50 protein-coding genes (2 of these 50 cut by a window edge) are annotated in these 57671 nt (G+C 73.1%); 29 read left to right on the forward strand and 21 right to left on the reverse strand.

The features are described from left to right. The 4 genes from AC1DXT_RS18155 to AC1DXT_RS18170 form a co-directional block, all read left to right on the forward strand. Positions 1 to 2168 carry the 3' portion of a winged helix-turn-helix domain-containing protein gene (locus AC1DXT_RS18155; RefSeq protein ID WP_477062698.1) on the forward strand. It extends 421 nt beyond the left edge of the window, so only the last 2168 of its 2589 coding nucleotides appear in the window; the start codon falls outside the window, past its left edge; the stop codon is at positions 2166 to 2168. A 118-nt stretch (positions 2169 to 2286) separates the two neighbouring features. Then, the gene (locus tag AC1DXT_RS18160; protein ID WP_477062699.1) at positions 2287 to 2976 is read left to right on the forward strand and encodes a hypothetical protein; all 690 of its coding nucleotides are present in this window, start codon (positions 2287 to 2289) and stop codon (positions 2974 to 2976) included. After that, a complete protein-coding gene (locus AC1DXT_RS18165) occupies positions 2973 to 3263 on the forward strand; it encodes a hypothetical protein (RefSeq protein WP_477062700.1) in 291 nt (96 codons plus the stop codon). Before AC1DXT_RS18160 ends, AC1DXT_RS18165 begins: the two co-directional genes overlap by 4 nt. A 113-nt stretch (positions 3264 to 3376) precedes the next feature. Next, on the forward strand, positions 3377 to 3781 hold the full coding sequence (locus AC1DXT_RS18170) for an ATP-binding protein (RefSeq protein WP_477062701.1): 405 nt from the start codon (positions 3377 to 3379) through the stop codon (positions 3779 to 3781). 4 nt (positions 3782 to 3785) lie between these two features. On the opposite strand, the gene AC1DXT_RS18175 is transcribed toward AC1DXT_RS18170, so the two are convergent. Further along, complete coding sequence (locus AC1DXT_RS18175; protein WP_477062702.1) at positions 3786 to 5303, reverse strand: helix-turn-helix domain-containing protein; 1518 nt, start codon at positions 5301 to 5303, stop codon at positions 3786 to 3788. A 106-nt stretch (positions 5304 to 5409) separates the two neighbouring features. Here AC1DXT_RS18175 and AC1DXT_RS18180 point away from each other — a divergent pair, with 106 nt between their 5' ends. Further along, positions 5410 to 7284: a phosphoenolpyruvate carboxykinase (GTP) gene (locus AC1DXT_RS18180; RefSeq protein ID WP_477062703.1), complete on the forward strand. Its 1875-nt coding sequence runs from the start codon at positions 5410 to 5412 to the stop codon at positions 7282 to 7284. Positions 7285 to 7320: 36 nt separating this feature from the next. Here the strand turns inward: AC1DXT_RS18180 and AC1DXT_RS18185 are convergent, their stop codons facing one another. From AC1DXT_RS18185 to AC1DXT_RS18215, 7 genes are all read right to left on the reverse strand, one after another. Then, positions 7321 to 8400: a hypothetical protein gene (locus tag AC1DXT_RS18185; RefSeq protein ID WP_477062704.1), complete on the reverse strand. Its 1080-nt coding sequence runs from the start codon at positions 8398 to 8400 to the stop codon at positions 7321 to 7323. Positions 8401 to 8658: 258 nt separating this feature from the next. Further along, the gene (locus AC1DXT_RS18190; RefSeq protein WP_477062705.1) at positions 8659 to 10242 is read right to left on the reverse strand and encodes a cellulase family glycosylhydrolase; all 1584 of its coding nucleotides are present in this window, start codon (positions 10240 to 10242) and stop codon (positions 8659 to 8661) included. 32 nt (positions 10243 to 10274) lie between these two features. Continuing rightward, on the reverse strand, positions 10275 to 11126 hold the full coding sequence (locus AC1DXT_RS18195; protein ID WP_477062706.1) for a carbohydrate ABC transporter permease: 852 nt from the start codon (positions 11124 to 11126) through the stop codon (positions 10275 to 10277). Then, positions 11116 to 12051 (reverse strand): carbohydrate ABC transporter permease, encoded by a 936-nt coding sequence (locus AC1DXT_RS18200; RefSeq protein WP_477062707.1) that lies wholly within the window; start codon positions 12049 to 12051, stop codon positions 11116 to 11118. Before AC1DXT_RS18200 ends, AC1DXT_RS18195 begins: the two co-directional genes overlap by 11 nt. A gap of 51 nt (positions 12052 to 12102) precedes the next feature. Beyond that, positions 12103 to 13359, reverse strand: a complete 1257-nt coding sequence (locus AC1DXT_RS18205) for an extracellular solute-binding protein (RefSeq protein WP_477062708.1) — start codon at positions 13357 to 13359, stop codon at positions 12103 to 12105. A 76-nt stretch (positions 13360 to 13435) separates the two neighbouring features. After that, complete coding sequence (locus AC1DXT_RS18210) at positions 13436 to 14653, reverse strand: ROK family protein (protein WP_477062709.1); 1218 nt, start codon at positions 14651 to 14653, stop codon at positions 13436 to 13438. A gap of 432 nt (positions 14654 to 15085) precedes the next feature. Then, entirely contained in the window at positions 15086 to 16168 is a 1083-nt protein-coding gene (locus AC1DXT_RS18215; RefSeq protein ID WP_477062710.1) for a winged helix DNA-binding domain-containing protein, read from the reverse strand. A 73-nt stretch (positions 16169 to 16241) separates the two neighbouring features. Here AC1DXT_RS18215 and AC1DXT_RS18220 point away from each other — a divergent pair, with 73 nt between their 5' ends. The 14 genes from AC1DXT_RS18220 (at position 16242) to AC1DXT_RS18285 (ending at position 31127) form a co-directional block, all read left to right on the forward strand. Further along, positions 16242 to 16655, forward strand: coding sequence for a VOC family protein (locus tag AC1DXT_RS18220; protein ID WP_477062711.1), 414 nt, complete (start codon positions 16242 to 16244; stop codon positions 16653 to 16655). Continuing rightward, complete coding sequence (locus tag AC1DXT_RS18225; RefSeq protein WP_477062712.1) at positions 16652 to 17845, forward strand: flavin-containing monooxygenase; 1194 nt, start codon at positions 16652 to 16654, stop codon at positions 17843 to 17845. Before AC1DXT_RS18220 ends, AC1DXT_RS18225 begins: the two co-directional genes overlap by 4 nt. A gap of 43 nt (positions 17846 to 17888) precedes the next feature. Continuing rightward, positions 17889 to 18503 (forward strand): SGNH/GDSL hydrolase family protein, encoded by a 615-nt coding sequence (locus tag AC1DXT_RS18230; RefSeq protein WP_477062713.1) that lies wholly within the window; start codon positions 17889 to 17891, stop codon positions 18501 to 18503. A gap of 391 nt (positions 18504 to 18894) precedes the next feature. Next, positions 18895 to 19830 carry a cysteine synthase A gene (gene cysK / locus AC1DXT_RS18235; RefSeq protein WP_477062714.1) on the forward strand — a complete coding sequence of 312 codons (936 nt, stop codon included), beginning with the start codon at positions 18895 to 18897 and terminating at the stop codon, positions 19828 to 19830. A 41-nt stretch (positions 19831 to 19871) separates the two neighbouring features. Beyond that, entirely contained in the window at positions 19872 to 20456 is a 585-nt protein-coding gene (gene epsC / locus AC1DXT_RS18240) for a serine O-acetyltransferase EpsC (protein WP_477062715.1), read from the forward strand. An 82-nt stretch (positions 20457 to 20538) separates the two neighbouring features. Next, positions 20539 to 21582, forward strand: a complete 1044-nt coding sequence (locus tag AC1DXT_RS18245) for an LLM class F420-dependent oxidoreductase (RefSeq protein WP_477062716.1) — start codon at positions 20539 to 20541, stop codon at positions 21580 to 21582. A 452-nt stretch (positions 21583 to 22034) separates the two neighbouring features. Further along, on the forward strand, positions 22035 to 22865 hold the full coding sequence (locus AC1DXT_RS18250) for an ABC transporter ATP-binding protein (RefSeq protein ID WP_477062717.1): 831 nt from the start codon (positions 22035 to 22037) through the stop codon (positions 22863 to 22865). A gap of 49 nt (positions 22866 to 22914) precedes the next feature. Continuing rightward, positions 22915 to 23958 (forward strand): aliphatic sulfonate ABC transporter substrate-binding protein, encoded by a 1044-nt coding sequence (locus tag AC1DXT_RS18255; RefSeq protein ID WP_477062718.1) that lies wholly within the window; start codon positions 22915 to 22917, stop codon positions 23956 to 23958. A gap of 58 nt (positions 23959 to 24016) precedes the next feature. Further along, a complete protein-coding gene (locus AC1DXT_RS18260; RefSeq protein ID WP_477062719.1) occupies positions 24017 to 24889 on the forward strand; it encodes an ABC transporter permease in 873 nt (290 codons plus the stop codon). After that, positions 24886 to 26943, forward strand: coding sequence for an acetate--CoA ligase (gene acs / locus AC1DXT_RS18265; protein ID WP_477062720.1), 2058 nt, complete (start codon positions 24886 to 24888; stop codon positions 26941 to 26943). The genes AC1DXT_RS18260 and acs overlap by 4 nt, the downstream gene beginning before the upstream one ends. Continuing rightward, positions 26940 to 28271, forward strand: a complete 1332-nt coding sequence (locus AC1DXT_RS18270; protein WP_477062721.1) for an O-acetylhomoserine aminocarboxypropyltransferase/cysteine synthase family protein — start codon at positions 26940 to 26942, stop codon at positions 28269 to 28271. Before acs ends, AC1DXT_RS18270 begins: the two co-directional genes overlap by 4 nt. Further along, a complete protein-coding gene (locus tag AC1DXT_RS18275; protein WP_175348613.1) occupies positions 28268 to 28759 on the forward strand; it encodes a CoA-binding protein in 492 nt (163 codons plus the stop codon). The genes AC1DXT_RS18270 and AC1DXT_RS18275 overlap by 4 nt, the downstream gene beginning before the upstream one ends. A gap of 7 nt (positions 28760 to 28766) precedes the next feature. Further along, positions 28767 to 29096, forward strand: coding sequence for an MGMT family protein (locus AC1DXT_RS18280; protein WP_477062722.1), 330 nt, complete (start codon positions 28767 to 28769; stop codon positions 29094 to 29096). A gap of 105 nt (positions 29097 to 29201) precedes the next feature. Beyond that, positions 29202 to 31127 (forward strand): acyltransferase family protein, encoded by a 1926-nt coding sequence (locus AC1DXT_RS18285; protein WP_477062723.1) that lies wholly within the window; start codon positions 29202 to 29204, stop codon positions 31125 to 31127. Between the two features lie 7 nt (positions 31128 to 31134). On the opposite strand, the gene AC1DXT_RS18290 is transcribed toward AC1DXT_RS18285, so the two are convergent. After that, complete coding sequence (locus tag AC1DXT_RS18290; RefSeq protein ID WP_477062724.1) at positions 31135 to 32226, reverse strand: SpoIIE family protein phosphatase; 1092 nt, start codon at positions 32224 to 32226, stop codon at positions 31135 to 31137. A gap of 88 nt (positions 32227 to 32314) precedes the next feature. Here AC1DXT_RS18290 and AC1DXT_RS18295 point away from each other — a divergent pair, with 88 nt between their 5' ends. Then, complete coding sequence (locus AC1DXT_RS18295; RefSeq protein WP_477062725.1) at positions 32315 to 33583, forward strand: GNAT family N-acetyltransferase; 1269 nt, start codon at positions 32315 to 32317, stop codon at positions 33581 to 33583. A gap of 1 nt (position 33584) precedes the next feature. Here the strand turns inward: AC1DXT_RS18295 and AC1DXT_RS18300 are convergent, their stop codons facing one another. Further along, positions 33585 to 34034, reverse strand: a complete 450-nt coding sequence (locus AC1DXT_RS18300) for a ribose-5-phosphate isomerase (RefSeq protein ID WP_477062726.1) — start codon at positions 34032 to 34034, stop codon at positions 33585 to 33587. A gap of 90 nt (positions 34035 to 34124) precedes the next feature. On the opposite strand from AC1DXT_RS18300, the gene AC1DXT_RS18305 reads away from it, so the two are divergent. Then, positions 34125 to 36113 (forward strand): M13 family metallopeptidase, encoded by a 1989-nt coding sequence (locus AC1DXT_RS18305; RefSeq protein WP_477062727.1) that lies wholly within the window; start codon positions 34125 to 34127, stop codon positions 36111 to 36113. Between the two features lie 28 nt (positions 36114 to 36141). Here AC1DXT_RS18305 and AC1DXT_RS18310 read toward each other — a convergent pair whose 3' ends face one another. The 3 genes from AC1DXT_RS18310 to AC1DXT_RS18320 form a co-directional block, all read right to left on the reverse strand. Further along, positions 36142 to 36672: a hypothetical protein gene (locus AC1DXT_RS18310; protein WP_477062728.1), complete on the reverse strand. Its 531-nt coding sequence runs from the start codon at positions 36670 to 36672 to the stop codon at positions 36142 to 36144. A 116-nt stretch (positions 36673 to 36788) separates the two neighbouring features. Continuing rightward, a complete protein-coding gene (locus AC1DXT_RS18315; RefSeq protein WP_477062729.1) occupies positions 36789 to 37406 on the reverse strand; it encodes a mycothiol-dependent nitroreductase Rv2466c family protein in 618 nt (205 codons plus the stop codon). Positions 37407 to 37465: 59 nt separating this feature from the next. Beyond that, positions 37466 to 39007 (reverse strand): phytoene desaturase family protein, encoded by a 1542-nt coding sequence (locus AC1DXT_RS18320; RefSeq protein WP_477062730.1) that lies wholly within the window; start codon positions 39005 to 39007, stop codon positions 37466 to 37468. An 84-nt stretch (positions 39008 to 39091) separates the two neighbouring features. Here AC1DXT_RS18320 and pepN point away from each other — a divergent pair, with 84 nt between their 5' ends. Then, the gene (pepN, locus tag AC1DXT_RS18325; RefSeq protein ID WP_477062731.1) at positions 39092 to 41692 is read left to right on the forward strand and encodes an aminopeptidase N; all 2601 of its coding nucleotides are present in this window, start codon (positions 39092 to 39094) and stop codon (positions 41690 to 41692) included. 102 nt (positions 41693 to 41794) lie between these two features. Here the strand turns inward: pepN and AC1DXT_RS18330 are convergent, their stop codons facing one another. Together AC1DXT_RS18330 and malQ are read right to left on the reverse strand one after the other, a co-directional pair. Beyond that, positions 41795 to 42337 (reverse strand): P-loop NTPase family protein, encoded by a 543-nt coding sequence (locus AC1DXT_RS18330; protein ID WP_477062732.1) that lies wholly within the window; start codon positions 42335 to 42337, stop codon positions 41795 to 41797. Continuing rightward, positions 42334 to 44472 (reverse strand): 4-alpha-glucanotransferase, encoded by a 2139-nt coding sequence (gene malQ, locus AC1DXT_RS18335; RefSeq protein ID WP_477062733.1) that lies wholly within the window; start codon positions 44470 to 44472, stop codon positions 42334 to 42336. Before malQ ends, AC1DXT_RS18330 begins: the two co-directional genes overlap by 4 nt. A 100-nt stretch (positions 44473 to 44572) precedes the next feature. Here malQ and AC1DXT_RS18340 point away from each other — a divergent pair, with 100 nt between their 5' ends. Further along, a complete protein-coding gene (locus AC1DXT_RS18340; protein ID WP_477062734.1) occupies positions 44573 to 46714 on the forward strand; it encodes a prolyl oligopeptidase family serine peptidase in 2142 nt (713 codons plus the stop codon). Further along, positions 46711 to 47781 carry a mechanosensitive ion channel family protein gene (locus tag AC1DXT_RS18345; RefSeq protein ID WP_477062735.1) on the forward strand — a complete coding sequence of 357 codons (1071 nt, stop codon included), beginning with the start codon at positions 46711 to 46713 and terminating at the stop codon, positions 47779 to 47781. The genes AC1DXT_RS18340 and AC1DXT_RS18345 overlap by 4 nt, the downstream gene beginning before the upstream one ends. Before the next feature lie 11 nt (positions 47782 to 47792). Here the strand turns inward: AC1DXT_RS18345 and AC1DXT_RS18350 are convergent, their stop codons facing one another. The 3 genes from AC1DXT_RS18350 to AC1DXT_RS18360 form a co-directional block, all read right to left on the reverse strand. After that, on the reverse strand, positions 47793 to 48362 hold the full coding sequence (locus AC1DXT_RS18350; protein WP_477062736.1) for a dihydrofolate reductase family protein: 570 nt from the start codon (positions 48360 to 48362) through the stop codon (positions 47793 to 47795). Positions 48363 to 48430: 68 nt separating this feature from the next. After that, on the reverse strand, positions 48431 to 48892 hold the full coding sequence (locus tag AC1DXT_RS18355; RefSeq protein ID WP_477062737.1) for a PTS sugar transporter subunit IIA: 462 nt from the start codon (positions 48890 to 48892) through the stop codon (positions 48431 to 48433). 28 nt (positions 48893 to 48920) lie between these two features. Continuing rightward, the gene (locus AC1DXT_RS18360; RefSeq protein WP_056092748.1) at positions 48921 to 49151 is read right to left on the reverse strand and encodes a PTS sugar transporter subunit IIB; all 231 of its coding nucleotides are present in this window, start codon (positions 49149 to 49151) and stop codon (positions 48921 to 48923) included. 168 nt (positions 49152 to 49319) lie between these two features. On the opposite strand from AC1DXT_RS18360, the gene ptsP reads away from it, so the two are divergent. The 5 genes from ptsP to AC1DXT_RS18385 all read left to right on the forward strand — a co-directional run bounded on the left by ptsP (position 49320) and on the right by AC1DXT_RS18385 (position 55071). Further along, entirely contained in the window at positions 49320 to 51011 is a 1692-nt protein-coding gene (gene ptsP / locus AC1DXT_RS18365) for a phosphoenolpyruvate--protein phosphotransferase (RefSeq protein WP_477062738.1), read from the forward strand. A 22-nt stretch (positions 51012 to 51033) separates the two neighbouring features. Beyond that, positions 51034 to 51417, forward strand: a complete 384-nt coding sequence (locus AC1DXT_RS18370; RefSeq protein WP_421740609.1) for a globin — start codon at positions 51034 to 51036, stop codon at positions 51415 to 51417. Between the two features lie 70 nt (positions 51418 to 51487). Then, the gene (locus AC1DXT_RS18375; RefSeq protein ID WP_477062739.1) at positions 51488 to 52357 is read left to right on the forward strand and encodes an acyl-CoA thioesterase; all 870 of its coding nucleotides are present in this window, start codon (positions 51488 to 51490) and stop codon (positions 52355 to 52357) included. A gap of 43 nt (positions 52358 to 52400) precedes the next feature. Next, positions 52401 to 53405, forward strand: a complete 1005-nt coding sequence (locus tag AC1DXT_RS18380; RefSeq protein ID WP_477062740.1) for a DNA topoisomerase IB — start codon at positions 52401 to 52403, stop codon at positions 53403 to 53405. A gap of 52 nt (positions 53406 to 53457) precedes the next feature. Next, the gene (locus AC1DXT_RS18385) at positions 53458 to 55071 is read left to right on the forward strand and encodes an SDR family oxidoreductase (protein WP_477062741.1); all 1614 of its coding nucleotides are present in this window, start codon (positions 53458 to 53460) and stop codon (positions 55069 to 55071) included. Here AC1DXT_RS18385 and AC1DXT_RS18390 read toward each other — a convergent pair. The 3 genes in view from AC1DXT_RS18390 to AC1DXT_RS18400 are tightly spaced (at most 20 nt apart) and all read right to left on the reverse strand, a layout consistent with a single transcriptional unit that may run on beyond the window. Then, positions 55049 to 55543 carry an acyl-CoA thioesterase gene (locus AC1DXT_RS18390; RefSeq protein ID WP_477062742.1) on the reverse strand — a complete coding sequence of 165 codons (495 nt, stop codon included), beginning with the start codon at positions 55541 to 55543 and terminating at the stop codon, positions 55049 to 55051. The two genes, AC1DXT_RS18385 and AC1DXT_RS18390, sit on opposite strands and share 23 nt — an antisense overlap. 20 nt (positions 55544 to 55563) lie before the next feature. Beyond that, positions 55564 to 57159 (reverse strand): GTPase, encoded by a 1596-nt coding sequence (locus tag AC1DXT_RS18395; protein ID WP_477062743.1) that lies wholly within the window; start codon positions 57157 to 57159, stop codon positions 55564 to 55566. Between the two features lie 17 nt (positions 57160 to 57176). After that, positions 57177 to 57671 carry the 3' end of a dynamin family protein gene (locus tag AC1DXT_RS18400; RefSeq protein ID WP_477062744.1) on the reverse strand. It continues 1362 nt past the right edge of the window, so the window shows 495 of its 1857 coding nt (coding positions 1363-1857); its start codon lies beyond the right edge, outside the window; the stop codon is at positions 57177 to 57179.

Here is a 57671-nt window from a genome sequence, read left to right on the forward strand (position 1 = left end):
GTGACCTGGTCGAGATCCGTGCCGCCGACCTGCGGTTCACGCTCGACCAGGCGACCGCGTACCTCGGCGAAGTCAGCGGGCTACGCCTCTCGGCCGACGACGTGGTGGCCCTGGAGCGACGTACGGAGGGCTGGATCGCGGCGCTGCAGCTGGCCGCGCTCTCCCTGCGAGGGCGCGACGACGTCCGCGGCTTCATCGACCAGTTCGCCGGCACCGACCGGTACCTGGTCGACTACCTCGCGGAGGAGGTGCTGGCGCACCAGCCGGCGGCCGTGCGCGACTTCCTGCTGCGCACCGCCGTCCTCGACCGCCTGACGGGCGCCCTCTGCGACGCCGTCGTCGGCGGCGACGGTGGCAGCCGCATGCTCATGACCCTGGAGCGCGAGAACCTCTTCCTCGTCCACCTGGACGAGCGACGCGAGTGGTTCCGGTACCACCACCTGTTCGCCGACGTCCTGCGGGCGCGGTTGCTGGCCGAGCAGCCCGACCTGGTCCCGGTGCTGCACCGGCGGGCCAGCCTCTGGTACGAGGCGCACGGATCGGCCGACGAGGCGGTGCGGCACGCGCTCGCGGCGGGGGACGTCGACCGCGCAGTCCACCTCATGGAGCTGGCCGTCCCGGACATCCGACGCCACCGGCGCGAGGCGCTGCTGCTCGGCTGGCTCAAGGTGCTCCCCGAGGACGCCGTCCGACGCAGCCCTCTGCTCAGCGTCTTCTTCGCCTACATGCTCCTGGTGTCCGGCGACCTCGACGCGGTCGGTGCGCGGCTCGACGACGCCGACCGCGCGCTCGCGACCGCGCCCGACGGGTCGACGCCGACGCCGGCGAAGGCCGAGGAGCTCCGGTCGCTGCCGGCGACGATCGCCGTGCACCGCGCCTCGCTCGCACAGGCCCGCGGTGACGTCGCGGGGACCGCAGAGCATGCCCGGCGAGCGCTCGAGCTGGCGGGCCCCGACGACCACCTCGCACGCGGGGGCGCGTCCGGCTTCCTCGGCCTGGCGGCGTGGGCCCGCGGCGACGTGTCCTCCGCGCTCGACACGTTCGCGGAGGCGGTCGCCAGCCTGCATGCGGCGGGAAACCTCGTGGACGAGCTGAGCAGCACCCCCGTGCTGGCGGACATGTGGCTCGTGGCGGGCCGGCCGAGCACGGCACGCGACCTCTACCTGCGTGCGCTCGAGGTGAGCGCGGCGCACGACGGGCCCGTCCTGCGCGCGACCCCCGCGCTCCACGTAGGGCTCAGCGAGCTGGACCTGGAGGCCGGGGACGTCGCGGGAGCCACGCGACACCTCGAGGAGGCCGCGGCACTCGGTGAGGGCGCGGTCATGGCCGAGAGCCGATTCCGATGGTTCGCGTCGATGGGCCGCGTCGCCGCGGTCGAGGGTGACCCGCAGCGGGCCATCGCCCTCCTGCACCAGGCCGAGCTGCTCTATCGACCGGGGTTCTTCCCCGACGTGCGGCCGATCGCCGCAATGAAGGCTCGCGTCTGGATCGCCCACGGCAGCCTCGTGCAGGCCGCCGACTGGGCACGACAGCGGGGTGTGTCCGCCACGGACGAGGTCGCGTACCTGAGCGAGTTCGACCACCTGACCTTGGTGCGGCTGCTCATCGCCCAGCACCGAGCACACCACGATCCCGACGCCCTGGCCCGTGCGCTCCTCCTCCTGGCGCGGCTCCAGAAGGCGGCCGAGAGCACCGGGCGCGCCGGAAGCCTCCTCGAGATCCACCTGCTCACTGCGCTGGCGCAAGACGCACAGGGTGACCGCAAGGACGCCCTGCGCACGCTCGGCCAGGCCTGGAGCCAGGCACCGGAACCGGGCGCCTCCGTGCGCCTCTTCCTGGACGAGGGAGCTCCGATGCGAGAGCTGCTGCGAGCCGTCGACCGCCACGACGACGCTGGTGAGCACGCACGACGCCTGCTCGGCATCGCGGCCTCGGGCGGTGACCGCACCGGCATCGCGGTCCAGAACCCGTCGGCGGAGCCGCTCAGCGCGCGTGAGCTCGAGGTGCTGAGGCTGCTGGACAGCGAGCTGACCGGCCCCCAGATCGCCCGCGACCTTTTCGTCACCCTCAACACGCTGCGCAGCCACACCAAGCGGATCTTCACCAAGCTCGGTGTCACCAGTCGCCGGGCGGCGGTCCTGCGCGCGCACGAACGTGGACTGCTGTAGCCGGACCGGGCGTCACATCGCCGTTCACCACAGGTGGTGATGCCGGACCACCAGCCCGGTTCCTAGGTTCGGGTCATGCCGCGGCGCCCCGCCACGGACCCGAACCAGGGAGCCGGACATGTCCATCACCACCTCCACGCTCACCCGGGCAGCCGGCCTCGCCGCGGTCGCCGCGGGCCTGCTGTTCATCACCGTCCAGATCAACCACCCGCAGCTGGACGCCGACTTCGTCACGACGACCGAGTGGCAGGTCCGCCAGACCATGAAGGTGCTCATGGCCGTCCTCGCGCTCGTCGGCATCACCGGTATGTACCTGCGGCAGGTCAGGCAGATCGGCGTCCTCGGCCTGGTCGGCTACCTCGTCGCGGCCGGCGGCTACCTGCTCATCATGTGCTCCGAGGTCATCGGCCTGGTCGTCCTGCCGTCCCTCGCCCACAGCACGCCCGGCTACGTCACCGACATCCTCGCCATCGCCACGGGAGGAAGCGCGACCGGCGACGTCGGGTCGTTCACCGCCCTCAACCTCCTCGCCGCGTTCGGCTACGTCGTCGGCGGACTGCTCTTCGGCATCGCGCTCTTCCGTACCGGCATCCTCGCCCGCTGGGCCTCCGTCCTCCTGGCCGTGAGCACGGTCGCCACCCTCGCGATCCCGCTGCTCCCGCAGGTCAACCAGCGGCTGTTCGCCATCCCCGACGGCATCGCGCTCGTCGCCCTCGGCTACTCCCTGTGGCGCGACCAGCGCACGGCGACCGACCTGCCCGCGGTCGCGCCGACGAGCGCGCAGCTCGACCCGGCCGGCGCCAAGTGACGATCCACCCCCAGCCAGCCCGCCCGGTCGGCACGGTCGACCGGGCGGGTGCGGCCGCCGTCTACACGTTGCGGGTCAGGGGACACCTGGATCCGCACTGGGCGCCCTCGCTCGGGGGCCTGACCCTGACCCACGACGACGACGGGGCGACGAGCCTCACCGGAGTCGTCGCCGATCAGGCCGAGCTCCACGGGCTCCTTGCCCGGGTCCGCGACCTCGGCGTCACCCTCATCTCCGTCGGGATCGTCGATCCCCTGCCGGAGCCGGACGTCGCCCCGACGAGCTGACCGCAGGTCCTCCCCCTGCGGTCCGGCCACGGGTGGGAGATGATGGCCGGGCGTGGGGAAGYACGACGCGAACATCGCCTCGAGCTCGTCGATGACACGCGAACGGGAGCATCATGGCTCTCCACTTCGTCGCAGGGCAGACGTCCATCGCGGCAGCACGGGCCTGGGTCGACACCGAGGCGCTGCTCGGCGGCCTGGTTGCCATCGACGCGCCCCTCCTCCAGCTGTTGAGCAGTGAGCTGATCACCAACGCGGTCCTGCACGGGCCTCCGTCCGGCGACGTCACGATCCGCGTGCACGACGTCGACGGTCAGATCCGGGTCGAGGTCGACGACCAGAGCTCCAGCCCGCCCCGGCTCCGCGCCGCGGACCCCGCCGCGGTGGGTGGTCACGGCATGCAGCTCGTCGATGCCTACGCGACACGGTGGGGCTGCGACCTGCGGGGTGCGGACGGGAAGACGGTGTGGTTCGACGTGCCGCGCGACGACGCGGTGCAGATCCTGCGCGGTCGCGCCTGAGCGATCAGGCCTGGTCGTCGGTCGATCGCTGCGGGACGTGCCGGTCCAGGAACGCGTACACCTCGCGGGCGTCCACTCCCGGGAACGCCCCGGTGGGCAGCGCGGTGAACACCTGCTGGTGGATCCGGGCGCTGGGCCACGACGCGTCCTGCCAGCGCGCGACCGCGGATGCCGGTGGTCGACGGCAGCAGGCCTCGTCCGGGCAGGTCGACTGGTGTCGCTCCTGGGTGTCCCGGCCGCGGAACCACGTCGCGGACGCGAAGGGCACGCCGACCGTGAGCGCCATCTGCCCGGTCGTGCCGGACCCCGTCTGCGTCGAGCACCAGAACGTCCCGGCCGGGGTGTCGGTGTACTGGTACGACTCGGAGGTGCGGTCGCGCCGGGTCAGCGCGCGCCGCACACCCCAGCTCCGGCACACCAGCTGTCCCTCTATCGCGCCGGTCACGTCGGTGGGCAGCGGCAACCCGTCGTTGGCGTACGCCCGGTAGATGGCACCGTCACCGCCGATCCGCAGGAAGTGCACGGGGATGCCGAGGTGGTGGGTGACCAGGCTGGTGAACCGTTGCGCGGCCGCCTCGTGCGTGACGCCGAACGCGTCGCGCAGGTCCTCGATCGCCAGGTCCTTCTCCTTCTTGTGCTGCTGGAGGTGCTCCACGGCGGCCGTCTCGGGCATGAGGCAGCAGGACGCGAAGTAGGTGGTCTCCATGCGCTGGCGCAGGAAGTCGTCGTACGACGTGGGCCGCTCGTGCCCGAGCACCCGGTGCGCGATGGCCTGCAGAGCGAGGGAGCGCAGTCCGTGGCCTCCGGGGGTCGACGCCGGCGGCAGGTAGACGCGGCCGTGCTCGAGGTCGGTGACGGTCCGGGTGGAGCTCGGCAGGTCGTCGACGTGGATGATCGCCAGCCCGAGCTGCTCCGCCATCCGCGACACCGCGCGGTGCGTCAGCGCGCCCGCGGTGTACCCGGCCTTACGGGCCATGGACTCGGCGAGCCGCTCGATGTCCGGCAGGTAGTTGTCGCGCTGCTGGCGCTCGAGGCGGATCTGGGTGTTCGCGCGGCGCGCCTCCTCGGGGGTCGCGACCGCCTCCAGGTCGCGGCGGGCGAGCTCGGCGTGCAGGCCGACGAGGTGCTCGAGCACCGGCAGCGGCAACGACCGCCCGGGCCGCACGGGCGGCAGCGAGAGCCGCTCGAACCCCGGGGAGCGCTGCGCGCGGTCGAGCGCGATCTCGAGGGCGGCCCGGCGCGACGGAGGCTCGGCGTCGAGGAGGTCGGCGACCGTCACCCCCAGCGCGTCCGCCAGCGTGCGCAGCAGAGCGAGGCGCGGTTCGCGGTGGCCGTTCTCGAACAGCGACAGCAGGCTCGGCGTCACGCCGACCTGGCGCCCGAGGGCGTCGAGCGTCAGACCTCTCGCCGTGCGCAGGTGCCGCAGTCGCCGTCCGAGGGTGAGGGCGTCCGGTGCTACCTGCGAGCCGGCGACGTCGGAATCGTTGACTGGTGCGGCCACAACGTGACTATATGTCAACATCGGCCAAACTTGACAGGCTGCGATGACCGCAGATCGATGCACCTTGACGTGACGATGGGTGTACACGAGCGCTGTCGCTCGCAGCACCCAAGGAGATCGCGCAGACATGACGTCGTTGGCTGAGTCGCCCGCCACCCTCACCACCACCACGCTCGCCGACGTGATGTCGGCCGCCCTGCTGGGGGACGTCCGGACGTGGGTCGACGCTGCGACCCGGCTGCTGGAGCCGGACGCCGTGGTGTGGTGCGACGGGTCCGACGTCGAACGGCAGGAGCTCGTGGCCCAGATGGTGCGCACGGGCACTCTCCTCCCCCTCGACCCGACGCTGCGACCCGGCAGCTACCTAGCACGGTCCGACCCCGACGATGTCGCCCGCGTCGAGTCACGCACCTTCATCTGCTCGGTCGACGAGGCCGACGCCGGCCCGACCAACAACTGGCGCGAGCCCGACGCGATGCGCGCCGAGCTCGATCCCGTGTTTGCGGGAGCCATGCGCGGCCGGACCCTGTACGTCGTGCCGTTCTCCATGGGCCCGGTCGGCGGACCGCTGTCCCAGGCGGGCGTGCAGCTGACGGACTCGCCCTACGTCGTGGTCAGCATGCACGTGATGACGCGCGTCGGCGGTCAGGTGCTCGACCTGATCGAGGCCGGTGCGCCGTTCGTCCCCGCGGTGCACTCGGTCGGTGCACCCCTGCTGCCCGGCGACACCGACGTCCCGTGGCCGTGCAGCTCGACGAAGTACATCGCCCACTTCCCCGAGACGCGCGAGATCTGGTCGTTCGGGTCCGGCTACGGCGGCAACGCCCTGCTGGGCAAGAAGTGCTTCGCGCTGCGGATCGCGTCCGTCATGGGACGCGACGAGGGCTGGCTCGCCGAGCACATGCTCCTGATCCGGCTCACCTCGCCCCAGGGCAGGACGTACCACGTCGCCGCGGCGTTCCCCTCGGCGTGCGGGAAGACCAACCTGGCCATGCTCGTCCCCACGCTGCCGGGCTGGCAGGTCGAGACCATCGGCGACGACATCGCGTGGCTGCGCCCCGGACCGGACGGGTCCCTGCGTGCGATCAACCCCGAGGCGGGCTTCTTCGGCGTCGCCCCGGGGACGGGCGAGGCGACCAACCCGTCGGCGATCGAGACGATCAGCCACGACACGATCTTCACCAACGTCGCCCTCACCGACGAGGGCGACGTCTGGTGGGAGGGCCTGACCCCGGAGCCGCCCGCCCACCTGGTCGACTGGCAGGGCCGGGACTGGACCCCCGCGTCCGACGAGCCGGCGGCCCACCCGAACTCCCGGTTCACCGTCGCCGCGGCACAGTGCCCGACCATCGCGCCCGACTGGTCCGCCCCCGAAGGGGTGGCGCTCGACGCCATCGTGTTCGGTGGCCGGCGCGCCACGAACGTGCCGCTGGTCGCCCAGGCGGAGAGCTGGGAGCACGGCGTGTTCATGGGCGCGACGATCTCGTCGGAACGCACCGCCGCCGCCGAGGGCACGGTGGGCGAGCTGCGCCGGGACCCGTTCGCCATGATGCCGTTCTGCGGGTACGACATGGCCGACCACTGGGCGCACTGGCTGAGCGTCGGGGCCCGGTTGGACCGCGAGCACCGGCCGCTGGTGTTCCAGGTGAACTGGTTCCGCAAGGACGACCAGGGCCGGTTCCTGTGGCCGGGCTTCGGCGAGAACTCCCGCGTGCTCGCGTGGATGGTGGACCAGGTCGACCGCGCGCGCGGCCGGCGCACGGACGTGGGCGCGGTGGCCAGCCCCGTGGGCCTGCTGCCCGCCCCGGGTGCGCTGGACACCCGCGGCCTCGACCTCGACGACCGGGCGCTCGCGCAGCTGTTCGAGGTGGACCCCGCCTCGTGGGCTCGCGAGGCCGACCTCACCGAGGAATTCTTCGCGACGTTCGGTGGCCGCGTGCCGGCCGCGCTGCGCGATCGGCTCGCCCACCTGCGGGCGGCGGTGACACCCACCCAGGCGTGATGCCAGGACTACCGGCCCTGCGGACGCAGCGTGCGCTCAGGACCCGGTGGCGCGTCGGTAGGAGTCTCCGTCGTGGCCGCCGGTGCGGCGCCACCGGCCGGTGACCGAGGGCGGGTCGCCGATCAGGACGCTCCCCCGCCAGGCGTAGGTCGTCGGCCAGCGGCGGAACACCGGCACCACAGTCGTCACCAGCCGCATCAGCCACGGCAGTGCGCCGGGCCGCCAGCGCTCCAGGTCGTCCAGGTCGACGCGGGCCTTGTCGCCTTCGCGGACTGCGGACCACCTGCCGCCCGTGATGCGGGCACCGTCGACCGTCACGTGCCAGCGGCCCTGCGCACGGTCCCGGTCAGCCATCGTGCGCAGGTCCAGCCACGGCACCAGCTGGACCTCGGCGGTGTGGTCGTCGCACACGGCCGTGACCGTCCCGCTGGTGACGCCGCCGAGCGTGGGCTGCTCCATGTCGTCGGGGTTGAGCTCGACGACCACGACGGACGCCGCGTACTTGATCAGGTGCCGGCGGTGCATCCGCGCACCCGGGAGCTGCCCGACCGCGGCGGTCCGTCCGTCGATGCGGACATGGGGCGGTGTCGCGGTGACCCGCACGAGGTCGAACGCGTTCATCCAGACCAGCAGGAGCGACGTCGGCCGCCGGATGCCGGCGCTCACCGGCGCCAGAAGACGCGCGCGGCGGCGCGGTACCCCGTCACGGTCGTCGACGCGGACCTCGACGAGGCGGCCGTCGACGTCGGTGAACCGGACCTCGGCGTCCACGCCGTCCTCGGCGACGGCCAGACGGGCCACGGCGAACTGGGTCACGTTCCACGACCGCGTGCCGCCGCCGATCTCGTAGCCGCGACGGTCGAGCCGCAGACCGGGCTGGAGGTAGTAGTCGACCGTGCGGTCCTCGCGTCGTGACAGGAACGCCAGCATGCCGGTGCCGTGCACGTCATCGTCGAACCACTGCAGCTCGACGCCGTCGTACACCGGGTCGTCGGCGAGCTCCGCGTTCAGCAGGGCGGCGAGCCGGTCGATGCGGAGAGTGAGGGGCGCGACGGGGGCGCCGGGCAGCTGCGGACCTGCCACCCGCTCCTCGGGTTCGGGCGCAGCTGAGCGCACCGGTGGCTCCTTCGTCGTCGTCGTCGCAGTGCTCGGAGCACCAGCGAACCGCCCACCACCCATCCGGACGAGAGCCGAAGGTCCCGCCGGCGGGTCGGCCGACTCGGCACGGTGCGATCCGCGGGCTCGACGACAGGGGGTGGGAGTGTCCGCAGACTCCCACCCCCTGCTCGCACTGCCGGAGGCACGGCAGTACGCCTCGTTCGAGGCCCCGACCAGCCAGGGCCTCGAGCGAGTCTGTAGGGGCTCCTTCCCCGGTCAGTGGATGGAGATCCGCCGCAACGAGCTGGCGTCACGGGTGGCTCGGACCCGCAGCACGTGCCGCCCCGCCGTGAGGAGCAGGTCCTCCCAGCGGCCCGGAGAAGCGGACGACCCCAGGCCGACTCCGTCCAGATCGACGTCGGGCACCGGACCGTCGGCCGTCACCACCACGGTGGCCCTGCGGCCCTCGTCGACGTGGATGTCGTAGGCCACCCACTCGCCCGCGTCGAGGTCCACGACCACGTCGTCCTCGACGGCGCCCGGCCGCCCGTCGATCAGGTCGAAGTGCAGGTCGGTGTCGGAGTCGTACCGCAGCGCGACACCGTCGTCCTCACGGAGCCCCGGCAAGGTCGTGCGCGCCCGCACGTGGTGCGACGTGCCCGGGCCGCGGAACGAGAAGCTCATCGCGGGCAGCTCGAGCGGCACGCGCCGCAGCAGCGCGTTGACGATGGTCGGCCGGTACGCGCAGGACTCCAGCCGGACCGCGTCGACCAGCCGGTCCAACGTCGACCACGCGTCGCCGGGCGTCGGCTTGCCGCCCTGACCTGCGGCGTAGGCGACCACGTCGGCCCAGCCGGTGGGAGGGGTGACCGAGAACGGGGACGTCACCGTGTCGAGCTTCTTCCAGGTCCAGAAGTTCCACGAGATCCGGTGGTCCTCGTAGAGCTGGAACGCCGTGGCGAGCCAGGCGGGGTTGTTCTCGCCACCCTCCCCCATGTACACGGGCAGCCCGAGGTCGCGTCCGGTGCGGACGAAGCGTTCGATGCTCGGGAAGTCGGGGGCGGACCAGTACTTGTGGAATTGCAGCATCGAGTTCGGGTCCCACACCTCGGTGAAGATGCTCCAGTTGGTCGACCAGTGGGTGCCCTCGTAGATGAGGAGGTGCGACCGGTCGACCTGCCTGACGGCGGCGGTCAGCTCGAGGTAGAGGTCGACCAGGCGGTCGGCGTAGAGGTCCTGCCACTGGTTCGGGAGCGGTTCGTTGAGCAGGTCGTACCCGGCTACGGCCGTCTCGTCGGCGTACCGGGTGGCGATGGCCCGCCACAGGTCGACGGTCCATGCCCAATAGCGGTCGTCCTCGAAGAGCTCGGGGCGGTTGTTCGGGGAGTCGTCGATGTTGGTCCCGGTCTGACCGCCGGGCGCGCCGTGCAGGTCGAGGATGACCCACAGGCCGTGCGCGCGGCACCAGGCGATGGTGCGGTCGACGTACTCGAAGGCCTCGTCGCGCAGGGCACCTTCGTCGTCGAGCATGAGCCGGGAGTTGATGGGAAGACGGACGTGGTCGAAGCCCTCGCCGGCGATCCTCGCGATGTCGGCCTCCGTGACGAACGCGTCGCGGAAGCGCACCCAGAACTCTCCCGCCCTGTCGGGGCCGACGAGGGCGCGCACCAGCGCCTCGATCTCGCGCGGCGACTGCGGGCCGCCGTCGAAGCCCCACATGTACCCCTCGGGCAGGAGCCACGTTCCCAGCCCGATCCCCCGCAGCAGGAGCGGCCGGCCGGCGCCGTCGACGAGCGCGCCGTCGTGGGCGTGGACGAACCCGTCGTAGGTGGCCGGCCCGCGTCGGGTGGGCGTGGTCATGGGGGTCCTCCCGGACGGCGTGGTGGGGGCGCTCACTTGAGCCCCGACAAGGTGAAGCCCTGCACGATGTAGCGCTGGAAGACGACGAACACCACGAGGATCGGCACGACCATCACGGCGGCGCCCGCCATCTGCAGGGACGGGTTGGTGGCGACCTGCTGGTTGAGCAGCGCCAGCCCGACGGACAGGGTGTATCGGGACTGGTCCCCGGCGATGACCAGCGGCCACAGGAAGCTGTTCCAGCCGGCGATGAAGGTCAGGACCGTCTGCACGGCGAGGATCGGGCCGGACATCGGGAGCACCAGGGACAGGAAGATCCGGATCTCTCCGGCGCCGTCGATCCGGGCCGCCTCGAGCACCTCGTCGGGGATGGTGGTCATGAACTGCCGAAACAGGAAGATGCTGAACGCGCTGACCAGGGTGGGCAGTGCGATGCCCACGAGGGTGTTGGTCAGGCCGACCCGCGCCAGGATCAGGTAGGTCGGGATCATCGTGACCTGGACGGGGATCATCATCGTGCTGAGCACCAGGGCGAACAGCAGGCCGCGGCCGCGGAACTGGAACTTGGCGAACGCGTACCCCGCCATCGCCATGAGCAGCAGCCCGACGAAGCCGATGGCCACCACGACCAGGGTGTTCACCAGGTAGCGCCCGAAGTCGAGGGTGGTGAACAGGTAGCGGACGAACTCGAGCGTCGGCTCGGCGGGGAGCAGCCGCGGCGGGTAGGCGACAGCCTCCGAGCGGGGCTTGAGCGCGCTGAAGATCATCCAGAAGAACGGCAGCGCGGTCGCCGCGGCACCGACGATCAGGACGAGGTTGGTGACGAGCCGGGACGGCTTCCGGGTCGTCCGCCGCGGTCGTACGGGTCGCGTGTCAGTGGTCATCGGAGCCCCGCAGGCGCAGCTGGACCACCGTGACGACCGCGATGATCACGAACAGGACGAGCGACCCGGCCGAGGCGAACCCGAACTGGTTGTACCGGAAGCCCTGCTCGTAGATGTACAGGGAGATCGAAGTCGTGGCGTCGTTCGGTCCGCCCTGGGTCAGCACGTAGGGCTCGTCGAAGAACTGCAGCCAGCTGATCACAGTGGTGACGGTCACGAAGAAGATCGCGAACCTCAGCAGCGGCACCGTGATGCGGCGGGTGCGCTGCAGCTCGGTGGCGCCGTCGAGCTGAGCGGCCTCGTCGTACTCGTGCGGGATCCCCTGCAAGGCCGCCAGGAAGATGATGATGTTCAGACCGGTGGCCCGCCAGACGGCGACGAGGCCGACGGAGAACCGCGCCCAGGTGGGGTCGGAGAGCCACGGGACGGGGCCGAGCCCGACCAGCGAGAGCAGGTAGTTCAGCAGCCCGAACTGGCTGTTGTAGAGGTAGCCCCAGACCAGCGCGACCGCCACGATCGCGGTGATCGCGGGGAGGAAGTAGAAGGCGCGCAACGTGCTGGCCAGCCGTCCGCCGCTGCGGTGCAGCAGCAGGGCGACCGCGAGCGACGCSACGACGATGACCGGCACCCCCACGACGGTGAACGCGCCGGTGGTGCGCAGCGCGTTCCAGAACTGCGGGTCGGCGAGCAGCCTGCGGTAGTTCTCCAGACCGACGAACGAGACGCTGGACGGGTCGGCCAAGCCGCTGATGTCCATGTCGGTGGTGCTGACCACCCCAGCCACCAGGATGGGCAGGACGGCGAACGCGACCAGCACGACCATCGCGGGTGCGACGAACGCGTAGGGGACCCAGCCGCCGCGGCGGCGGCGCGTCGGGCGTGGGACGGGTGGCGCTTGCAGGCGCGGTGGAGCGAGGACAGTCATGGTGGGCTCACCTCGGCGGTGGGGCCGGCCGTGCCGGCCCCACCGCGTCTGCTAGTAGTTCGACTGGATCTCGTCGGCCTTCGCGTAGAAGGCGTCGAGGGTGGACTGCTTGTCGGCGCCCGTGGTCGCGATCGCGGTGAGCGCGCTGGCCATCTCGTTGGCGACCAGGTCCCAGCCCGGGACCATCGGGACCGTCTGCGCGTCGTCGAGCTGCTCGACGTACACAGACAGCTGCTCGTCACCTCGGCCCGCGAGCTCGGTGAGCGCTGCGCTGCTCGTCGGGAGCTCGCCGACCGCGTCGTACCAGGCGACCTGGTTGTCGGGCTGGGCGAGGAAGTCGAGCAGCTGGGCGGCCTCGTCGGGGTGCGTGCTGGTCTTCCAGATGCCCAGGTTCGAGCCGGCGAACAGCGAGGTGCCGGTCTGGTCGGCCGGGAGGGTCGTCACCGACCACGACCCGTCGAGCTCCGGAGCGGCGTCGCGGATCGCCTTGGCCAGGTACGGGCCGGAGACGACCATCGGCGTGGCGCCCGAGACGAAGCCCTGCGTCTGGTCCCAGTCGGTGGCGGTCGGCGCCGAGCCGTCCTCGAAGAAGCCGAGCCAGTGGTCGGCAGCCGCGGCGAACTCGGGCGACTGGAAGTCCACCGCGCCGTCGGCGTCGACGACGTCACCGCCGGCCTGCCACGTGTACTGGACGGGCAGCGTGTTGTCCCAGAGCGGGATGTAGTAGCCGAACTGGCCCTCGCCGCGCTGGGCGAGCTCCTTCGCCACCGACCGCATGTCGTCCCACGTCGTGGGCGCCGCGTCGTGGCCGGCCTCGGCCAGGATGTCCGACCGGTAGAAGAGCACCCGGGTGTCCGACACCCAGGGCACCGAGAGCGCGATCCCGTCCGTGCTCAGGTTCTCCGGTGACACGGCGTCCGGGAAGTTCGAGGGAGCCAGGGCGGGGTGCTCGGCCAGGACGTCGGTGAGGTCGGCGAGCACGCCGGCGTCGGCGAAGGTGGGCAGCAGGGACAGCCCGATCTGCACGACGTCCGGCCCGTCGCCGGACGCGACCGCGGTCGTGAGCTTGTCGTTCACGTTCTCCCACGGGATGGCGTCCACCTGCAGCTTGATACCGGTGTCCTCCGTGAACGCCGCCGTCAGGTCCGTGAAGGCGGGCCCGGCGTCGCCCATGACCCAGACCTTCAGGGTGGCCGAGCCGCCGTCCTCGACGGCCTCCGCCGGGTCGCCGCCTGTGCAGGCGGCCATGGTGAGCACCAGCGCGGCGCTGGACAGCGCAGCCGTGGTGGTCCCGAGTAGTCTCCTCATCGAGCTATCTCCTCTTGGTAGGGGTGGTTCTCTCCAAGGAACCGGGGCCGTCCTAGCCGATCGCCCCGGTTCCGACTCACCGGACCGCTGCGCGCTCCCGCACTCGCGGCCGGTCGATGAATGCCTGCAGCGGCATCAGCGCCGCGCCGAGAGCGACCGAGTCGCCCTCGAACCGGCACAGCTCGATGGTGAACTGACCGCCCGGCCGGTCGAGGCTGAGGCGCCGGACCCGTGCGGTCAGGTCGTCGCGACGGGCGGGCAGCAGCCGCAGCCCGACCCAGCCGCCGAGCACGATCCGTTCCGGGTTCAGCAGGTTGACGAGGTTCGCCAGGGCCGTGGCCAGCACGTCGAGCGTCTCGTCGACCACCATCGCTGCATCCGCGTCGCCGGCATCGGCGGCCGCGACGAGCGCGCTCAGAGCCCGCCATCCCTCGCCGGTCTCGCTCGCGCCGGTCGCGCGCCAACGCTCGAGGATCGCGTGCGCCCCGACGTACGCCTCGAGGCACCCCCGTGCACCGCACCGGCACTCCGGCCCGTTGCCCAGGCCCAGCTTGGTGTGGCCCCACTCCCCCGCGGACCCGAGCGCACCACGCACCAGGCGGCCGCCGCAGACGACCCCCAGGCCGATGCCCCGTCCGAGCAGCCCGACCACCGCGTCGTCCGCACCACGCGCGGCACCGAACCACAGCTCGGCCACCGCCAGCGCGTTGGCACCGTTGTCGGCGAAGACCTCCAGGCCGGGTGCGGAGACGAGGTCCGCGACCCGGGTCGGCGTCCAGCCCAGGCTCTGCGCGTACAGGGTCGGGTCCGCCGCGGCACCGCGCGCCGGGCCGACGACACCCGGCAGACCGACGCCCAGACCGACCAGCGTCGCCTCGACCTGGGGGTTGCGTTCCCGGACGGCCGCCACAGCATCGGCGAGCGCTGCGGAGATCTGCGCCGGGTCCGCGGTGGACGCCGGGGCCTCCCGGAACTCGCGGTCCAGCCGGGTCATCGACAGGTCGAACAGCTCGACCGCGACGCCACGCTCGCCGACGTCGGCACCCAGCATGTGCGCGCCGGCGGCCCGCAGCGCCAACCGCGCGATCGGGCGGCCTCCCTCGGAGGGCACCGAACCGATCTCCTCGACGACCCCGTCGTCGATCAGCTCGTTCACCACGTTCGTGACGGTCGCCGGGGAGAGCTCACAGTCGGCGGCAAGCGTCGCCCGGGTCGTCTCGCCGGACAGGACCAGCGTGCGCAGAACCTTGGTCCGGTTCTGCTGCCGCAGGTCGCGCGTCGTCGCCACCGTCATGAAGCCTCCTTACTTCACGACTTAGATTAAGAAGGAAATGTTGTGGCGTCCAGTGCCCTCAGATCACGATGTGGTCACGGCCGCCGTGCACGGATCAGGTGCTGTCCGGGGTTCTCGCACGGTCGCGAGCCATGGGGCGGCGGATGACAACGACCCCGGTGCTGCTCCGCGACTCTCGTCGCGGGCTGCACCGGGGCCGCATGTCCGTCAGCACCTGTTGGCCTTCGCCCACCGCGCCCGCTTGTCCTTGTTGCGCGCGGCTTGAACCGCCCCCAGCGCCATTGGGGGCTGTCGAAGATCAGCCACCCGGACTGTGGCCGTCCATCGCTCTCGTAGCGACGCGTTCCACATCCGGGCCGATCCTTCGTGATGGGATGCTGACACCATCACGCAGACCGGGAGATCCAAAGTTGAACTATACACACTCTCTGGTCAGCTGTCTAGTTCGACCCTGACCGGGACGCCGGCGAACGCCGCCAGCCGGTCGAACGAGGCCCGCACCGCGTGCTTCTGCGCGTCGTCGAGGGCGACGGCGAGGTGCGGCTCGGCGACGATCTCACCACGCTCCACCACCCGCCGCCACCAGCCGACGACCTGGCTGTCGAGCACCAGCGGCTGGATCACCTGGTTCGTGTTCGCCGGGGCGATGACCCGGTCGGCGATGTTCAGGGCGGACCGGCCCTCGGTGTAGGCGACCCCGTACTCGTCGTATCCCTGCAGGACGTGGACGGTGGGCGACGGGTCGCGACGCGGTGCCTCCCCCGGCGCGAACCAGTGCGCGATCCCGTCGACGTCGACGGACGTGAGCGACTCCTCCACCAGCGACAGCCCGCGCCGGACCTGGGTGAGCGTCAGACTCGCCCACCAGGAGAAGTCCTTGACCGTGGCCGGCCCGTGGCTGACGAAGTACCGGAGCGTCAGCTCGGCGAGCGCCTCGTCCGGGTCGAGCGGCGGCGTGAGCGGCACGCGCTCGTCGAGGAGCGCGTAGGTGCGCTGCTTGCCGCGCAGGACGCCGCTGACCACGACAGCGGCGAGCTCCGCGGCCATCAGGAGGTACGCCAGGCGGGTGCCGCTCGCCTCGATGCCTGCACGCGCGAGCGCGTCCTGCACCTCGGCGCGCGTGAGGTGGTTGCCGCCCTGCACCGCCTCGGCGACGACGGCCGTCGCCCGGTCCACGAGCTCCTCGTCGATCCCCGCCTGCCGCTCGTAGTAGCGGCTGAGCTGACGCACCCGAGGCCCGGTGAGCGCCTGGATCCAGCGGACGTCCTCGGGCGCGACGAAGTGCCACGTCGGGCGCAGGGCGTGCGTGCGCAGGATCGCCCCGGAGTCGAGGAGGGCCTGCACCGCGGCGTCGTCGGCACCGCTGGTCCGCTGGCCCAGCGACCACCTCGCCATCGCGTACTCCTGCGACTGGGCGGCGCCGAGGTGCCGGACGACGGCGGCGGGACCGGGGAGCGGCGGACCGGACAGGTGCTGGTTGTGCAGCCGTCGGTGTGCGACCTCGAGGCGGTCCATGGCTGTCGATCTTCTGCGTGTGGGCGGACGGTGGCAAGGTGGTCGAATCCGGACACAGTCGAAGGAGACCCCCATGGCGACGCACCTGAACCCGTACCTCAGCTTCCGCGACACCGCCCGGGAGGCGATGGAGTTCTACCAGTCCGTGTTCGGTGGCGAGCTGAGCACGAGCACGTTCGGGGAGTACGGAGCGAGCGAGGACCCGACCGAGGCGGACAAGCTGATGCACGCGAACCTCACGACGCCCGGCGGGATGGTGCTCATGGGCGCCGACACCCCCAACGCGATGGAGCTCGCGAGCGCCAGCAGCATCTCCTGCTCGCTCAGCGGGGAGGACCTCGCCGAGCTGCAGGGCTACTGGGACGGCCTCAGCGCGGGTGGGACCGTGACCGTGCCGTTCGAGCAGGCACCGTGGGGTGACACGTTCGGGATGTGCACCGACAAGTACGGCGTCGACTGGATGGTGAACGTGACCGCGACCCAGTGAGCATCGACTGTGTCGTCGTCGGGGCCGGTCCCGCCGGCCTCGCGGCGAGCGCCGCCCTGACGGCCCGCGGCATCGAGCACGAGGTGCTCGAGAAGTCACGGGTGGGCGAGTCGTGGCGGTCCCGCTGGGACTCGTTCCGGCTGAACACGCCCGGCTTCCTCAACCCGATGCTCGGCCCGGCGCAGGACGACGAGTACACGCCGCGCGACGAGGTCGTCCGCCGGCTCGAGGCGCTGGCCTCCTCGGGCCCCGTCCGGACGGGCGTCGCGGTCACGGCGCTCGCGCCGCGGCTCGACGGACTCGCGCTGGAGACCTCGGACGGACCCGTGCACGCGCGGGCGGTGGTCGTCGCGACCGGCGCGGAGAACGTCCCGCGGGTGCCGGCGTTCGCGACGCACCTGCCGGTGGTCCAGCAGACGACCACCACGTACCGCTCCCCCGCCGGCCTTCCGACGGGGACCGTGCTGGTGGTCGGCAGCGGCCAGTCGGGTGTGCAGGTGGTCCGTGACCTGACGGCGGCGGGTCGTCGCGTGCTGCTCGCCACGTCGCCGGTGGGACGGCTCCCGTCGCCCTACCGCGGCCGGCCGATGATCGCGTGGCTCGCGACGGCCGGGTTCTTCGACCAGCGGACCGCCGACGTGCCCGAGGAGCTGCGGCGTCTGCCGAACCCGCTCGTCGTCCCGGGCGGTGAGCCGGGGCCGGACCTGCGCCGGATGGCCCGCGAAGGGCTCCCGCTGCTGGGCCGGATCACCGGCGTCGAGGGCGGTCGGCTGCAGGTCGACAGCTCCGTCCGCGGGAACATCGCCGCCGGTGAGGCCTTCGCCGAGCGGGCACGCGCTCTCGTCGACGACGCGATCGACCGACTGGGCCTGGGCGCTCCCCCGGCAGACGCCGAGGACGCCGACACCTCCTACCCCGTGCGGGAGGGCGCGGAGCTGGACCTGCAGGACGAGGACGTGACCAGCATCGTCTGGTGCACCGGCATGCGCGGCAGCCACGCGTGGCTCCCTGCCGAGCTCCTCGACGCCCGTGGAGTCCCCCGCCAGCTCGACGGTGCGGCCGAGCTGCCGGGCCTGTGGTTCCTGGGACTGCGGTGGATGCGTCGACGCGGGTCGTCCAACTTCGAGGGCATGCCGGCCGACGCCGCCGCCGTCGCTGACGCGGTGGGGACGCACCTGTCCGCGCGCTGACGGACGCCTCACCGCGCACCGCGGACGTGATGAGGTGTCCCCCGTGACCTTCCTGCAGACTCACGACCGCGTCCTGCTCACCGGCGACTCCGTGACCGACTGGGGTCGCGACCGCACGGACCCGACGAGCCTCGGGCACGGCTACGCGGGCATCGTGGCGGCGCTCGCAGGAGCTCGTCGGCCGGACCTCGACCTCACGTTCCTCAACCGCGGCGTGGGCGGCGACACCTCGGCGATGCTGCGGGCGCGCTGGGACCAGGACGCGGTGGCCCTGGAGCCCACCGTGGTGTCGGTGCTGATCGGCATCAACGACACCTGGCGCCGGTACGACGCGGGCACGGCGACCTCGACCGACGAGTACGAGGACAACCTCCGCGCGCTCGTCGAGACGGTGGATCGTCTCGTCCTCATCGAGCCCTTCGTCGTGCCGGTCACCCCTGCGCAGCACGCGTGGCGCGAGGACCTGGACCCGCGCATCGGTGTGGTGCGGCGGGTGGCCGCCGAGCGTCGCGCGGTGCTCGTGCCGGCCGACGGGCTGTTCGCGGCGGCGGCGGCGCGGACGGGCGCCGAGACGTGGGCGTCCGACGGCGTGCACCCGACGCCCGCGGGGCACGGGCTGCTCGCGGAGGCGTGGCTCGCGGCGGTGGGGCTCGCCTGAGTCGTCCGCCTGGTGGGGACTCTTTGCGCGCGCGCCGACGTTGACGCTAGCGTCGTGGCCGATTGCGGTTCCGCATCCGCGGGACGCGACCGACCGAACGGTCTCGGAGGACGAAGCGATGCGCGTGCACACTGCCGCTCCCGCCGTCCTCGGGCGTGCCTGCGTGGCGCTGCCCTGTTGTCGCTGTCTGTAGAGCGCTGGCTGCTCTTCTGCGCGAGGATCCCCTGACCGGGGACCGTCTCCCGCGCCAGCGCTCGCCCCGCCCCGGTCCGGACATCCCCTGCTGATCCGTGCCGGCCGACCGGCGCCCACGCGCGCCGGAACCCCGACGCATCGCTAGTCAGTCCCCCACCGCTGCCGGCACCCCGGCAGCCTCGACCGAAGAGGAACCATGGCACGCATCTACGACGACGCGACGGCGCTCATCGGCAACACCCCGCTGGTCCGCATCAACAAGATCACCGACGGGGCCCCCGCCACCGTCGTCGGCAAGCTCGAGTTCTATAACCCGGCCAACTCCGTGAAGGACCGCATCGGCGTCGCGATCATCAACGCTGCCGAGGCGTCCGGCGAGCTCAAGCCCGGCGGCACGATCGTGGAGGCCACCAGCGGCAACACCGGCATCGCGCTGGCGTTCGTGGGCGCGGCCCGCGGCTACAACGTCGTCCTGACCATGCCGGAGACCATGTCCAAGGAGCGCAAGCTCCTGCTGCGCGCGTTCGGCGCCGAGCTCATCCTCACCCCGGGCTCCGAGGGCATGCGGGGCGCGGTCAACCGGGCCGACGAGATCGTCAAGGAGCGCGAGGGCGCCATCCTGGCCCGCCAGTTCGCCAACGAGGCCAACCCCGAGATCCACCGCACCACGACCGCCGAGGAGATCTGGGCGGACACCGACGGTGAGATCGACATCCTCGTCGCGGGCATCGGCACCGGCGGCACCATCACGGGCGTCGGCCAGGTGCTGAAGGCCCGCAAGCCCGGCGTGAAGATCGTCGGCGTGGAGCCGGCCGAGTCGCCGATCCTCAACGGTGGCGCGCCCGGCCCGCACAAGATCCAGGGCATCGGCGCCAACTTCGTGCCCGAGATCCTCGACACGACGGTCTACGACGAGATCATCGACGTCGACGCCGAGACGGCCGTGAAGGTCGCCCGCCGCGCCGCGGCCGAGGAGGGCCTGCTGGTCGGCATCTCGTCCGGCGCCGCCCTGCACGCCGCGACGCTCCTGGCCAAGCGCCCGGAGAACGCCGGCAAGCTCATCGTCGCGATCATCCCGTCGTTCGGCGAGCGCTACCTGTCGACCGTGCTCTACGCGGACCTCGTCGACTGAGCCCGGTCCCCGTACACCCCCACCGACAGGACGAAGGCACCGTGTCCGACCACCTGCACTTCCTCGCCACCCTGAGGGAAGACCTCGAGGCAGCCCGGCACCGCGACCCCGCGGCCCGGTCCCTCGCCGAGGTCGCCCTCGGGTACCCGGGGGTGCACGCGGTGTGGGTGTACCGGCTGGCGCACAGGATGTGGCACCAGCCTGGCCTGCGGCTGCCCGCGCGACTGATCTCCCAGCTCGCGCGGGCGGCCACCGGCATCGAGATCCACCCCGGTGCACGTCTGGGCCGGCGGCTCTTCATCGACCACGGCATGGGCGTCGTCATCGGCGAGACCGCCGAGGTCGGCGACGACGTGGTCCTCTTCCACGGCTCCACGCTGGGCGGCAAGTCGATGCGGCACGGCAAGCGGCACCCGACGGTCGGCGACAACGTGGTCGTCGGGGCCGGCGCCAAGATCCTCGGCCCGGTGTGGATCGGCGACGGTGCGCAGGTCGGCGCGAACGCCGTCGTGATCCACGACGTCCCCGCCGGGGCGATCGCAGTCGGCGTGCCTGCGACGATCCGGCTGCGGCCCGCTGCCGCGCCGTTCGACGTCGAGATCGACGACCCGGCGATCTACATCTGAGAGCATCCCACCCCGGTGATACCCGGGGTAGCAGGTAGCCTGGCGCGGGCGTCGACGGCGACGCCGGACCGGAGGACTGACGATGCGGCTGGGCTACCACACGGGCTACTGGTCGGCGGGTCCCCCGCCGGGTGCGCAGGAGGCCGTCCTCGGCGCCGAGCAGCTCGGGTTCGACTCCGTCTGGACCGCCGAGGCCTACGGATCCGACGCGCTCACCCCGCTCGCGTGGTGGGGCTCGCGCACGTCCCGGATCCGGCTGGGCACGGCGATCGCGCAGATCTCCGCCCGCACCCCGACGGCCGCCGCGATGGCCGCCCTCACGCTCGACCACCTCTCCGGCGGTCGCTTCGTGCTGGGGCTCGGCGCCTCCGGGCCACAGGTGGTGGAGGGCTGGTACGGGCAGCCGTACCCGCGCCCGCTCGCCCGCACGCGCGAGTACGTCGCGATCGTGCGGCAGGTGCTGGCGCGCGAGGCGCCGGTGACGTTCGACGGGCAGTTCTACCGGCTCCCGCTGGGTCCCGACGAGGGTTCGGGCCTGGGCAAGGCACTGCGCTCGACGGTGCACCCGCTGCGCGCCGACCTGCCGATCCACCTGGCGGCCGAGGGACCGAAGAACATCGCGATGTCGGCGGAGATCGCCGACGGCTGGCTGCCGCTCTTCTACTCGCCGCGGATGGACGGCGAGTACCGGGAGCTGCTGGCCGAGGGCTTCGCGCAGCGCGCTCCGGAGCGGACCTCTGTGGACGCGTTCGAGGTGGTCGCCACCGTGCCGGTGGTGATCGGTGCCGACGTCGAGTCCGCCGCGGACAGCGTCCGCCCGTTCATCGCCCTCTACGCCGGCGGCATGGGGGCCAAGGGCGCCAACTTCCACCGCGCGGTCCTCGACCGGCTCGGGTACACCGAGGCCTGCGACGAGATCCAGGCCCACTACCTGGCCGGCGACCGCGCCCGTGCGACCGCCGCGGTGCCGCTCGAGCTCGTGCAGGACATCGCCCTGGTGGGCACCGTCGACGACATCCGCGCCCAGCTGCCCGCCTGGGAGGGCACGGCGATCACGACGATGCTCGTGCAGGCCGACCCGCGCACCCTGCCGGCGATCGCGGAGGCCCTGCGCCCGACGGCCTGACCCACTCGTCGACCCGCCCGCGACGCCCCCTCGGCGACGCGGGCGGTCGTGTGTGCGGGCGAGATCGTGGACTCGTCGTCAGTTCGTGGGTGCAGCGCCACGATCTGCTGCCCGACCCACGAGCTCGCGCACCGGGGGGCGCCGTTGCCGACACCCGTCGGGAACCGCTACTGTCGTGCCCACGTGGTGGATGAGCCGTCTCAGCATCTGGGAAATCCGGATCTCCCCACTCCAGAATCTTCTCGAGGAAGGAACGGACCGCCATGACCGCTCGTCCGTCCCTCCTCATGTGTTGTCGGTCCGCGTGCTGTTCCCCGCACCGCACCGGCTCCTGACGCCTCCCCTCGTCTCCCCCTCGGCCTGACCGAGGGATCGCCGGTGCCCGCCCCACGCGCGGCAGACCGGCCCCCCAGCCCGTCCCGATCGGCCGCGCCCGATCCCCAGGACCCCCCATGTCCCTGACCACGACTGCGACCGCGCACGTCGCCCACCCGGTGACCCTGCGCGACGTCCGCCGCACGTTCGACACGCCCACCGGTCCGCGCGCGGTGCTCGCCGGCGTCGACCTCGAGCTCGCCGCGGGCGAGATCGTCGCGCTCGTCGGGCCGTCGGGCTGCGGCAAGTCGACGCTCCTGCGCCAGGTGAGCGGCCTGGACACCCCCGACGCCGGCGACATCCTCATCGACGGGTCCCCCGTGCGCGGGACCGACCCCCGGACGGCCGTCGCGTTCCAGGAGCCGCGGCTCCTGCCGTGGCGCACCCTCACCCAGAACGTCACGCTCGGCCTGCCGGCGGGGACGTCCCGGGCGGACGGTGCCGGACGGGTGGCCGAGCTCCTCGAGCTGGTCGGCCTGACCGCCTCGGCCGGGCTGCGGCCACGGCAGGTGTCCGGCGGCATGGCGCAGCGGGCGTCGCTCGCCCGGGCGCTCGCCCGTAACCCCGGGGTCCTGCTGCTCGACGAGCCGTTCGGGGCGCTCGACGCGCTGACTCGGCTGCGCATGCAGGAGCTCCTGCTCGAGGTGCACGCCGCCGAGCCGGCCACCGTGCTCCTGGTGACGCACGACGTGGAGGAGGCCCTCTACCTGGCCGACCGCGTGGTGCTCCTGCGCACCCCGCAGCGCGACGAGACCAGCATCGCCCGCGTCATCGACGTGCCCGGGACGCGACCCCGCGATCGCGCCGACTCCACGTTCGCCGGTCTGCGCGCCGAGCTGCTCGAGGGCCTCGGCGTCCCGACCCACCACATCAGCCCCGCCGAGCAGGACAAGCACCACTCCATCTGACCCGCACCACCCACCCGACCCACCCCCGGGTCACCACTCAGGAGAGACGATGAGCATCCGCACCGCCGTGTCCGCCACCGCACTGGCCCTCGCGACCGCCCTGGCGCTCACCGGCTGCGTCGCCGGCGAGGACACCCCCGCCGTCGCGCCCGAGCCCGACTCCACCGCGTCGGCCGATGCCCCCGTCGAGTGGAGCGCCGACGTGCTCAACATCGACTTCGCGACCTACAACCCGCTGAGCCTGGTCATCAAGGACCAGGGCTGGCTCGAGGAGGCCCTGGGCGACGACGTCACGGTCAACTGGATCCAGTCCGCCGGGTCCAACAAGGCCAACGAGGCGCTCCGTGCGGGTGCCGTCGACGTGGGCTCGACGGCCGGGTCGGCCGCACTGCTGGCCCGCTCGAACGGCTCCCCGATCAAGACCATCGACATCTACTCCCAGCCGGAGTGGGCGGCGATCGTCGTGCCGAAGGGGTCCGACATCACCGACGTCAGCCAGCTGGCCGGCAAGTCCGTGGCCGCCACCAAGGGCACCGACCCGTACTTCTTCCTGCTGCAGTCGCTGGAGGAGGCCGGCGTGCCGCTGGACCAGGTCGAGGTGCAGAACCTGCAGCACGCCGACGGCAAGGCCGCGCTCGAGAACGGCTCCGTCGCCGCGTGGGCCGGGCTGGACCCGCTGATGGCCGCCAGCGAGGCGACCGCGGGCTCGACGCTCCTGTACCGGAACGTCGACTTCAACACCTACGGCTTCCTCAACGCGACCGAGTCGTTCCTCGGCAAGAGCCCCGACCTGGCCCAGCTGGTCGTCGCCACGTACGAGAAGGCCCGCGCGTACGCCCAGGAGAACCCCGAGGAGGTCGCGTCGATCCTCGCCGAGGTTGCCGCGATCGACCCCGCGGTGGCCACCAAGGTCATCTCCGAGCGCACCACCCTCAAGATCGACCCGGTCCCCGGAGACGCCCAGCGCAAGGTGCTCGCGGTCGTCGGGCCGATCTTCGTCGCGAACGGCGACGTGGCCACCCAGGACGCCGTCGACAAGGCGCTCGACGAGCTGTTCGAGCCGTCGTTCGCCGAGAACGCCGACCCGTCCTGACCCGCGCCTGCCGCCCCCGGGACTCTCGGGGGCGGCAGGGTCCCTCCCAGGAGCTGACATGACCGCACCGCCCGTCGTCGGCACGTCGACGCCGATCCTCGACCAAGACGGTCGCCCGCACCGCGCGTTCAACCCGTTCGACAACGGCTCGACCCGGCCGTCGTCGAAAGGTCCGCTCGCCCGCCGCGGCACGCGGACGGTGCTCGGCCTCCTGCTCCCGCTGGCCCTGCTCGCGCTCTGGCAGAGGGTCACCAGCGCCGGGATCGTCGCGCCGTACCAGCTCCCCAGCCCGGCCTCCGTGTGGAACGCGGCCGTGGACCTGGCCGAGCGCAACCTGCTCGCGCCCTACGTCGCGATCTCCACGCAGCGCGTGCTCATCGGGTTCGCGATCGGCAGCGCCGCCGGGCTCCTGCTCGGCGCGGTCGTCGGCCTGTCCCGCCTCGGCGACGCCCTGCTCGCCCCCACGCTCGGCGCCATCCGCGCCGTCCCGTCGCTCGCCTGGGTCCCCCTGCTCATCCTCTGGATGAAGATCGGCGAGGACTCCAAGATCACGCTCATCGCGATCGGCGCGTTCTTCCCCGTCTACACGACCGTCGCGGCCGCGCTCCGGCACGTCGACCCGCACCTCGTCGAGGTCGGCCGCGCGTACGGGCTGCGCGGCGTCCGGCTGTTCTCGAGCGTCCAGCTGCCCGCCGTGCTGCCGTCGGTGGTGTCCGGGCTGCGGCTCGCGCTCGCGCAGTCCTGGCTGTTCCTCGTCGCCGCCGAGCTGATCGCGTCCTCCATGGGCCTGGGCTTCCTGCTCATGGACTCCGGCAACAACGGACGTGTCGACCGGATCATCCTCGCGATCATCCTGCTGGCCCTGCTGGGCAAGCTGACCGACAGCCTCATCGGGCTGGCCGAGAAGTACCTGCTGAAGAGATGGGCATGACCTCCACGATCTCCACCCTGCAGACCGAGGCACGCACCTACGACCCCCCGCTCGACCTCGACGCCAACGTGGGACCGGAGGCGTTCGACCGCGCCGAGGCCGACCCGATCGCCTTCTGGGAGGACGCCGCGCGCCGGCTCGACTGGGTGACGCCGTGGCACACGCCCCTGGTCTGGTCGCCGCCGGTGGCCGACGCAGAGGGCGGGCTGACCGTGCCCGAGGCGCAGTGGTTCGTCGGCGGGCGCCTGAACGTGGCCGTCAACTGCGTGGACCGGCACGTCGACGCCGGGCGCGGCGACAAGGTGGCCCTGCACGTCGAGGGAGCGCCCGGCGACCGCCGCACGCTCACGTACGCGGACCTGCAGAGCGAGGTGTCCCGGGCGGCGAACGCGCTGACCGCCCTCGGCATCGGTCCCGGGGACCGCGTCGTCGTATACCTGCCGGTGCTCGCGGAGACCGTGATCGTCACGCTCGCGATCGCGCGGATCGGCGCCGTGCACTCCCTGGTGTTCGGTGGCTTCTCCGCGGAGGCCGTCCGGTTCCGGGTGCAGGACACGGGCGCCAAGCTGCTGGTCACCAGCGACGGGCAGTACCGCCGCGGGCAGGCCGTCGAGGTGAAGTCGACCGCCGACGAGGCCGTGGCCGGGCTGGACCACGTGGAGCACGTGCTGGTGGTCCGGCGGACCGGGCAGGACGTGCCGTGGACCGAGGGTCGCGACGTCTGGTGGCACGACGTCGTCGACACCGCGCCCGACGTGCACGAGGCGCAGGCGTTCGACGCCGAGCACCCGCTGTTCATCATCTACACCTCGGGCACCACCGGGCGCCCGAAGGGTCTGGTGCACACGTCCGGCGGGTACCTCACGCACGCCGCCTGGGCGCACTGGGCGCACTTCGACGCCAAGCCCGACGACGTCCACTGGTGCACCGCCGACCTCGCGTGGGTCACCGCGCACACCTACGAGATCTACGGCCCGCTGGCCAACGGGCTCACGCAGGTCATCTACGAGGGCACCCCCGACAGCCCCCACCGCGAGCGCCACCTCGAGATCATCGAGCGCTACGGCGTGACCACGTACTACACCGCGCCGACCCTCATCCGGACGTTCATGACCTGGTTCGGCGACGAGCTCACCGGCGGGCACGACCTGTCGAGCATCCGGCTGCTGGGCACGGTCGGCGAGGCGATCAACCCCGAGGCGTGGGTGTGGTTCCGCCGCACGTTCGGCGCCGACCGCGCACCTGTGGTGGACACCTGGTGGCAGTCCGAGACCGGTGCCGCGATGATCGCGCCGCTGCCCGGATCCACGGTGCTCAAGCCCGGGTCGGCGACGCGTCCGCTGCCGGGCATCTCGGCGAAGGTCGTCGACGACTCCGGCGTGGAGGTCGGCCCGGGCGAGGGCGGCCTGCTGGTCGTCGACCGACCGTGGCCCGGGATGGCCCGCACGATCTGGGGCGACCCGCAGCGGTACCTCGACGCGTACTGGCGGCGGTTCGCCGGGCACGGCGAGCACGGCGGGTACTTCCTGGCCGGCGACGGCGCGTCGTACGACGCCGACAGGTACATCTGGCTGCTCGGCCGGCTCGACGACGTGGTCAACGTCTCCGGGCACCGCCTCTCGACCATCGAGATCGAGTCCGCGCTCGTCGCCCACCCCGCGGTCGGCGAGGCCGGGGTCGCGGGCGTGCACGACGACGTCACCGGGCAGGCCGTCGCCGCCTTCGTCGTGCCCGCCGCACCGCCGGGTCCGGTCGACGACGTGGACGCCTGGCTGGCCGCCGGCGACGCGCTCCGCGAGGAGCTGCGCGGGCAGGTGGCCCACGAGATCGGGCCCGTCGCCAAGCCCAAGCACGTGCTCCTGGTGCCGGACCTGCCCAAGACGCGGTCGGGCAAGATCATGCGCCGGCTGCTGGCGCAGATCCTCGACGGCAGCGCGCCGGGCGACGTCACCTCCCTGCAGAACCCCTGGGCGGTCGACGAGATCGCCGCACTCACTGCACGGCGTACCGTGCTGCCAGCCGTCCGCACCAGCGCCTCCGAGGAGACCGCATGACCAGCCCCGACCACCGCTTCGGCTTCCGCACGCGGGCGCTGCACGCCGGCGGGATCCCCGACGCGACGACGGGTGCGCGCGCGGTGCCGATCTACCAGACGACGTCGTTCGTGTTCCAGGACACCGCCGACGCCGCCAACCTGTTCGCGCTGCAGAAGTACGGGAACATCTACTCCCGCATCGGCAACCCCACGGTCGCCGCGCTCGAGGAGCGGATCGCGTCGCTCGAGGGAGGGATCGGGGCGGTCGCCACGGCGTCGGGCATGTCCGCGGAGTTCATCACCTTCGCCGCGCTGGTGGGCGCCGGAGACCACATCGTCGCGTCGTCGCAGCTGTACGGCGGCACCGTGACCGCGCTCGACGTCACTCTGCGCCGGTTCGGCGTCGACACCACGTTCGTGCCCGGCACCGACCCGGCCGACTACGCCGCGGCGATCCGGCCCGAGACCAAGGTGCTGTACGCCGAGGTCATCGCCAACCCGTCCGGGGAGATCGCCGACCTGGCCGGGCTGGCCGAGGTCGCGCACGCCGCCGGGATCCCCTTCGTGGTCGACGCGACGCTGGCCACCCCGTACCTGGTGCGGCCGATCGAGCACGGCGCCGACATCGTCATCCACTCCGTCACCAAGTTCCTCGGCGGGCACGGCACCACGCTCGGCGGCATCGTCGTCGAGTCCGGCCGGTTCGACTGGGGCAGCGGCCGGTTCCCGCAGATGACCGAGCCGGTGGCGTCCTACGGCGGGGTCCGCTGGTGGGAGAACTTCGGCGAGTACGGGTTCCTCACCAAGCTCCGCTCCGAGCAGCTGCGGGACATCGGGCCGGCGCTCAGCCCGCAGTCCGCGTTCAACCTGCTCCAGGGTGTCGAGACGCTCCCCCAGCGCCTGGACGCGCACCTGGCGAACACCCGGGTGGTCGCCGAGTGGCTCGAGGCCGACCCCCGCGTCTCGTACGTCAACTGGGCCGGCCTGCCCAGCCACCCGCACCACGAGCGCGCGAACCACTACCTGCCGCTCGGCCCCGGCGCGGTGTTCGCGTTCGGGCTGCGCGCCACGGACGACAAGGACGGCCGCACCATCGGCCGCGCGTTCATCGAGGGCCTGCAGCTGGCCAGCCACCTGGCGAACGTGGGCGACGCGCGCACGCTGGTCATCCACCCCGGGTCCACCACGCACCAGCAGCTGAACGCCGAGCAGCTCGCCGCGGCCGGCGTTCCCGCCGACCTGGTGCGGATCAGCGTCGGGCTCGAGGACGCCGAGGACATCCTCTGGGACCTCGACCAGGCCCTCACGGCCGCCACCGGACGCACCCGGACGGGGGTGGCGGCATGAGCACCGGCACGCGCACCTGGCTGGGACCGAGCGCCCCCGAGCGCCTCGCGCTCCTGCACTCCACGAAGTCCATCGCGATCGTCGGCGCGTCGAACAACCCCGCGCGGGCGAGCTTCTTCGTCGCGACCTACCTGCTGTCGAGCTCCCCGTACGACGTGTACTTCGTCAACCCGCGCGCCGACGAGATCCTCGGCCGGCCGGTGTACCCGTCGCTCGAGTCACTGCCGGTGGTCCCCGACCTGGTGGACGTGTTCCGCCGCCACGACGACCTGCCGACGGTGCTCGACGAGACGATCGCCGTCGGCGCCAAGGCGCTCTGGCTGCAGCTCGGCTCGTGGCACGAGGACGTCGCCCGGCGCGGCGAGGCCGCGGGACTGACCGTCGTCATGGACCGCTGCGTGAAGATCGAGCACGCCCGGTTCCACGGCGGCCTGCACCTCGCCGGCTTCGACACCGGAGTGATCAGCTCCAAGCGCGCACTGGGCTGAGCTCCCGGTGGACGACGACTACGCGGAGGCCGTGCTCGACCTCGTCGCGACGATCCCGGCGGGGCGCGCGATGACCTACGGGACGATCGCCGAGGTCGTCGGTGACCTGCTCCAGGCTCGCGACGGCGTGCGTCGTGGCGGTCCACGGCAGGTGGGCCAGGTCATGAGCCACGCCGGCTCCGGGGTTCCCTGGTGGCGCGTCGTCAACGCCGCGGGCAGCCCGCCCGCGCGCCATGCCACCCGAGCGCTGCGTCTGCTCACCGACGAGGGCACTCCCCTGACGGCCGACGGCACCCGCGTGGCGCTGCGCCGCGCGATCTGGTTCCCCGACGACTGAACCGCCTCCCGCGTGTCCTCGGCTGCCCGCCCTCCCGGCCGACCTAGCCTGGCCGCACGGGAGGCGCCCCGCGTCGACCGCGCACCGCACCGACCCGGGAGATCCATGACCGTCACCGTCCAGCGCTCCGCGCTCGTCGGGACGCGCACGGCACCCCGGGTGACAGCAGTGGTGCCGTTCACACGCCTGCCGCACCTGGGCGGCCTCGACGGGGTCCGCGCGATCGCCGTCGCGGGCGTGGTCGTCTACCACCTCGGCGCACCGTGGATGCGTGGCGGGTTCCTGGGCGTGGACGTGTTCTTCGTCCTGTCCGGCTTCCTCATCACCACGCTGGTCCTCGACGAGGTGGAGCTGACCGGGCGGTTCTCGTTCCGGCGGTTCTACGCCCGGCGCGCCCGGCGGCTGCTGCCCGCCCTCGGGCTCCTGCTAGTCGCCATGGCCGGTGTCGCCGTCGCCATGCCCGGGGAGGCGCGTGAGCTGCGTGGCGACATCCTCGCGGCCGCGGGGTACGTGTCGAACTGGTGGCAGGTGGTCGCGGACCGGTCGTACTTCGAGCTGACCAGCCGCCCCCCGCTGCTCCAGCACCTGTGGTCGCTGGCCATCGAGGAGCAGTTCTACCTGGTCTTCCCGCTGGTGGCCCTCCTGGCGCTGCGCGCGGGCCGCGCGCGCGTGGGGCAGCTCGCCGCGGTCCTGGCGCTGCTGTCCACCGCCGCGATGGTGGTGATCGCCGTCCGCACGTCCTCCCCCGTACCGAACGACCCGAGCCGCGCGTACTTCGGCACCGACACCCACTCGATGGGCCTGCTGGTCGGCGCGGCCATGGCGGCGGTCTGGACCCCATGGCGGACGTGGCAGCACGCCGGGTCGTGGGTGCGCGAGCGCGGCAGCTCGGTGCGACGGTTCGAGGCGGGCGTCACCGACGTGCTGGGCGGCGCGGCGCTGCTCGGCGTGCTCGCGGCGTTCGTCTGGGTGGACGAGTTCAGCAACGCTCTCTACCGCGGCGGGTTCCTCGCGTTCTCGCTGCTGGCGGCGGTGCTGGTCGGCGCGGTCGCCGACCCGGCCGGACTGCTCGGACGCGCCCTCGCCCGGCAGCCCTGGCGCTGGCTGGGCGAACGGTCCTACGGCATCTACCTGTGGCACTGGCCCGTCTTCATGCTCACGCGGCCGGGTGTCGACATCGCGGTGGAGCCGTGGCTGGCGACCCCGCTGCGCCTCGCAGGCGTCCTGGCGATCGCCGAGCTGTCCTACCGGCTCGTCGAGCTGCCGGTCCGGCGGGGCGCGCTCGGCCGGCTGGCTGCCCGGGTGCGCGACGCGGGCACGGACCGGCCGCGCGCGGTGCTCCGGGTGGTCGCGGCCGCGGTCGGGATGGTGGTCGTCGGCGGGGTGGCCACCGCGGCCCTCGCGCAGGTGCCCGCGTCGTCCTCGACCGCCCGGTGGGAGCCGGCAGCGGCGCCCGCGGTGACCTCGACGCGTCCGGCATCGTCGACACCCCGCGTGACGGCCACCCCGGTCCCGACGCCGAGCACCACCACCCCGGTCGCGCCCGCGGTGCCGCCCCCGCCGGTCGAGACGGTCGGCGGCGCCTCCGGCTTCGGGGACTCCGTGATGCTGGGCGCGGCGGCGGAGCTCGGCGCCCGGGGCATCGCGGTGGACGCCGAGGTCTCCCGGCAGTTCGCCGTGATGGTCGACCTGGTCCGGGCCGCCGCGGCCGCGGGCACCCTCGGCCACACGGTGATCGTGCACGGCGGGACCAACGGACCGATCGACGAGGCGACCCTGCGGTCGCTGCTGGACCTCACGGCGGACCGGCGGGTGTTCCTGGTGAACGTGCACGTCCCGCGCACGTGGGCCGCGTTCGACAACGAGCTCTTCGCCCGCGTGGCACCCGAGTACCCGAACGTCCGAGTCCTCGACTGGAACACGCTGGCGACGGCCAACCGTGGCTGGCTGTACGGAGACGACATCCACCTGCGACCGGACGGCGGGCGCGCGGGCTACGCCGACTGGCTGGCGCAGTCGATCCAGCCCTGAGCGTCGGTCAGTCGCGGCGGACCAGGACCACGGCGCGGTCGTCGTCATCGCCCGCCCGCACCCCCGCCAGCACCGCCGCCGCCGAGCCGCGACCGGGGCTGAGCACCCGGTCCGCCACCCCCATGAGCCGGTCGATCCCCTGGTCGAGGTCCCCGCCGCGCACCTCGATCACGCCGTCGGTGTAGAGCATGAGCACGTCGCCGCGCTCCAGCCGGCCGGCCCGCGCTTCGCTGCGGATGTCGGGGACGACCCCGAGCGCGGGGCTGCCGACCGTGTCGAGCAGTGCGAGCCGACCCGACCCGGCGTGCAGCTGGACGGCGGGCGGGTGACCCGCCGAGCACACCCAGAAGTCGCCGGTGGTCATGTCGATCGCGACGTGGATCGCCGTCGCGAACCCCTCGTCCCACGCCTGGTCGAGCAGGTACTGGTTGGCGGCTCCGAGGAACTCCTCCCGTGGCATCGCGCCCAGCAGCCCTCCGAACGCGCCGGACAGCTGGAGCGAGCGGACCCCGGCGTCCAGCCCCTTGCCGGACACGTCCACCAGGACGATCTCGAGCGCCGAGCTGCCCGAGCGCGAGCCCGCCACCATGAAGTCGCCGGAGAACCCGTCGGCGTGCGCCGAGCGGAACTCGCTGTCCACGTGCCACCCGGCGGGCAGCGGCGGGACGCGCCCGTGGGCAGCCAGCCGGTCGCGCAGGTCGACCAGCATGAGGTCGCCGGGCGCACCCTGCAGGCCGAGCCGCTCGCGCCCGCGGGCGAACGCGATGCTGGCGATCACGGCGACCGTGACGACCACGAGGACGCCCGGGATCATCGTGGGCGCACCCCACACCCACAGGCCCCAGGTGCAGGCCATCACGACCGCTCCCAGGACCGCGAGCTGGCGCAGCCGGAGCAGGAACACGGCCACGACGATCAGCAGCAGGAAGGCGGACGGCGGGAACCACTCGGGCTGCTTGAGGATGCCGACCACGAGGAGCGCCGCGCAGAGCACCAGCACCGCCACGATGACCACCTGCGAGCGGCCGCTCCAGCGGCGCGCCGCGAGCGAGGCGCGCGAGTAGAGCCCCTGTTCCGGCGCCCGCCGCGTCCCCCGCACCCGGTGAGCGTATCCGCAGGTCATTGCACGGGTCCCGAGACCGGAAATGGGGGTGCTACGCACGCGTCCGGTACCCGACGATGGGGGTATGAGCCCCCTTCCCGCCGGATACCGCCTCGTCGACGTACCCGAGGACCGCAAGGACGAGTTCCTCGAGGTCGACCGCCTGGCCTTCGCCTTCGACTCGAACGCGGAGACCGACGCGATCGTGCCGATCACCTTCGCGTGGGACCGCGCACAGGCCGTGGAGGATCCCGACGGGGGCCTCGCTGCCGTCCACGCGTCCTATGCCCACGACATGCCTGTACCCGGGACGTCGATCGCGTGCTCGGGTCTCACCTGGGTGGGCGCCCGACCCGACCAGCGTCGCCGCGGACTGCTCACCGCGATGATCGACTCGCACTTCGCGCGGTCGCTGGACCGCGGCGAGCCCGTGTCCGCGCTGTTCGCCGCGGAGCACGCGATCTACGGGCGGTACGGGTACGGCTCAGCCGCCGACGACGTCCGCGTCAAGATCGGCCGTGGTGCCGCCCTCCGCGCCGCCCCGGGCTCCGAAGAGCTCACGGTCCGGCTCGCGACCGCCGACGTCGCCGCGCACAGCGCGCTCGTCGACGAGGTGCACCGCGCCGCCGGCGCCGGTCGGCCCGGCTGGATCACCCGCGACACCGACGTGTGGCGCACCCGGGTGCTGGTCGACCCGCCCGCCTGGCGCGAGGGCGCCGAGCCGCTGCGCATCGCGACGGTCCACGACGCCTCCGGGGCTGCGCGCGCCTTCGCGCTGTTCCGGCGCAAGGAGAACTGGGCGGAGGGCGGCCCGGCGGGGATCGTCAAGGTCCGCGAGGCGGTCGCGCTCGACGCGGCCGCGACGCACCGCCTGTGGTCGTTCCTGCTCGACCTCGACCTCACCGCGACGGTCGAGGGGCCGATGCTCCCCCTCGACGACCCGCTGCTGCTGCTGCTGGAGAACCCGCGCGCCGTGGTGCCCAAGGTCAACGACAACCTGTGGGTCCGCCTGCTCGACCTCCCCGTCGCGCTCGCCGGACGTCGGTACGCCGCACCACTCGACGTGGTGCTCGACGTGACCGACACCCGACTGCCCGCCAACGCCGGCCGGTGGCGCCTGACGACGGGTGCCCGACAGGACGACGGCGCGTACCCGGCCGAGGTCACGCGGACCGAGGATCCCGCCGACGTGCGGCTCGACGTGCGGGAGCTCGGGGCCGCCTACCTCGGTGGCCGGTCGCTCGCGGCCCTGGCCCGCGCGGGGCTGGTGGCCGAGGTGACGCCCGGCGCCCTGCAGCCCGCGGCGGCCGCGTTCCTGTCGTCCGTCGCGCCGATGTGCAACTACGTCTGGTGAGCTAGCGGGAGGCCTCGTAGTCCGCGAGGAGGTCGATCCGGCGCTGGTGGCGCGGGTCGTGGCTGAACGGCTCGGCCACGAACGCGTCCACCAGCGCGAGCGCCTCGTCGACGGAGTGCTGACGGGCGCCGATCGCGACGACGTTCGCGTCGTTGTGCTGGCGGCCCAGCTGCGCCGTCGCCAGGTTCCAGGCGAGGGCGGCGCGCACACCGGTGACCTTGTTCGCGGCGATCTGCTCGCCGTTGCCCGAGCCGCCGATAACAACACCCAGGCTGCCCGGCTCGGCGACGACGGCCTCCCCGGCCGCGAAGCAGAACGGGGGGTAGTCGTCGAGGGCGTCGTACGTGTCGGCACCGTGGTCGACGACGTCGTGGCCGGCGGCGAGCAGGTGCTGGACGAGCGCGACCTTGAGCTCGTAACCGGCGTGGTCGGAGGCGACATGGATACGCATGGGCCCATCCTGCCGCACCGTGCGGAGGTCCCGGTCCGCCCTCGGCATAACCGATCTCGCCGGGCCGCAACCCGTCCGTAGGCTGTGCCCATGACGCGCAGTGGCATCGACCTCACCGCCCTCGACCCCGACGTCCGTCCCCAGGACGACCTCTACGCCCACGTAAACGGCCGCTGGCTCGCCAGCCATGAGATCCCCGCCGACCGGGCGATGGACGGCTCGTTCCGCGCCCTGCACGACCGGGCCGAGGAGCAGGTGCGCGACATCATCGCGGACGCCGGCGCCACGGCAGCGGCCGGTGGTGCGGCCGACTCCGTCGAGGCCAAGGTCGGCGCGGTCTACGCGTCCTTCATGGACACCGACGCCGTCGCCGCCGCGGGCACCGCCCCGCTGCGCACGGACCTCGCGCTGGTGGAGGCGGCCACGACGCAGGCCGAGCTGACCGGCGCGCTGGGCGCCCTGCAGCGCACCGGGGCCGGTGGCGCGGTGCAGTTCTACGTCGACAACGACGCGAAGGAGCCGACGAGGTACGCCGTGCACCTGGTGCAGAGCGGTCTGGGCCTGCCCGACGAGGCCTACTACCGCGACGAGCAGTACGCGTCCGTGCTCGCCGCCTACCGCCCGCACGTCGCGCGCATGCTCACTCTCGGTGGCGCGGCTGCCGACGAGGGGCAGGCCGACGAGCTGGCCGGGCGGATCGTGGCCCTCGAGACCAAGCTGGCCGCCGGGCACTGGGACGTGGTCAAGGACCGGGACGCCGACCTGACGTACAACGCCCTGTCCCTCACCGAGCTGGCCGAGCGCGCGCCGGGCTTCGACTGGCACTCGTGGGTGATCGCCCTCGGCGCCCCCGTCGGCGCGTTCGAGCAGCTGGTGGTGCGCGAGCCGTCGTTCGCCGAGGCGTTCGCCACCCTGTGGCAGAGCGAGCCCCTGGAGGACTGGCAGGCGTGGCTCACGTTCCACGTCATCTCCGACCGCGCGCCCTACCTGTCCGACGAGCTGGTCGAGGCCAACTTCGACTTCTACGGCCGCACGCTGACCGGCGCGCAGGAGCTGCGGGACCGGTGGAAGCGCGGGGTGTCGCTGGTGCAGGGCGTGCTCGGCGAGGCCGTCGGCAAGGTCTACGTCGACCGGCACTTCCCGCCCGCGCACAAGGCACGGATGGAGGAGCTCGTCGCCAACCTCGTCGCCGCCTACCGCGAGTCGATCTCGCAGCTGGAGTGGATGGGCGAGGAGACACGCGCCAAGGCGCTGGCCAAGCTGGACGCGTTCACCCCGAAGATCGGCTACCCCGCGACGTGGCGCGACTACTCCTCGCTCGAGGTCGCCCCCGACGACCTGCTGGGCAACGTGCGCCGCGCGTACGCGTTCGAGCAGGACCGGGAGCTGGGCAAGATCGGCAAGCCGATCGACCGCGACGAGTGGTTCATGACCCCGCAGACGGTGAACGCCTACTACAACCCCGGCATGAACGAGATCGTCTTCCCGGCCGCGATCCTGCAGCCGCCGTTCTTCGACGCCGAGGCCGACGACGCGGTGAACTACGGCGGGATCGGCGCCGTGATCGGCCACGAGATCGGCCACGGCTTCGACGACCAGGGGTCGAAGTACGACGGGGACGGGCGCCTCGAGGACTGGTGGACGGCCGACGACCGCGCCGAGTTCGAGACGCGCACGAAGGCCCTGATCGACCAGTACAACGAGTTCTCCCCCGTGCAGCTGGACGGCTCGCACCACGTCAACGGCGAGCTGACGATCGGCGAGAACATCGGCGACCTGGGCGGCCTGTCGATCGCGTTCACGGCGTACCGCATCGCGCTCGGCACCCCGCTGGAGGACGCGCCCGTGATCGACGGGCTGACCGGCGTTCAGCGCGTGCTGCTCGGGTGGGCGCAGGTGTGGCAGTCGAAGGGCCGCGACGAGGAGATGATCCGCCGGCTCGCCACCGACCCGCACTCGCCCAACGAGTTCCGCTGCAACGGCGTGGTGCGCAACGTGGACGAGTTCTACGCGGCCTACGACGTGCAGCCGGGCGACGCGCTGTACCTGGCCCCGGAGGACCGCGTCCGCATCTGGTGATGCTGGGCTGGGTCCGGGCTGCTCGTCGTCAGGCGGGCAGCTCGGACCAGCTGGCTCGGGCCAGCTGGAAGCCGACGCCGGACGCGTCGACGCACTGGACCCCGTCCGTGGCGCTGCGGCAGGTGTAGTCACCGACGCTCGTCGAGGACCCGTACTCCAGCACCGTCACGTCGTCACCGGCGACGGCAGGCGGCGGGCCGCTCACGCAGCTGAACGCCACGCCGTCCGCGTTGAGCACGAGCACGTGACCGGTGACCTCGGTGCAGCCGGCCACGACCGGGGGCGCGTACGTGTAGCTGGCGATGGTGCACGTGACGCCGTCGACGGACATGGTGCACGCGATGTTGCCGGTCGGGGACGCGAACGCGAGCGGCTCGGTGGACGTCGCCGACGAGCTCCCCGACGGCGTGCTCGACGCCGTCGCGCCGGTGGACCCGTCGTCGGAGGCGTCGTCGCCACCTCCGCCGCCCCCGCCGCTGAAGAACACGACCGCCAGCACGACCACGAGGACGACGAGCACCGCGTCGACGATGACGAAGAGCCGGACGTTGCGTGCCATGGCCATGCTGCTCCGTTCCTCCCGGTGGGGTCTCGGCCCGTGCCCGGTCGCGGGCGGGGCCGACGACCAGGATCACACGGGACGAACCGGGCGGGCCAATCGCGCAGGTCGGGCGATCAGAACGAGGGGCCTGCCGTTCGCGAGCGCTTGAGCTCGTAGAAGCCGGGCACGGAGGTCATCAATGCGAGCCCGTCGAACAGGCGACCGGCGGCCTCACCGGTGGGCGCGGGCGTGATGACGGGTCCGAAGAACCCGACCCCGTCGATCGCGACGACGGGGGTGCCGACGTCGTCGCCGACCAGGGTGATCCCCTCACCGTGCGACTCGCGCAGCAGGGCGTCCACGTCCTCGGTCCCGGCGACGTCGGCCAGCTCCGCGGGCAGTCCGACCTCGGCCAGCGACTCGGCGATGATCGCCGACGTGTCGCGGCGTCCGCCCGGGTGGCGACGGGTGCCCATCGCGTCGTAGAGCGGCTTGATGACGGCATCCCCGTGGTCGCGGGCGGCCGCGATGATCACGCGCACCGGACCCCACGAGTCGTCCATGAGCTCGCGGTAGGTGTCCGGGAGCTCGCGCTTCTCGTTGAGCACGGACAGGCTCATCACGTGCCAGCGGACGTCGACGTCGCGGATCGCGCTCACCTCGTCCATCCAGCGTGACGTCATCCACGCCCAGGGGCACGCGGGGTCGAACCAGAAGTCGACGACGGGTCGGGCGGTGGGCGTGCTCGTCACAGGTGTCCTCCGGGGTGGTCGATGCCTCGCGCAACCATAGGGGCGCGCCGCGGTATTCCTCAGACCGTCCCCAGGACCGCCATCGCCGCCGCACGACCGGGGATCCCACTGACGCCGCCACCGCGCCGCGCGCCCGCCCCGGCGAGCAGGACGCGCCGGTCGGCTGTCTCGACGCCCCAGCCGCCCACCTCGTCGGCGCGCTCCGCCCACGGCCACGCCAGGTCGCGGTGGAAGATGTGCCCGCCGGGCAGCCCGACGTCCGCCTCGAGGTCGACCGGGCTGCGCACCTCGAGGCACGGGCGCCCGTCCTCGTCCCGCGCGAGGCAGTCCTCGAGCGGCTCCGCCAGCACGCTGTCGATCGAACGCATCGTGGCCGCGAGCGCAGCGGCGCGCGAGCCCTCGGGGTCCGCGACGAAGAGCCGCGCGGGCATGTGCAGGCCGAAGGCGGTGAGCGTCTGGTGGCCGGTCGCGCGCAGCCCAGGCCCGAGGATCGAGTCGTCCGTGAGCGAGTGGCAGTACGTCTCGACCGGCGGCACGTCGGGGATGCGACCGGCGGCGGCCTGCCGGTAGGCGGCCTCCAGCTCGGTCGCCGACTCGTGGACGTGGAACGTGCCGGCGAACGCGGTGCGCGGGTCGATGCCCGAGCGCAGCCGCGGCAGGCGGGTGAGCAGCATGTTCAGCTTCAGCTGCGCCCCCTCGGGCGCGTCCCCGGCGGCCCGCCCGAGCAGCCGGTCGAGGACCGCGGGTGCACAGGCGGCCAGCACGTGCCGCGCGCCCACGCGGTGCTCGCCGCCGTCGGCGTCCGTCCACACGACCTCCGCGTCCCCGGTCGTCCCCGGGTCGACGGCGACGACCTCGGCCGACGTCACCAGCTCCGCACCGGCCCCCCGCGCCGCAGCCTCGAGCGCCCCCGCGACGGCGCCCATGCCCCCCACCGGCACGTCCCAGTCCCCGGTCCCGCCGCCGATCACGTGATAGAGGAAGCACCGGTTCGGGCGGCCGCCGGTCTCGTGGGCGCGCGCGAACGTGCCGATCAGTGCGTCGGTGAGCACGACCCCGCGGACCAGGTCGGAGGAGAACGTCGCGTCCACCAGCTCGCCGATGGGCCGCTCGACCAGGTCGCGCCAGTCGTCGTCGCCCAGCAGCCGGCGCGCGTCCGCGGCGGAGAGCAGCGGCTCGGTCATCGTCGGGAAGAGCCGCGCGGCGAGCGCGCCGGTGCGTGCGCCGAACGCGCGCCACGCGCCGACGTCGGCCCCGGCCCCCACGTCGGCGAAGGAGGCCGCGGTGGCGGCGTCGTCGGCCGTGTCCACGAGCAGCCCCCGGCCGTCCTCCGGCGTGTACGAGGAGATCCGGCGGCGGCGGAGCTCGACGCGGAGCCCGAGCTCGTCGCGGACCTGTCGGGGCAGGAGCGAGACGAGATAGGAGTAGCGCGACACGTTCGCGTCCACCCCGGGGAACGCCCGCGCCGAGAGCGTCGCGCCGCCCACGTGGTCGGCGCGTTCGAGCAGCAGGACCGTCCGCCCCGCGCGAGCCAGATAGGCGGCGGCGGTCAGGCCGTTGTGGCCCCCGCCGACGATGACGGCGTCGTAGGTCGCGTGCACGCCACGACCCTAGGCCGCACGCCTCTGCGTGCGATGATCGACCCGGCCAAGAGCCCCACCGATCGACTCCCGAGGAGTACCTGCGTGCCTGGAGAGAACCTCACCCGTGCCGAGGCGCGCGAGCGCGCCTCCGTCGTCGCCGCCGAGTCGTACGAGGTCGAGCTCGACCTCACGACGAGCCCGACGACGTTCGCCTCCCGGACCCGGGTGCGGTTCACCGCCACGCCGGGCGCGAGCACCTTCATCGACCTCATCGCGCCGACCGTGCACGAGGTCACCCTCAACGGCCGCTCGTTGGACGTCGCCGACGTGGTCGACGACTCGCGGATCCGGCTGGACGACCTCGCGGCGAGCAACGAGCTGCTCGTCGTCGCCGACGCCGCGTACATGAACACCGGCGAGGGCCTGCACCGCTTCGTCGACCCCGTGGACGACGAGGTCTACCTGTACTCGCAGTTCGAGGTCGCCGACTCCCGGCGGGTGTTCGCCGTGTTCGAGCAGCCCGACCTCAAGGCCACGTTCACGTTCACCGTGACCGCGCCCGCGCACTGGACCGTCGTGTCCAACTACCCGCAGGTCGGCATGCCCGAGGTCGTCGAGGACGGCGTGAACCGCAACGGCGGCGTCGACAAGGGCACCGCGACCTGGACGTTCGAGACCACCCCGCGGATCTCGTCGTACATCACCGCGGTCATCGCCGGCCCGTACCACGCGGAGCACCGCGAGCTCACGAGCCAGGACGGCCGCACCATCCCCCTGGGCGTCTACTGCCGCGGCTCGCTGGCGGAGCACCTGGACACCGACAACATCGTCGACCTCACGCGTGCGGGCTTCGACTTCTACGAGCGGGCGTTCGGTGTCGCGTACCCGTTCGCCAAGTACGACCAGCTCTTCGTCCCGGAGTTCAACGCCGGCGCGATGGAGAACGCGGGAGCGGTCACGTTCCTCGAGTCCTACGTGTTCCGGTCCAAGGTGCCCGACGCCACCATCGAGCGCCGCGCGGTGACGATCCTGCACGAGCTCGCCCACATGTGGTTCGGCGACCTGGTGACCATGCGCTGGTGGGACGACCTGTGGCTGAACGAGTCGTTCGCCGAGTACATGTCGACGCTCGCGACCGCCGAGGCCACCCGCTGGACGAGCGCCTGGACCACGTTCTCGTCGCTGGAGAAGAACTGGGCCTACCGGCAGGACCAGCTGCCGTCCACGCACCCGATCGTGGCGGACATGCGCGACCTGGAGGACGTCGAGGTCAACTTCGACGGGATCACCTACGCCAAGGGCGCGAGCGTGCTCAAGCAGCTGGTGTCGTGGGTGGGCCAGGACGAGTTCTTCGCCGGTGTGCGCGCGTACTTCGCCAAGCACGCGTGGGGCAACACCGAGCTGCGCGACTTCCTCACCGAGCTGGAGACCACCAGCGGCCGCGACCTGTCCGCCTGGTCGGGCCTGTGGCTGGAGAAGGCCGGCGTCACCCTGCTGCGCCCGTCGCTCGAGGTCGACGACGCCGGCGTCATCACGTCCTTCGCGGTCCTGCAGGAGGTGCCGGCGGAGCACCCCGTGCAGCGTCCGCACCGCCTGGCCGTCGGCGGCTACGACCTCGACCCGACGACCGGCCGCCTGGTCCGGACCGTCCACGTCGAGCTCGACATCGACGGCCCCCGCACCGAGGTGCCGGAGCTCGTCGGCGTGCAGCGCCCGACGCTCCTGCTCGTCAACGACGGGGACCTCGCGTACGCCAAGGTCCGGCTCGACGAGCAGTCGCTGGCCGCGTCGATCGAGCACCTGGGCAAGTTCGACGACTCGCTGCCCCGCACGCTCGTGTGGACCGCCGCCTGGGACGCCACGCGCGACGGGGAGACCCCGGCGCGGGACTTCGTCGACCTGGTGCTGAACAACATCGCGCACGAGACCGACTCCTCCGTGGTGCTCGTCCTCCTGCGCCAGCTGTCCACCGCGCTCGACCTGTACGTGGCACCGGAGCACCGGTCCGCCACGGAGATCGCCGCAGCCGACCGCCTGCTCGCCCTCGCGCGCGCAGCCGAGGCCGGCTCCGACACGCAGCTGCAGCTGGTCAAGTCCTTCGCAGGCCGCGCGGCGACGACCGAGCAGCTGGACGCCGTCCGCGACCTGCTGGACGGTCACGCCACGCTCGAGGGGCTGTCCATCGACACGGACCTGCGCTGGGAGCTGCTCACCTCGCTGGTGACCGGCGGGCGTGCCGGAGACGCCGACATCGCCGCGCAGCTGGCGGACGACGCCACGGCCACGGGCCAGCGGGCGGCAGCGGCCGCGCGTGCAGCCGTCCCGACCGCCGACGCCAAGGCCGCAGCCTGGGCCTCCGTGGTGGACCAGGACGGGCTGCCGAACGCGATCCAGGCCGCGACGATCGCCGGCTTCGGGCGCGTGCACGACCGGTCGCTGCTCCTGCCGTTCGTCGAGCCGTACTTCGCAGCGCTCGAGTCCGCCTGGGCGGACAAGACGAACGAGATGGCGCAGAACATCGTCGTCGGCCTGTACCCGACCGAGCTGGCCGACGACGCCTCGGTGGACGTGCTCGGCGCGACGGACGCCTGGCTCGACGGCCACCCGGACGCCGCCCCCTCGCTGCGCCGGCTGGTGCTCGAGTCCCGCGACGGCGTGCGCCGTGCGCTGGCTGCGCAGCAGGCGGACCTCCGCCGCGCGTAGGTGTCGCGCCCCGACGGGCACGGTGCTCTCGCGTGAAGACTTCGTTGCGCCCGACGCGACCAAGTCTTCACGCGAGCACGGGGTTCAGCGGGTTCGGCGAGTTCAGCCGGGGAGGGTGGCCAGCCAGCGGCTCGCCTCGCGCGGGCTGCGCAGGCGGATGACCGGGATCGGGGACTCGGCCGCGAGCGCCGTGTAACGCAGTCGGTAGTGCTCATGGCGGGTCCAGGACCACAGGACGACGTTCTGGTCGGGGTCGCGACGCAGCAGGGAGCGCAGGTCCTCGCGGTTGCCGTGCCAGAGCTCGGTGCGCCGCAGCCCACGCCAGACCGTCCGGCGGACGACGCGCGACATCACCGTGCGGCGCGGGAAGTCGAGCCAGACGAACGCGTCGGGGTCCTGGAGCAACCCGTGCAGCTGGCTGGCCCAGTTCCCGTCGGTGACCCACCCGTCCGGCGACGAGCCCACGAACGCGCGGATCAGCGCGTGCGCCTCGTCCAGGTCCCGCTTGGTCCACCCCGCGTCCCAGAACACCGCGTCGAGCTCCAGGTGCGGCACGTCCAGCGCGGCGGCCACCCGAGCCGCGAACGTGGTCTTGCCCGAGCCGGTGTTGCCGACCACACGGATGCGGCGCAGCTGCTCGCTCATCCTCCGCTGTTGAGGACGGCCGCCAACGACCGCAGGCGCTGGTTGGTGAACAGGTCCTCCACGAGCACCACCCGCCCCGAGCTGTCCGCCAGCGGCACCTTCCAGTTCGGGTACTCCTGGTCGGTCCCGGGCTGGTTCTGCGCGCGACGCTCCCCCACCGCGTCGGCCAGCGAGACTCCCACCAGCACCGACGGGGTCGCCATGACGTAGCGGTGCAGGGCCTCGACGATCTCGCGCTCGGACGGGTCGTCGCCCACCAGCCCGCGGTCGTGCAGCACCGTGAGCATCTGGTCCCGCTCGGCCAGCGCCGCGGCGCGGACCACCTCGACCGGGTCGGTGAGCAGGCCCAGCCGCTCCCGGATGGACACGTGCTCGCCGGCCAGGTACCCCGCGGTGGGCGGCAGGTCGTGGGTGGTCACGGTGGCCAGCACCAGCGGCCGGTAGTGCTCGGGGGCCAGCGGTGCGCCGTGCATGTCCCGCTCGAACCAGAGCACCGACGTGCCGAGCATCCCCCGGTCGGACAGGTAGTCGCGCACCCACGGCTCGACCACGCCCAGGTCCTCCCCGATCACCACGGCTCCCGCGCGGTGCGCCTCGAGCGCCAGGATGCCGACGAGGGCCTCGTGGTCGTAGCGGACGTACGCGCCGTCCGCGGAGTCGGCGCCCTCGGGGATCCACCAGAGGCGGAACAGGCCGATCACGTGGTCGATGCGGATGGCCCCCGCGTGCCGCAGGACGGTGCGGAGCATGTCCCGGTACGGCCGGTACGCGGCACGCGCGAGCGCGTCGGGACGCCACGGCGGCTGCGACCAGTTCTGCCCCTGCTGGTTGTACATGTCCGGCGGGGCTCCGACGGTCGCGCCGCGGGCGAGCACGTCGCCCAGCGCCCACACGTCCGCGCCCTCCGGGTGCACGCCGACCGCGAGGTCGTGCATGATCCCGAGCGCCATGCCCCCGTCGAGCGCGGCGCGCTGAGCCGCGGCCAGCTGCTCGTCGGCGACCCACTGCAGCCACGTGTGGAACTCGACGCGCTCGGCCAGCTCGGTGCGGAGCCCGGTCACCAGGCTGGACGACGGGTCGAGCGCCTCGGCGGGCCACGGCGTCACGCCCTCGTACTTCTCCGCGAGCGCGCACCAGAGCGCGAACGTCTCGAGCCCGCTGCCCTCCTGCGCGACGAACGCGTCGAACGCCGCCTGCCGTGCGGCCGAGCGCGGGGCGGCGAACACGACCTCGAGCGCCGCGCGCTTGGCGGTCCAGGCGGCGTCGCGGTCGATCGGGCCGGCGTCGTCGTCCATGGCGAGCACCGGCTCGGCCGCCCACTCCACGAGGGCCCGGTCCGCTGACGACAGGTAGCCCGTCTCACGGACGTCCTCGACCCGGATGTACAGGGGGCTGACGAAGCGGCGGGTGGTCGGCAGGTACGGCGACGGGGTGAGCGGCACCGTGGGCTCGGCGGCGTGCAGCGGGTTGATGAGCAGGAAGTCGGCGTCGAGCTCGCGTCCGGCCAGCCACCCGATCTCGGCGAGGTCCGCGAGGTCACCGACCCCCCAGGACGCCCGCGAGCGCACCGAGTACAGCTGCGCCATGAGCCCCCAGGTCCGGCGCTCGCGCAGCGCCGGCGGGAGCTCCAGGCGGGACGGTGTCACGACGAGCGGGCTGTGCGCCGACGCGCTGGGCCCCTCGGAGACGATCTCGTGCCAGCCGAGCGGGAGGTCGGCGGGGAGGGTGAACGTGGCGCGGCCGACGAGCCGGCCGTCGACCGTGCGGGGGTCGACAGCGACGTCCGCCTGGGCGACCTCACGCCGACCACCCCCGACCTCGGGGTCCAGCTCGATCCACACCTGGACCGGGTCGCCGTGCGTGACGTGGACAGGCACGTGCGCCTGCCGACCCTCGCGGACGACGAGCACCGGCGGCAGCACGCGGCGCCACGGCATGTCCTCGACGTGGGCGATGGCCAGGTCGACGCGCTCGGGCGAGGAGGCGTCGACGCCGAGCGCCCCGAGCACCCCCTGCAGGGTGACGGCCGACGCGCGCTTGCTCCGGCCGTGGAAGTCCCAGTGGTCCGGGACCACCCCGTAGGCCCCCGCCAGGCGCAGAAGGGCGTCGGACGCGGTCCCCGGGTCGTCTGCCACACGCCGATCCTGCCAGAGCACTGTGCGCATACGCAGGACGGACGCTCCCGACTGCGTCACTCGCGCGCCCTCGCAGCCGGTCGTCGTAGCCTTGCGGACCATGACCGCACCCTCCCTGCGCACGTACCCGACCGCCCCTCGGACCGATCTCGTCGAGGACCTGCACGGGCACGCGGTCGCGGACCCGTTCCGCGCGCTGGAGGACGCGGACTCTGCGGAGACCGAGGCGTGGTCGGCGGCGCAGGACGACCTCTACGTGACCTACCGCGACACCCTGTCCGCCGCGGGGCCGTTCGCCGACACGGCTCTCACGGCGCGGCTGCAGGAGCTGCTCGGTGCCGGCTTCGTGAGCCCGCCCGCGTGGCGCGGGGAGCGGCGCTTCTTCTCCCGCCGGTCCGGCGACCAGGAGCACGCGGTGGTCGTCGTGGTCGACGGGGACGACGAGCGCGTGCTGCTCGACCCCATCGCGATCGACCCCGCGGGCACCACCACCCTGGACGCCTGGCAGCCGTCGAAGGAGGGCCACCTCGTCGCGTACCAGGTGTCCTCCGGCGGCACCGAGGAGAGCGTCCTGCACGTGCTCGACGTGGCCTCGGGCGAGCTGGTGGACGGCCCGATCGACCGCGCGCGGTACTCCCCCGTGGCGTGGCTGCCCGGCGGCGAGGCGTTCTACTACGTGCGCCGGCTCCCCCCGGGGGTGCTGCCGGAGGACGAGGCGCAGTACCACCGCCGCGTCTGGCTCCACCGGCTCGGCACCCCGGCCACGGACGACGTCGAGGTGTTCGGCGCGGGCCTCGACCACACCAACTACTACGGCGTGTCGGTCTCCCGCGACGGGCGCTGGCTGATCGTGTCGGCCTCCGCCGGCACGGCGCCGCGGACCGACGTGTGGATCGCCGACCTCTCGGCCGCCGACCTCGGCGCTCCGTCGTTCGTCGACGTCGCCGTCGGCCTGGATGCCGAGACCGGTGCATGGGTGGCCCGTGACGGGCGGCTGTACGTGCACACCAACCTGGACGCGCCCCGCGGGCGGATCGCGGTCACCGACCCGACGGCGCCGGGCGTCGAGCACTGGACCACCCTGCTCGCCGAGGACCCCACGGCGGTCCTCGAGGACGTGGCGTTCATCGACGGCGGCGGGGACGACACGACGCCGACCCTCCTGCTCGCGTCCTGGCGACGGCACTCCGTCTCCGAGGTCAGCGCGCACGACCCCCGGACCGGTCAGCGCCTCCCCGACGCGGTCACGCTGCCCGGGCTCGGCTCCATCTCGGGCCTCGCGACGCGACCCGACGGGGGCCCGGAGATCTGGTTCTCCTACACCGACCACACGACGCCCACGACTGTGCACCGGTTCGACGCGCGCACCGGCGAGACGACCCTGTGGGCGTCTCCTCCCGGGCTCGTCGCCGACCTCCCGGACGTCCGCGCGAGGCAGATCAAGGTGACCAGCCCCGACGGCACGACCGTGCGCGCGTTCGTCGTCGCGCGCACCGACGCGCTCGACGCCGAGGGGCGCCCCCTCGCCCCGGCGCCGACGATCCTCTACGGGTACGGCGGGTTCCAGATCTCCCTCGACCCGGCGTTCTCGGCGACCACGCTCGCGTGGGTGGAGGCCGGCGGCGTGTACGTCGTCGCCAACCTTCGCGGCGGTGGCGAGGAGGGCGAGGAGTGGCACCGGGCCGGCATGCGGGCCCACAAGCAGAACGTGTTCGACGACTTCCACGCCGTCGGCGACCACCTCGTCGCGCAGGGCTGGACCACCCCGGACCAGCTGGCGTGCTGGGGCGGCTCCAACGGCGGCCTGCTCGTCGGCGCCGCGCTGACCCAGCGCCCCGACCTGTTCGCCGCCGTCGTCTGCTCGGCGCCCCTGCTCGACATGGTGCGCTACCAGCGGTTCGGCCTCGGGGTCACGTGGACCGAGGAGTACGGCGACGCCGACGACCCGACGGAGCTCGGCTGGCTGCTGGGCTACTCGCCCTACCACCGCGTGGTCGAGGGCACCGCGTACCCCGCCACCCTGTTCACGGTGTTCGAGGGCGACACCCGCGTGGACCCGCTGCACGCCCGCAAGCTCGCCGCGGCGCTGCAGGCCGCGACCAGCAGCGACCGGCCCGTCCTCGTCCGCCGCGAGCGCGGGGTCGGCCACGGCGGACGGGCGCTCTCGCGCACGATCGGGCTCACGGTCGAGCAGCTGCAGTTCGTCGCGGACCGCACGGGACTGGCCGGAGGTGGCGCGTGAGGGCCGCGGCGCAGTCGTGGAGCGAGTGGTTCCTCGGCATCCCGTTGCGGATCATCCTCATCGTCGCGATCAGCAGCATCGCGCTGTTTCTGCTCCGTCGCACGATCAGGACGATCACCAACCACGTCGCCGACGGGACGCCGTTCCTCGACCGGGGGATCCTGCGGCCCATCGGGGAGTCGGAGATGGGCGGCGTCCTGGCCAAGGCGAACCCGCTGTCCAGCGCCCGCCGTGCGCAGCGCGCCCGCACCCTCGGTTCGGTGCTGCGGTCGAGCGCCACGATCATCGTCGGGGGGATCGCCTTCTTCCTGATCCTGGACACGCTCGGGGTCAACATCGCCCCGTTCATCGCCTCGGCCGGCGTCATCGGCGTCGCGCTCGGGTTCGGCGCGCAGAGCCTGGTCAAGGACTTCCTCACGGGCCTGTTCATGCTGCTGGAGGACCAGTACGGCGTCGGCGACGTCGTGGACGTGGGACCCGCCAACGGCACTGTCGAGGCGGTCACGCTGCGGATCACCAAGATCCGCGACTCGGACGGCACCCTCTGGTACGTCCCGAACGGGACCATGCTGCGGGTCGGCAACAAGACGCAGGGCTGGGCGACCGCGGTCGTCGAGATCGACGTCGACTACTTCGCCGACCTCGACCAGGTCCGTGGACTGCTGGCGGAGGCGGCCTCGCGAGTGGTCAGGAACCCCGTCGTGGGCGCCCACGTCCTCGGCGAACCGACGATCACGGGCATCGAACGCCTCAGCGCGGATGCCGTGACGCTGCGGCTCAAGGTCAAGACGTCGCCGGCCATGCAGTGGGAGGTCGCACGCGAGCTGCGGACCGCGACGCGCGACGCCCTCGAGCGCGCCGACGTGCCGCTGGCGGGCCAGCGCGACCTCATGGCCACCCACCGTGCGTCGCTCGAGGCGCCGGGAGCTCCCACCGACTCCCCCGCTCCCCGGGACCCACGGAGCACTCCGCTCGACGACATGGTGGCCAACCGGGACGCTCGGGTCGCGGCGTCGGGGGTCGAACCAGTGCCGACGGAGGAACCGGCTCCGACCGACGAGCACTGACTGGTGGCGGGTTACGACCCGGGCGGGCCGTTGAGCACCGTGGGCACGTACTCGAGGAGCTGGATCCGGCCGTCGAACGTCCGGCTGTCGACCAGCTCCAGCCCGACGTCGGGGTACTGGTCGTAGATCCGCTCGCGCCCCGTGCTCCCGGTGATGACCGGGAAGACGACGACGCGGAAGCGGTCGACCAGCCCTGCCTCGAGCAGCGTCCGGCACACCGTCAGGCTGCCGATCGTGCGCAGCCCGGCGACGTCGTCGTCGGCCTTCATCAACCGGACAGCCTCGACGGGATCCTGGGCGACGAGGCGGGTGTTCGCCCAGGCCAGCGGTTCGCGGAGGGTCGTGGAGAACACCACCTTGGGCATCGCGGTCAGCTCGTCGACGCCTTCCGCGCCCGCCGCGGCGAACTGGGACATCAGCCGGTACGTGGTGGCGCCCATCAGGGTCGTCCAGTCGCGCTCCGGCGACTCCTGGAGCCAGGCCAGGTACTCGGGACCTTCGAGGCCCCACCACCCCGGCCAGCCCTCGGCCGACGCGTACCCGTCGAGCGAGGTGATGAAGTCGACCAACAGCTCTGCCATCAGGGCCTCCCGTGCTCGCGCTCGTCTCCACCGTGCACGCGGCGACCGCTGACGGCAAGAGCGAGCGGTCAGGCCCAGTCGATCAGAGGGTCCCCCGCGTGGACGGTCTCACCGTCGCCCACCAGCACTGTGAGCGCCTCGGGGTTCGCCTGGAGCGCGACGACCGGGCAGACGGTCTGCAGCCCGGCCGCGGAGACGTCGACCGGGGACCACGTCACGAGGCGGTCTCCGGCGCGGACGGTCTGACCGCCGTCGACGTGCAGCGTGAAGCCCTGCCCCGCCAGGCCGACGGTGTCGATGCCGAGGTGGACGAGGATCGTCCGTCCCTCGCTCAGCTCGAGCGCGAACGCGTGCGGGTGCAGGGCGCCGATCACGCCGTCCGCGGGCGCCAGCACGGTCTGGGTCTGCACGTGCTGCGGCTCGATGGCCACACCGGGGCCGACCATGCCCTCCGCGAAGACCGGGTCGGGCACGGCCGAGACGGGCCGGACGACGCCGGTCAGCGGGCTCAGCAGCCGCAGGGTGGTCATCCGTCGCGCCCGGGGCCGCGGCGGCCGGTCAGCGCAGGCTGTCGAGCTCGGCGGCGAGGTTGTCGGCCTCGGGGCCGACGATCACCTGGACGATGCGGCCCGAGCGCACCACGCCGAACGCGCCGCTGGCCTTCAGCGCCGCCTCGTCGACCAGATGGGCATCGCTCACCTCGACGCGGAGCCGGGTGATGCACGGCTCGAGGTCGACGACGTTCCCGTCGCCGCCCAGCGCTGCGAGGATCTGCTCTGCCTTGCTCAATGGAACTCCCCAGCTCGACCGGCGCCGATCTGCGCCAAGGGCCAGCGTAACCCTGGCACACCGTCCGCAGCCTCGCAGTGCCGGACGGTGCGTGCCGGGTGGCGTGGGCGGACACCGAGGGACCACACTGCCGTCAGGTCGAACGAGGAGGTGCGCCCAGTGGGGCCAGTGCGCCAGTCATCCCCCACGGTCATCGCCGGGATCGGGGTGAGCCCAGGACGCGTGGTCGCTCCAGCCGTGCTCATGCCCGACCCGATCGCGGAACCGCCCTCCGGACGACGTCTGCCACCCGGCACCGACTACGCCGCAGAGGCGAAGCGGATCGCCGCGGCGTCCGAGGTGGTCCGCGCCGCGCTCGACGCCGCCGCCGACCGTGCCGACGGCGACAGCGCCGACCTCCTGCACGCCACCGCGGCGATCGCCGCGGACCCGACGCTCGTCGCCGACGCCGAGCGGCGCGTCCTCGACGACCGGCTGGTGCCGGAGCGCGCCGTCTGGGAGGCTGCCGAGGCGGTCGCGGAGCAGTTCGAGGCGCTCGGTGGCTACTTCGCGGAGCGCGTGCGCGACATCGCCGACGTCCGCGACCGGCTCGTCGCGGAGCTCATCGGCCGAGCCGCCCCGGGCGTGCCGGCGCACGAGACGCCGTTCGTCCTGGTCGCCGCGGACCTGGCGCCGGCCGTCGTCGCGACGCTCGACACCGAGCGGGTGCTCGCCATCGTCACCGGCGCCGGCGGGCCCACCTCGCACACGGCGATCCTGGCGCGCTCCCGCGGCATCCCCGCGGTCGTCGCGGCCCGTGGCGTCGAGGCGGCCGTGGTGGCCGAGGGGCTCGTGCTGGTGGACGGCGCGGCGGGGACGGTGACCGTCGACCCCACGGACGAGCAGGTGGCGGCTGCGCTGGCCCTCGCCGCGCAGGTCCGCACGTTCGACGGGCACGGGCACACCGCCGACGGGCACCATGTCGAGCTGCTGGCGAACGTGGGTGACCCGTCCGACGCGGCACCGGCCGCCGCCGCGGGTGCCGAGGGCGTCGGGCTGTTCCGGACCGAGTTCGGGTTCCTCGACCGCGACGAGGCCCCGAGCATCGACGAGCAGGTCACGGCCTACCGCCGCGTGCTGGCTGCGTTCCCCGGGCGCAAGGTCGTGGTGCGCACGCTCGACGCCGGCGCCGACAAGCCCCTGCCGTTCCTCGCCGGCGACCCGGAGATCAACCCCGCGCTGGGTGTCCGCGGCCTGCGGACCGCCGAGCGCCACCCCGAGGTGCTCGAGGACCAGCTGACCGCGATCGCCCGGGCCGCCGCCGCCGAGACCGCCGAGGTCTGGGTGATGGCCCCGATGGTGTCCACGGTCGACGAGGCCCAGCGGTTCGTCGCCGCCTGCGCGGCCCACGGGCTGCCGGTGGCCGGCGTGATGATCGAGGTACCGAGCGCGGCACTGCTGGCCGGGCCGATCCTGGCGCACGCCGCGTTCGCCAGCATCGGCACCAACGACCTCACCCAGTACGCGATGGCCGCGGACCGGTTGCTCGGCGCCGTCGCGGAGCTGTCGGACCCGTGGCAGCCCGCGGTCCTGCACCTCGTGGCCGCGGCCTGCCGGGGGGGCGCGCAGCAGGGTCGGCCGGTGGGCGTCTGCGGCGAGGCCGCAGCCAACCCCGCGCTCGCCGTGGTGCTGGTGGGACTGGGGGTCTCCTCCCTGTCGATGACACCGCGCGCCCTGCCCGACGTCGCCGCGCTGCTGGCGGTGACCCCGCTCGACGAGTGCCGCCGGCTGGCGCAGCTCGCGCTCGGCACGTCCAGCGCGGCCGACGCGCGGGCCGTCGTGCGCGCGGGCCTGCCGGTGCTGGAGGAGCTGGGGCTCTGAGCGCGCGTGTGAGGATGTCGGCGTGAGATCCGACTCCTTCTACGCGGCGATCGGTGGGCACGAGACGTTCGTGCGGCTGGTCGACGAGTTCTACCGCGGCGTGGCCGACGACCCGGTGCTGCGCCCCATGTACCCCGAGCAGGACCTCGGCCCGGCCGCCGAGCGGCTGACGCTCTTCCTCGAGCAGTACTGGGGCGGCCCGACCACGTACTCCGACGAGCGTGGGCATCCTCGACTGCGCATGCGGCACGCGCCCTTCAAGGTCAACCCCGACGCGCGTGACCGCTGGCTCCTGCACATGCGGGCCGCGGTCGACAGCCTGGACCTTGCGCCGATGCACCACGCGGAGCTCTGGGACTACCTCGAGCGGGCCGCGCACTCGATGCTCAACACCTTCGACGACTGAGTCCGCTGCGACCGACGTCACGCCGTGCGGACACCTTTCGGGTGCCGCCCGTCGTGAGACGCTGCCGTCCATGACGATCGAGCCCGACCCGACCGCCCCCGTGCTCGACATCCTGCGGCTGGAGGAGGACCCCGGCACGCCGGACCAGTTCACCGGTCGCAGCCTGCCGCAGCCAAGCGGGCGCGTCTTCGGCGGTCAGGTGCTCGCGCAGGCGCTCCTCGCCGCCGGGCGGACGGTCACGGACGGCCGGCTCCCCCACTCGCTGCACGGCTACTTCCTGCGCGCCGGTGACGTGCGCGAGCCCATCACCTTCGCGGTCGAGCGGCTGCGGGACGGACGGTCGTTCAGCGCCCGGCGGACGCACGCGCTGCAGGGTGGCGAGGCGATCCTGTCGATGATCACGTCCTTCCAGGAGCAGCAGCCCGGCCTCGACTACGCCGACCCGATGCCGGCCGGGATCCCCGGGCCCGACGAGGTGCCGTCCGCGCTGGAGCTGCTCGGTGGGATCGACCACCCGGTAGCCAAGTTCTGGACGCAGGAGGCGGCGTTCGACGTCCGGCACGTCGACGGGGCGATCTACCTCGGCCCGCCCACGAAGGCGACCGGTCAGCAGGCCGTGTGGTTCCGGTCGCGAGGACCGGTGCCCGACGACCAGCTGCTGCACCGCGCGCTCCTGGCCTACGCGTGCGACCAGGTGATGCTCGAGCCGATCCTGCGCCGGGCGGGCCGCTCGTGGGTCACCCGCGGGCTGTCGATCGCGTCGCTCGACCACGCCATGTGGTGGCACCGGGACGTCCGCGTCGACGACTGGCTCCTGTACGTGCAGTCCACGCCGAGCGCGCAGGGCGGTCGCGGGCTCGGGGCCGCGCGGGTGTTCACGCAGGACGGGACGCTCGTCGCTTCGGTGGCCCAGGAAGGCATGGTCCGCTTCCCCGACTGACGCTCACCGCGCGGACTCAGACCGGCCGGGCGACACTTCCGGCATGGTTCGCCTGCGCCGCGTCCGCATCGACGCCCCCGGCTGGTCGCGACGTCGAGCCGGTCGGGGGTTCGTCTACCTCGACCTCGACAAGGTCCGGATCGTCGACGAGAAGCACCTCGAGCGGATCACGACGCTCGCGATCCCGCCGGCGTGGCGCGAGGTGTGGATCAGCCCCTGGCCCAACGGCCACATCCAGGCGGCGGGACTCGACGACGCCGAGCGCCGGCAGTACCTGTACCACCAGCAGTGGACCGTGCGTCGGGGTCGTCTCAAGCACGACCACGTGCTCGACGTCGCCCGTCGTCTGCCCGCAGCCCGACGACGCGTCCGGGCGGACCTCGCGCTCGAGGGCATGCCGCGCCAGAAGGTGCTCGCGCTGGCGTTCCGGCTGCTCGACCTCGCCTACCTGCGGGTGGGCGGCGAGGGGTACGCGCTCCAGCACGGCTCGTACGGGTTGGCGACCCTGCTGCGGTCGCACGTCCGCGTCCTGGCACCCGAGAACGAGGGAGACCCCGGCCGCGTGCACCTGAACTTCCCCGCCAAGTCGGGCCAGGTCCGGGACACGGTGGTCGAGGACGACGACGTCGCGGCCCTGGTGCGGACGTTGACCCGGAGGCGGGACGACGGCCCGGAGCTCCTGGCCTGGCGCGACGACGACGGCGGGTGGCACGACGTGACCAGCGCGGACGTCGGCGCCTACGTCAAGCGGCAGCTGGGCGAGGACGCCACCCCGAAGGACTTCCGCACGTGGCACGCGACCGTGCTCGCCGCGCGCGGGCTGGCCGACGCCGGTGCGCCCCCGGCGTCCGAGCGCGCCCGCCGCCGCGTGGTCACCGACGTCGTGCGTGCGGTGGCCGAGGAGCTGGGCAACACGCCCGCCGTGTGCCGGGCGTCCTACATCGACCCCAGGGTCGTCGAGCTCTGGGAGCGGGGCTCGACCATCCGCCCGACCCGATCGCAGGCCGTCGCGGAGCGGCAGACGCTCGCGTTGCTGAGCGGCGGCTGAGGATCCGGCGCGACCGGGTGCGGGTCCGCGCCAGGCACCGCAGACTTCCCAGATGGCCACTGCCCCGGACGACCTCCTGCCCGCGCCGGTCGCGGAGACCCTCGAGGGCCTGGTGCCCGGACTCGGTCCGGACGGGCGCCCGCGCGCCGACGCCCCTCTCGTCGCCGTCACCGGTGTCACCGGCTACGTGGGCGGACGACTGGTCCCGGAGCTGCTCGCGGCCGGCTACCGCGTGCGAGCGGTCGCCCGGCACCCCGACCGGCTTCGGGGACGCCCCTGGTACGCCGACGTGGAGGTCGCAGCCGCCGACGCGGCGGACCCCGAGCAGATCCGCGCCGCTCTGGAGGGCACGCAGATCGCGTACTACCTGATCCACTCGCTGGGCTCCGGGCGCAGCTTCGAGTCGACCGACCGGCACACCGCGCTCGTCTTCGGGCAGGCGGCGCGCGAGGCGGGGGTCGAGCGGATCGTCTACCTCGGCGGCCTCTACCCCGAGGGCGAGGACCTCTCCCCGCACCTGGCGTCCCGCACCGAGGTGGGCGAGATCCTGCTGGCCAGCGGCGTCCCGACGACGGTGCTGCGGGCGGCGGTCATCCTCGGGTCGGGCTCGGCGTCGTTCGAGATGATGCGCTACCTCACCGAGCGCCTGCCGGCGATGACCGTGCCGCGCTGGGTGGAGAACCGCATCCAGCCGATCGCCATCCGGGACGTCCTGCGCTACCTCGTCGGCTCCGCGACGATGCCCGCCGAGGTCAGCCGCGGGTTCGACATCGGTGGCCCGGACGTCCTGACCTACCGCGACATGATGCAGCGCTACGCCGCCGCGTCCGGGCTGCACCGACGGGTCATCGTCGGCGTCCCCGTGCTGACCCCGAAGCTGTCCAGCCTCTGGGTGTCGCTGGTGACCCCGGTGCCCGGCGGCCTCGCGCGTCCGCTGGTCGAGTCGCTGGTGCACGAGGTGGTCTGCGACGAGCACGACATCGCCGAGCACGTGCCCGACCCGCCCGGTGGTCTCATCGGCTTCGACCGCGCGGTGCGGCTGGCCCTGCAGCGCGTGCAGGACGCGGCCGTCACCACGCGGTGGTCGTCGGCCTCCGTGCCGGGCGCGCCCAGCGACCCGCTGCCGAGCGACCCGGACTGGGCCGGCGGCTCGCTGTTCGTCGACGAGCGCCAGGTCACCGTCGACGCCTCCCCCGCGGCGCTGTGGCGGGTGCTCGAGGCCGTCGGGGGCGAGCGCGGCTGGTACTCGTGGGGGCTGGCGTGGCGCGTCCGCGGGCTGGCCGACCGGCTCGTGGGCGGTCCGGGGCTGCGTCGTGGTCGTCGGGACCCGCTCCAGCTGCTGGTGGACGACGCCGTCGACTTCTGGCGCGTCGAGGCCATCGAGGAGGGTCGGCTGCTCCGGCTGCGCGCGGAGATGCGCGTCCCCGGGCTGGCGTGGCTGGAGCTGCGCGTCGAGCCGACGGGCACGTCCGACGCTGCCCCGACCGTCTTCTCGCAGCGCGCGCTGTTCCACCCGAAGGGCCTGCTCGGGCAGCTTTACTGGTGGTCCGTGTACCCGTTCCACGGGATCGTCTTCGGCGGGATGCAGCGGAACATCGCCCGCGCGGCGGAGACCGCCGAGCGCGCCCGCACCGACCGACGGGTCAGCGCCGCCGGCGGATCGTGACCGGCTCCTCGACGAAGTCGGACCACGCCGCGCGCTGCTCGGCTCCGATGCGTCGCGGGGCTCCCGTCGCCGCGTCGACCAGCACCAACGTGGTCAGAGCGCGCGCGTACGTGACGCGCTCGGGGCCGACGTCTCCCGCGTCGCGCACCTCGTAGCAGACGTCCAGGCTGGCCCCGCCGAGGTGGCCCAGCCACATCTCCACGACCACCGGGGTCCTGCGGTAGCCCAGCGGCTTGAGGTACTCGATCTCCTGACGCGCGACGAGCGTGGACAGCTCGGCGCCCGGACCCGCGTCGAGCACCGCCGTCGGCCAGGCGCTCTCCACCCGGCTGCCGTCGGGCGCCACCGGGTGGCTCCAGAACGCCTCGATCCGCGCCTCCTCCAGCAGCCGGAGCATCTCGACGTTGTTCACGTGCTGGTAGGCGTCCATGTCCGACCAGCGCAGCTGCACGGGGACCTCGAGGCGAGTCATGCGCTCGATCCTAGGAGCGGTCAGGCCGCAGCCTTCGACGCCGCCGCGCGGCACCGCGCCAACGCGTCCATCTCGGCGGCGACCGGCCCGATGACGTGGTCGTTGACCGCCGCCGCCACGGACGCACCCAGGCGCCGGCGCGCCGTCGCTGCACGGCTGCGCCCCGCGACCACCCCGACGAGCCAGCCGAGTCCGGCGACGAGCAGTCCCGCGGCGACCCCGCCGAGCAGCAGGAGCGTCGGCGCGGGCACCCCCCACCACATCGGCGTCACGGGCGCGGGCAGCTGCAGCCACGCCATGGCGGCCAGCGTGATGAGCCAGCCCAGCCCCGCGACGGCCACCGCCAGGAGCACCCACTGCAGGAACGCGAGCACCCGCCACGTCCACGGCACCCGGACCGCGCCGACGGGCACCCGCACCACGGTCCGGTCGAGCACGTCGTCGAGGTCCACGTCGGCCGCCCGGGACCGCGCAGCGAGGACCCAGTGGTCCGGCGCTCCCGCCGTGGCCGCGTCCACGTAGGTGCGCACCGCGCTGAGCGCCGCGGCTCGTTCTCCCGCCGCGGGCGCCGGGCGGGACGAGCGCAGCAGGTCGTCCTGCCCCGCCCGGAGCCGGTCCCGCCCCAGTCCGAGGCGTCGCAGGGGGTCCGGACGCAGCTGCGCGACCCACCGCGTCACCGGCCACCCGGTCGCGGCGCGCGCCGACCGCTTGGTGGAGCGCCGCACCGCGTCCGCGACCTCGTCGACGCCTGCCGCGGACTCCCACGCGCGGACGAGGGACGCAGCCGCGCCGACCTCCCGGCGCACGTTCGGCGGGCGGCCGCACGCCTCGACCAGGGCGCGCGCCGCCAGCCGCACGTCCCCGGTCACCCGCTCGGTCGCCGCCAGCCGGCGCTGCGCGGCCCGCGCGAGCAGGTCCCGCAGCTCGCCGACGCCCGCGCCGGTCGACGCGCTCACGGCCAGCACCGGCGACGCGCCCAGGCCGTCCTCGACCGCCAGCCGCTGCAGGTCCGCCACCATCGCCCGCTGCTCCGCGGGGCTTAGCCGGTCGGCCTGGTTGAGCACCAGGACCACGACTCCCGCGTGGTCCCGGAGCCCGCGCAGGTAGCGGGTGTGCAGGGCGGCGTCGGCGTACTTCTGCGGGTCCACCACCCAGACCAGCAGGTCCACGCGCGCGTACAGCCGCTCGGCGATCGTGCGGTGCTCGGTGACCACGGAGTCGTGGTCGGGCAGGTCGAGGAGCACCAGGCCGGTCGCCGACTCCAGGGCGCGGCTCGCGGCGACGTGCCGCTGGCGGACGTCGAGCCAGTCCAGGAGCTCGTCGGCGCCCTGATCCGTGTCGTCGCCCTTGGCGGGGACGATCACCGCGACCGGCTGCCCGGTGGTGGGCCGGCGGACGCCCGGCTCCGCGATGCGCGCTCCGGCGAGGGCGTTGAGCAGCGACGACTTCCCCGACCCGGTCGCGCCGGCGAGCGCGACCACCGTGTACTCACCCGACAGCGACGCACGGTCCCGCGCCTTGGCGACGACGGCCGTGGGTGCCTCGAGGGCGGCGTCGGGCAGCCGCCCGCGGGCAAGACCGACGGCCTCGTCGAGCGCCGCGACGCGCCCCGTCAAGCTCCCCGCCGACGCGCTCACCCGTCGCCCCGGAACCACCGGTTCCACCACCGGGGGCGCTCCGGCTCCTCACGGTCGGGCACTGCCACGGCGCGGCCGACAGCCCCGGTCCCGCGCAGGTGCCCGCTGCCACCGGCGGGGAGCTCGCCGGCGCCCCACGCGGTCGCGGCGGTCCGCGCCGCCATCGCCGAGCTGACGGCCGCGGCCGACGCCCGCAGGTCGTCGCCGTCCCGTCCGCGCGCTCCCGTGGCATCCAGCTGGCGCGTGAACCGGGACGACTCCTCCTCCAGCAGCGCGTCCGTCCGAGCCGCGAGGCTCCTGTGCGCCTCCTGCGTGAGCCGGCGCACGGCGTCGTCCCCGAAGACCGCCTCCAGCAGGCGCTGCGCGAGCAGGGCCGACCCGCCGACGATGCCGATCTCGGCACCCGTGATTCCGCCGGTCGACGCGAAGACCGCGACCATGAGCACGGCGCCGAGCCCGTTGACCCCGTAGGACAGCGCGCGCGCGGTCGT

It is taken from the genome of Cellulomonas sp. P1_G12_2 (genome assembly GCF_056405535.1).

What these genes read in the sequence shown, in the direction of transcription:
- AC1DXT_RS18170 (WP_477062701.1), top strand. Translation starts at nt 3,377, where the DNA reads ATGGCTCTCCACTTCGTCGCAGGGCAGACGTCCATCGCGGCAGCACGG.
- AC1DXT_RS18295 (WP_477062725.1), top strand. Translation starts at nt 32,315, where the DNA reads ATGAGCCCCCTTCCCGCCGGATACCGCCTCGTCGACGTACCCGAGGAC.
- acs (WP_477062720.1), top strand. Translation starts at nt 24,886, where the DNA reads ATGACCTCCACGATCTCCACCCTGCAGACCGAGGCACGCACCTACGAC.
- cysK (WP_477062714.1), top strand. Translation starts at nt 18,895, where the DNA reads ATGGCACGCATCTACGACGACGCGACGGCGCTCATCGGCAACACCCCG.
- AC1DXT_RS18205 (WP_477062708.1), bottom strand. Translation starts at nt 13,359, where the DNA reads ATGAGGAGACTACTCGGGACCACCACGGCTGCGCTGTCCAGCGCCGCG.
- AC1DXT_RS18285 (WP_477062723.1), top strand. Translation starts at nt 29,202, where the DNA reads ATGACCGTCACCGTCCAGCGCTCCGCGCTCGTCGGGACGCGCACGGCA.
- AC1DXT_RS18215 (WP_477062710.1), bottom strand. Translation starts at nt 16,168, where the DNA reads ATGGACCGCCTCGAGGTCGCACACCGACGGCTGCACAACCAGCACCTG.
- AC1DXT_RS18385 (WP_477062741.1), top strand. Translation starts at nt 53,458, where the DNA reads ATGGCCACTGCCCCGGACGACCTCCTGCCCGCGCCGGTCGCGGAGACC.
- AC1DXT_RS18390 (WP_477062742.1), bottom strand. Translation starts at nt 55,543, where the DNA reads ATGACTCGCCTCGAGGTCCCCGTGCAGCTGCGCTGGTCGGACATGGAC.
- AC1DXT_RS18175 (WP_477062702.1), bottom strand. Translation starts at nt 5,303, where the DNA reads ATGTTGACATATAGTCACGTTGTGGCCGCACCAGTCAACGATTCCGAC.
- AC1DXT_RS18275 (WP_175348613.1), top strand. Translation starts at nt 28,268, where the DNA reads ATGAGCACCGGCACGCGCACCTGGCTGGGACCGAGCGCCCCCGAGCGC.
- AC1DXT_RS18180 (WP_477062703.1), top strand. Translation starts at nt 5,410, where the DNA reads ATGACGTCGTTGGCTGAGTCGCCCGCCACCCTCACCACCACCACGCTC.
- AC1DXT_RS18355 (WP_477062737.1), bottom strand. Translation starts at nt 48,892, where the DNA reads ATGACCACCCTGCGGCTGCTGAGCCCGCTGACCGGCGTCGTCCGGCCC.
- AC1DXT_RS18255 (WP_477062718.1), top strand. Translation starts at nt 22,915, where the DNA reads ATGAGCATCCGCACCGCCGTGTCCGCCACCGCACTGGCCCTCGCGACC.
- AC1DXT_RS18380 (WP_477062740.1), top strand. Translation starts at nt 52,401, where the DNA reads ATGGTTCGCCTGCGCCGCGTCCGCATCGACGCCCCCGGCTGGTCGCGA.
- AC1DXT_RS18210 (WP_477062709.1), bottom strand. Translation starts at nt 14,653, where the DNA reads ATGACGGTGGCGACGACGCGCGACCTGCGGCAGCAGAACCGGACCAAG.
- AC1DXT_RS18250 (WP_477062717.1), top strand. Translation starts at nt 22,035, where the DNA reads ATGTCCCTGACCACGACTGCGACCGCGCACGTCGCCCACCCGGTGACC.
- AC1DXT_RS18350 (WP_477062736.1), bottom strand. Translation starts at nt 48,362, where the DNA reads ATGGCAGAGCTGTTGGTCGACTTCATCACCTCGCTCGACGGGTACGCG.
- AC1DXT_RS18340 (WP_477062734.1), top strand. Translation starts at nt 44,573, where the DNA reads ATGACCGCACCCTCCCTGCGCACGTACCCGACCGCCCCTCGGACCGAT.
- AC1DXT_RS18270 (WP_477062721.1), top strand. Translation starts at nt 26,940, where the DNA reads ATGACCAGCCCCGACCACCGCTTCGGCTTCCGCACGCGGGCGCTGCAC.
- AC1DXT_RS18190 (WP_477062705.1), bottom strand. Translation starts at nt 10,242, where the DNA reads ATGACCACGCCCACCCGACGCGGGCCGGCCACCTACGACGGGTTCGTC.
- AC1DXT_RS18245 (WP_477062716.1), top strand. Translation starts at nt 20,539, where the DNA reads ATGCGGCTGGGCTACCACACGGGCTACTGGTCGGCGGGTCCCCCGCCG.
- AC1DXT_RS18300 (WP_477062726.1), bottom strand. Translation starts at nt 34,034, where the DNA reads ATGCGTATCCATGTCGCCTCCGACCACGCCGGTTACGAGCTCAAGGTC.
- AC1DXT_RS18330 (WP_477062732.1), bottom strand. Translation starts at nt 42,337, where the DNA reads ATGAGCGAGCAGCTGCGCCGCATCCGTGTGGTCGGCAACACCGGCTCG.
- AC1DXT_RS18195 (WP_477062706.1), bottom strand. Translation starts at nt 11,126, where the DNA reads ATGACCACTGACACGCGACCCGTACGACCGCGGCGGACGACCCGGAAG.
- AC1DXT_RS18305 (WP_477062727.1), top strand. Translation starts at nt 34,125, where the DNA reads ATGACGCGCAGTGGCATCGACCTCACCGCCCTCGACCCCGACGTCCGT.
- AC1DXT_RS18310 (WP_477062728.1), bottom strand. Translation starts at nt 36,672, where the DNA reads ATGGCACGCAACGTCCGGCTCTTCGTCATCGTCGACGCGGTGCTCGTC.
- AC1DXT_RS18220 (WP_477062711.1), top strand. Translation starts at nt 16,242, where the DNA reads ATGGCGACGCACCTGAACCCGTACCTCAGCTTCCGCGACACCGCCCGG.
- AC1DXT_RS18260 (WP_477062719.1), top strand. Translation starts at nt 24,017, where the DNA reads ATGACCGCACCGCCCGTCGTCGGCACGTCGACGCCGATCCTCGACCAA.
- AC1DXT_RS18160 (WP_477062699.1), top strand. Translation starts at nt 2,287, where the DNA reads ATGTCCATCACCACCTCCACGCTCACCCGGGCAGCCGGCCTCGCCGCG.
- AC1DXT_RS18375 (WP_477062739.1), top strand. Translation starts at nt 51,488, where the DNA reads ATGACGATCGAGCCCGACCCGACCGCCCCCGTGCTCGACATCCTGCGG.